The organism is Bacillus sp. COPE52, from assembly GCF_003355115.1.
GTDB lineage: Bacteria > Bacillota > Bacilli > Bacillales > Bacillaceae_G > Bacillus_A > Bacillus_A toyonensis.
In genome coordinates this window covers 1,445,487-1,503,157 of record NZ_CP031292.1, presented here as the reverse complement: position 1 = coordinate 1,503,157, position 57,671 = coordinate 1,445,487, and the positions used below count along the sequence as shown (strand labels likewise).

Annotated in this window: 63 protein-coding genes, 1 riboswitch and 1 other annotated feature (2 of these 65 cut by a window edge); of the genes, 20 read left to right on the top strand and 43 right to left on the bottom strand. The window is 34.7% G+C overall.

Annotation, left to right across the window (positions count from 1 at the left end):
• On the bottom strand, positions 1–584 hold the 5' portion of the coding sequence (locus DPQ31_RS07620; protein WP_000141591.1) for a YIEGIA family protein. The gene continues 310 nt to the left of window position 1, outside the view; 584 of the gene's 894 nt are visible here — the first part of the coding sequence; it begins with the start codon at positions 582–584; its stop codon lies beyond the left edge, outside the window.
• Positions 577–1,188 carry a YphA family membrane protein gene (locus tag DPQ31_RS07615; RefSeq protein ID WP_098911347.1) on the bottom strand — a complete coding sequence of 204 codons (612 nt, stop codon included), beginning with the start codon at positions 1,186–1,188 and terminating at the stop codon, positions 577–579. Before DPQ31_RS07615 ends, DPQ31_RS07620 begins: the two co-directional genes overlap by 8 nt.
• A gap of 117 nt (positions 1,189–1,305) precedes the next feature.
• On the opposite strand from DPQ31_RS07615, the gene DPQ31_RS07610 reads away from it, so the two are divergent.
• A complete protein-coding gene (locus DPQ31_RS07610; RefSeq protein WP_000513901.1) occupies positions 1,306–1,440 on the top strand; it encodes a YpzI family protein in 135 nt (44 codons plus the stop codon).
• Positions 1,441–1,791: 351 nt separating this feature from the next.
• Here DPQ31_RS07610 and DPQ31_RS07605 read toward each other — a convergent pair whose 3' ends face one another.
• The 4 genes from DPQ31_RS07605 to DPQ31_RS07590 all read right to left on the bottom strand — a co-directional run bounded on the left by DPQ31_RS07605 (position 1,792) and on the right by DPQ31_RS07590 (position 5,317).
• Positions 1,792–2,841, bottom strand: a complete 1,050-nt coding sequence (locus tag DPQ31_RS07605) for a type 2 isopentenyl-diphosphate Delta-isomerase (protein ID WP_000251049.1) — start codon at positions 2,839–2,841, stop codon at positions 1,792–1,794.
• 12 nt (positions 2,842–2,853) lie between these two features.
• A complete protein-coding gene (gene rpsA / locus DPQ31_RS07600) occupies positions 2,854–4,002 on the bottom strand; it encodes a 30S ribosomal protein S1 (protein ID WP_000229553.1) in 1,149 nt (382 codons plus the stop codon).
• A gap of 333 nt (positions 4,003–4,335) precedes the next feature.
• Complete coding sequence (gene cmk, locus DPQ31_RS07595) at positions 4,336–5,013, bottom strand: (d)CMP kinase (RefSeq protein ID WP_000361259.1); 678 nt, start codon at positions 5,011–5,013, stop codon at positions 4,336–4,338.
• Positions 5,014–5,143: 130 nt separating this feature from the next.
• On the bottom strand, positions 5,144–5,317 hold the full coding sequence (locus DPQ31_RS07590; protein ID WP_000754950.1) for a DUF5359 family protein: 174 nt from the start codon (positions 5,315–5,317) through the stop codon (positions 5,144–5,146).
• A gap of 180 nt (positions 5,318–5,497) precedes the next feature.
• On the opposite strand from DPQ31_RS07590, the gene ansA reads away from it, so the two are divergent.
• Positions 5,498–6,472: an asparaginase gene (gene ansA, locus DPQ31_RS07585; protein WP_208731734.1), complete on the top strand. Its 975-nt coding sequence runs from the start codon at positions 5,498–5,500 to the stop codon at positions 6,470–6,472.
• 32 nt (positions 6,473–6,504) lie between these two features.
• On the opposite strand, the gene DPQ31_RS07580 is transcribed toward ansA, so the two are convergent.
• The 12 genes from DPQ31_RS07580 to DPQ31_RS07525 all read right to left on the bottom strand — a co-directional run bounded on the left by DPQ31_RS07580 (position 6,505) and on the right by DPQ31_RS07525 (position 16,481).
• Positions 6,505–7,485, bottom strand: coding sequence for a YpdA family putative bacillithiol disulfide reductase (locus DPQ31_RS07580; protein WP_001168501.1), 981 nt, complete (start codon positions 7,483–7,485; stop codon positions 6,505–6,507).
• 109 nt (positions 7,486–7,594) lie between these two features.
• On the bottom strand, positions 7,595–8,125 hold the full coding sequence (locus DPQ31_RS07575) for a peptidoglycan recognition protein family protein (RefSeq protein WP_001240651.1): 531 nt from the start codon (positions 8,123–8,125) through the stop codon (positions 7,595–7,597).
• Positions 8,126–8,204: 79 nt separating this feature from the next.
• Entirely contained in the window at positions 8,205–8,441 is a 237-nt protein-coding gene (locus DPQ31_RS07570; RefSeq protein WP_015000291.1) for a DUF3961 domain-containing protein, read from the bottom strand.
• Positions 8,442–8,534: 93 nt separating this feature from the next.
• Positions 8,535–8,744, bottom strand: a complete 210-nt coding sequence (locus DPQ31_RS07565; RefSeq protein WP_000426776.1) for a hypothetical protein — start codon at positions 8,742–8,744, stop codon at positions 8,535–8,537.
• A 78-nt stretch (positions 8,745–8,822) separates the two neighbouring features.
• Complete coding sequence (gene gudB, locus DPQ31_RS07560) at positions 8,823–10,109, bottom strand: NAD-specific glutamate dehydrogenase (protein WP_000225171.1); 1,287 nt, start codon at positions 10,107–10,109, stop codon at positions 8,823–8,825.
• Positions 10,110–10,430: 321 nt separating this feature from the next.
• Complete coding sequence (locus tag DPQ31_RS07555) at positions 10,431–11,039, bottom strand: genetic competence negative regulator (RefSeq protein WP_001235404.1); 609 nt, start codon at positions 11,037–11,039, stop codon at positions 10,431–10,433.
• 77 nt (positions 11,040–11,116) lie between these two features.
• The gene (locus DPQ31_RS07550) at positions 11,117–11,992 is read right to left on the bottom strand and encodes a MerR family transcriptional regulator (RefSeq protein ID WP_001142656.1); all 876 of its coding nucleotides are present in this window, start codon (positions 11,990–11,992) and stop codon (positions 11,117–11,119) included.
• A complete protein-coding gene (locus DPQ31_RS07545) occupies positions 11,992–12,768 on the bottom strand; it encodes a metallophosphoesterase (protein WP_000637912.1) in 777 nt (258 codons plus the stop codon). Before DPQ31_RS07545 ends, DPQ31_RS07550 begins: the two co-directional genes overlap by 1 nt.
• Positions 12,769–12,835: 67 nt before the next feature.
• Positions 12,836–13,315, bottom strand: a complete 480-nt coding sequence (locus DPQ31_RS07540; RefSeq protein WP_001231536.1) for a LysM peptidoglycan-binding domain-containing protein — start codon at positions 13,313–13,315, stop codon at positions 12,836–12,838.
• Positions 13,316–13,337: 22 nt separating this feature from the next.
• Positions 13,338–13,901, bottom strand: a complete 564-nt coding sequence (locus tag DPQ31_RS07535) for a CPBP family intramembrane glutamic endopeptidase (RefSeq protein ID WP_208732084.1) — start codon at positions 13,899–13,901, stop codon at positions 13,338–13,340.
• Entirely contained in the window at positions 13,901–15,430 is a 1,530-nt protein-coding gene (locus DPQ31_RS07530; protein WP_208731733.1) for a RecQ family ATP-dependent DNA helicase, read from the bottom strand. The genes DPQ31_RS07535 and DPQ31_RS07530 overlap by 1 nt, the downstream gene beginning before the upstream one ends.
• Positions 15,420–16,481, bottom strand: a complete 1,062-nt coding sequence (locus DPQ31_RS07525; RefSeq protein WP_001176982.1) for a YpbB family protein — start codon at positions 16,479–16,481, stop codon at positions 15,420–15,422. Before DPQ31_RS07525 ends, DPQ31_RS07530 begins: the two co-directional genes overlap by 11 nt.
• Before the next feature lie 298 nt (positions 16,482–16,779).
• On the opposite strand from DPQ31_RS07525, the gene DPQ31_RS07520 reads away from it, so the two are divergent.
• The gene (locus DPQ31_RS07520; RefSeq protein WP_001151993.1) at positions 16,780–17,028 is read left to right on the top strand and encodes a ferredoxin; all 249 of its coding nucleotides are present in this window, start codon (positions 16,780–16,782) and stop codon (positions 17,026–17,028) included.
• A gap of 123 nt (positions 17,029–17,151) precedes the next feature.
• Here DPQ31_RS07520 and DPQ31_RS07515 read toward each other — a convergent pair whose 3' ends face one another.
• Positions 17,152–17,730 (bottom strand): ECF transporter S component, encoded by a 579-nt coding sequence (locus DPQ31_RS07515; RefSeq protein WP_052943503.1) that lies wholly within the window; start codon positions 17,728–17,730, stop codon positions 17,152–17,154.
• Positions 17,731–17,892: 162 nt separating this feature from the next.
• A riboswitch (FMN riboswitch) is annotated at positions 17,893–18,032 on the bottom strand.
• A gap of 248 nt (positions 18,033–18,280) precedes the next feature.
• Here DPQ31_RS07515 and DPQ31_RS07510 point away from each other — a divergent pair.
• Positions 18,281–18,967, top strand: coding sequence for a hypothetical protein (locus DPQ31_RS07510; RefSeq protein WP_208731732.1), 687 nt, complete (start codon positions 18,281–18,283; stop codon positions 18,965–18,967).
• Between the two features lie 28 nt (positions 18,968–18,995).
• Here DPQ31_RS07510 and DPQ31_RS07505 read toward each other — a convergent pair whose 3' ends face one another.
• The 14 genes from DPQ31_RS07505 to DPQ31_RS07440 all read right to left on the bottom strand — a co-directional run bounded on the left by DPQ31_RS07505 (position 18,996) and on the right by DPQ31_RS07440 (position 32,047).
• A complete protein-coding gene (locus DPQ31_RS07505) occupies positions 18,996–19,610 on the bottom strand; it encodes a peptidoglycan DD-metalloendopeptidase family protein (RefSeq protein ID WP_000866132.1) in 615 nt (204 codons plus the stop codon).
• Between the two features lie 85 nt (positions 19,611–19,695).
• A complete protein-coding gene (locus DPQ31_RS07500) occupies positions 19,696–20,277 on the bottom strand; it encodes a cob(I)yrinic acid a,c-diamide adenosyltransferase (RefSeq protein WP_000781256.1) in 582 nt (193 codons plus the stop codon).
• A 136-nt stretch (positions 20,278–20,413) separates the two neighbouring features.
• Positions 20,414–22,189: a sensor histidine kinase ResE gene (gene resE / locus DPQ31_RS07495; RefSeq protein ID WP_000964658.1), complete on the bottom strand. Its 1,776-nt coding sequence runs from the start codon at positions 22,187–22,189 to the stop codon at positions 20,414–20,416.
• On the bottom strand, positions 22,189–22,905 hold the full coding sequence (resD, locus tag DPQ31_RS07490) for a DNA-binding response regulator ResD (RefSeq protein WP_000426665.1): 717 nt from the start codon (positions 22,903–22,905) through the stop codon (positions 22,189–22,191). Before resD ends, resE begins: the two co-directional genes overlap by 1 nt.
• 303 nt (positions 22,906–23,208) lie before the next feature.
• The gene (resC, locus tag DPQ31_RS07485; RefSeq protein ID WP_000250078.1) at positions 23,209–24,366 is read right to left on the bottom strand and encodes a cytochrome c biogenesis protein ResC; all 1,158 of its coding nucleotides are present in this window, start codon (positions 24,364–24,366) and stop codon (positions 23,209–23,211) included.
• Between the two features lie 14 nt (positions 24,367–24,380).
• Positions 24,381–26,006, bottom strand: coding sequence for a cytochrome c biogenesis protein ResB (gene resB, locus DPQ31_RS07480; protein WP_000910514.1), 1,626 nt, complete (start codon positions 26,004–26,006; stop codon positions 24,381–24,383).
• A 121-nt stretch (positions 26,007–26,127) separates the two neighbouring features.
• A complete protein-coding gene (gene resA / locus DPQ31_RS07475) occupies positions 26,128–26,649 on the bottom strand; it encodes a thiol-disulfide oxidoreductase ResA (protein WP_000742208.1) in 522 nt (173 codons plus the stop codon).
• A gap of 106 nt (positions 26,650–26,755) precedes the next feature.
• Entirely contained in the window at positions 26,756–27,484 is a 729-nt protein-coding gene (gene rluB, locus DPQ31_RS07470) for a 23S rRNA pseudouridine(2605) synthase RluB (RefSeq protein WP_000440550.1), read from the bottom strand.
• A gap of 289 nt (positions 27,485–27,773) precedes the next feature.
• The gene (gene spmB / locus DPQ31_RS07465) at positions 27,774–28,304 is read right to left on the bottom strand and encodes a spore maturation protein SpmB (protein WP_208731731.1); all 531 of its coding nucleotides are present in this window, start codon (positions 28,302–28,304) and stop codon (positions 27,774–27,776) included.
• The gene (gene spmA, locus DPQ31_RS07460; protein ID WP_000247802.1) at positions 28,301–28,897 is read right to left on the bottom strand and encodes a spore maturation protein SpmA; all 597 of its coding nucleotides are present in this window, start codon (positions 28,895–28,897) and stop codon (positions 28,301–28,303) included. The genes spmB and spmA overlap by 4 nt, the downstream gene beginning before the upstream one ends.
• Complete coding sequence (gene dacB / locus DPQ31_RS07455; RefSeq protein WP_001252633.1) at positions 28,890–30,014, bottom strand: D-alanyl-D-alanine carboxypeptidase DacB; 1,125 nt, start codon at positions 30,012–30,014, stop codon at positions 28,890–28,892. Before dacB ends, spmA begins: the two co-directional genes overlap by 8 nt.
• 112 nt (positions 30,015–30,126) lie before the next feature.
• Positions 30,127–31,038, bottom strand: coding sequence for a superoxide dismutase (locus tag DPQ31_RS07450; RefSeq protein WP_052943499.1), 912 nt, complete (start codon positions 31,036–31,038; stop codon positions 30,127–30,129).
• 105 nt (positions 31,039–31,143) lie between these two features.
• On the bottom strand, positions 31,144–31,635 hold the full coding sequence (locus DPQ31_RS07445; protein WP_000067560.1) for a YpuI family protein: 492 nt from the start codon (positions 31,633–31,635) through the stop codon (positions 31,144–31,146).
• A gap of 22 nt (positions 31,636–31,657) precedes the next feature.
• A complete protein-coding gene (locus DPQ31_RS07440) occupies positions 31,658–32,047 on the bottom strand; it encodes a hypothetical protein (protein WP_000583780.1) in 390 nt (129 codons plus the stop codon).
• A 185-nt stretch (positions 32,048–32,232) separates the two neighbouring features.
• On the opposite strand from DPQ31_RS07440, the gene mprF reads away from it, so the two are divergent.
• Positions 32,233–34,812 carry a bifunctional lysylphosphatidylglycerol flippase/synthetase MprF gene (gene mprF / locus DPQ31_RS07435; protein ID WP_000010881.1) on the top strand — a complete coding sequence of 860 codons (2,580 nt, stop codon included), beginning with the start codon at positions 32,233–32,235 and terminating at the stop codon, positions 34,810–34,812.
• A gap of 4 nt (positions 34,813–34,816) precedes the next feature.
• Here the strand turns inward: mprF and DPQ31_RS07430 are convergent, their stop codons facing one another.
• Positions 34,817–35,605 carry a DUF8832 domain-containing protein gene (locus tag DPQ31_RS07430; protein ID WP_141523542.1) on the bottom strand — a complete coding sequence of 263 codons (789 nt, stop codon included), beginning with the start codon at positions 35,603–35,605 and terminating at the stop codon, positions 34,817–34,819.
• Positions 35,606–35,781: 176 nt separating this feature from the next.
• Between DPQ31_RS07430 and deoD the strand changes: the two genes are divergently transcribed.
• From deoD to DPQ31_RS07410, 4 genes are all read left to right on the top strand, one after another.
• A complete protein-coding gene (gene deoD / locus DPQ31_RS07425; protein WP_000110704.1) occupies positions 35,782–36,489 on the top strand; it encodes a purine-nucleoside phosphorylase in 708 nt (235 codons plus the stop codon).
• Between the two features lie 158 nt (positions 36,490–36,647).
• Complete coding sequence (locus DPQ31_RS07420; RefSeq protein WP_097957606.1) at positions 36,648–38,462, top strand: sensor histidine kinase; 1,815 nt, start codon at positions 36,648–36,650, stop codon at positions 38,460–38,462.
• A 107-nt stretch (positions 38,463–38,569) separates the two neighbouring features.
• Positions 38,570–39,100, top strand: coding sequence for a tyrosine-type recombinase/integrase (locus DPQ31_RS07415; RefSeq protein ID WP_000806240.1), 531 nt, complete (start codon positions 38,570–38,572; stop codon positions 39,098–39,100).
• 125 nt (positions 39,101–39,225) lie between these two features.
• Positions 39,226–39,420: a DUF3924 domain-containing protein gene (locus DPQ31_RS07410; RefSeq protein ID WP_001094863.1), complete on the top strand. Its 195-nt coding sequence runs from the start codon at positions 39,226–39,228 to the stop codon at positions 39,418–39,420.
• Positions 39,421–39,631: 211 nt separating this feature from the next.
• Here the strand turns inward: DPQ31_RS07410 and DPQ31_RS07405 are convergent, their stop codons facing one another.
• On the bottom strand, positions 39,632–40,480 hold the full coding sequence (locus DPQ31_RS07405) for a DUF72 domain-containing protein (protein ID WP_000465099.1): 849 nt from the start codon (positions 40,478–40,480) through the stop codon (positions 39,632–39,634).
• Positions 40,481–40,640: 160 nt separating this feature from the next.
• On the opposite strand from DPQ31_RS07405, the gene DPQ31_RS07400 reads away from it, so the two are divergent.
• From DPQ31_RS07400 to DPQ31_RS07390, 4 genes are all read left to right on the top strand, one after another.
• The gene (locus DPQ31_RS07400) at positions 40,641–41,912 is read left to right on the top strand and encodes a PAS domain-containing sensor histidine kinase (protein WP_208731730.1); all 1,272 of its coding nucleotides are present in this window, start codon (positions 40,641–40,643) and stop codon (positions 41,910–41,912) included.
• A 223-nt stretch (positions 41,913–42,135) separates the two neighbouring features.
• Positions 42,136–42,510 (top strand): collagen-like repeat preface domain-containing protein, encoded by a 375-nt coding sequence (locus DPQ31_RS29820; RefSeq protein ID WP_371410945.1) that lies wholly within the window; start codon positions 42,136–42,138, stop codon positions 42,508–42,510.
• Between the two features lie 88 nt (positions 42,511–42,598).
• A complete protein-coding gene (locus tag DPQ31_RS29815; protein ID WP_395934097.1) occupies positions 42,599–42,985 on the top strand; it encodes a Gly-Xaa-Xaa repeat protein in 387 nt (128 codons plus the stop codon).
• Between the two features lie 257 nt (positions 42,986–43,242).
• Complete coding sequence (locus DPQ31_RS07390; protein ID WP_001265581.1) at positions 43,243–43,671, top strand: hypothetical protein; 429 nt, start codon at positions 43,243–43,245, stop codon at positions 43,669–43,671.
• Positions 43,672–43,794: 123 nt separating this feature from the next.
• Here DPQ31_RS07390 and DPQ31_RS07385 read toward each other — a convergent pair whose 3' ends face one another.
• Positions 43,795–45,837: a transglycosylase domain-containing protein gene (locus DPQ31_RS07385; protein ID WP_098106615.1), complete on the bottom strand. Its 2,043-nt coding sequence runs from the start codon at positions 45,835–45,837 to the stop codon at positions 43,795–43,797.
• A gap of 312 nt (positions 45,838–46,149) precedes the next feature.
• Between DPQ31_RS07385 and DPQ31_RS07380 the strand changes: the two genes are divergently transcribed.
• From DPQ31_RS07380 to DPQ31_RS07370, 3 genes are all read left to right on the top strand, one after another.
• Positions 46,150–46,770 (top strand): DUF47 domain-containing protein, encoded by a 621-nt coding sequence (locus DPQ31_RS07380; RefSeq protein ID WP_000231446.1) that lies wholly within the window; start codon positions 46,150–46,152, stop codon positions 46,768–46,770.
• A gap of 11 nt (positions 46,771–46,781) precedes the next feature.
• Positions 46,782–47,780, top strand: coding sequence for an inorganic phosphate transporter (locus DPQ31_RS07375; protein WP_000380277.1), 999 nt, complete (start codon positions 46,782–46,784; stop codon positions 47,778–47,780).
• Between the two features lie 117 nt (positions 47,781–47,897).
• Positions 47,898–48,698 (top strand): sulfite exporter TauE/SafE family protein, encoded by an 801-nt coding sequence (locus DPQ31_RS07370; protein ID WP_000455752.1) that lies wholly within the window; start codon positions 47,898–47,900, stop codon positions 48,696–48,698.
• 291 nt (positions 48,699–48,989) lie between these two features.
• Here DPQ31_RS07370 and DPQ31_RS07365 read toward each other — a convergent pair whose 3' ends face one another.
• Positions 48,990–49,217, bottom strand: a complete 228-nt coding sequence (locus DPQ31_RS07365; RefSeq protein WP_000883006.1) for a hypothetical protein — start codon at positions 49,215–49,217, stop codon at positions 48,990–48,992.
• Between the two features lie 170 nt (positions 49,218–49,387).
• Between DPQ31_RS07365 and DPQ31_RS07360 the strand changes: the two genes are divergently transcribed.
• Complete coding sequence (locus DPQ31_RS07360; RefSeq protein WP_000600584.1) at positions 49,388–49,900, top strand: Crp/Fnr family transcriptional regulator; 513 nt, start codon at positions 49,388–49,390, stop codon at positions 49,898–49,900.
• Between the two features lie 30 nt (positions 49,901–49,930).
• Here DPQ31_RS07360 and hmpA read toward each other — a convergent pair whose 3' ends face one another.
• The 3 genes from hmpA to DPQ31_RS07345 all read right to left on the bottom strand — a co-directional run bounded on the left by hmpA (position 49,931) and on the right by DPQ31_RS07345 (position 53,027).
• Positions 49,931–51,139 carry an NO-inducible flavohemoprotein gene (hmpA, locus tag DPQ31_RS07355; protein WP_208731729.1) on the bottom strand — a complete coding sequence of 403 codons (1,209 nt, stop codon included), beginning with the start codon at positions 51,137–51,139 and terminating at the stop codon, positions 49,931–49,933.
• A gap of 160 nt (positions 51,140–51,299) precedes the next feature.
• Positions 51,300–51,815: a hypothetical protein gene (locus DPQ31_RS07350; RefSeq protein ID WP_208731728.1), complete on the bottom strand. Its 516-nt coding sequence runs from the start codon at positions 51,813–51,815 to the stop codon at positions 51,300–51,302.
• 114 nt (positions 51,816–51,929) lie between these two features.
• Entirely contained in the window at positions 51,930–53,027 is a 1,098-nt protein-coding gene (locus DPQ31_RS07345) for a site-2 protease family protein (RefSeq protein ID WP_199631729.1), read from the bottom strand.
• A 151-nt stretch (positions 53,028–53,178) separates the two neighbouring features.
• Between DPQ31_RS07345 and DPQ31_RS07340 the strand changes: the two genes are divergently transcribed.
• Positions 53,179–53,376 (top strand): hypothetical protein, encoded by a 198-nt coding sequence (locus DPQ31_RS07340; protein ID WP_000776283.1) that lies wholly within the window; start codon positions 53,179–53,181, stop codon positions 53,374–53,376.
• Between the two features lie 70 nt (positions 53,377–53,446).
• Here the strand turns inward: DPQ31_RS07340 and DPQ31_RS07335 are convergent, their stop codons facing one another.
• The gene (locus tag DPQ31_RS07335) at positions 53,447–54,298 is read right to left on the bottom strand and encodes a YhfM domain-containing protein (RefSeq protein WP_000865657.1); all 852 of its coding nucleotides are present in this window, start codon (positions 54,296–54,298) and stop codon (positions 53,447–53,449) included.
• A 108-nt stretch (positions 54,299–54,406) separates the two neighbouring features.
• On the opposite strand from DPQ31_RS07335, the gene DPQ31_RS07330 reads away from it, so the two are divergent.
• Positions 54,407–55,183 (top strand): class I SAM-dependent methyltransferase, encoded by a 777-nt coding sequence (locus tag DPQ31_RS07330; protein ID WP_000026265.1) that lies wholly within the window; start codon positions 54,407–54,409, stop codon positions 55,181–55,183.
• A gap of 39 nt (positions 55,184–55,222) precedes the next feature.
• Here the strand turns inward: DPQ31_RS07330 and DPQ31_RS07325 are convergent, their stop codons facing one another.
• The gene (locus DPQ31_RS07325) at positions 55,223–55,432 is read right to left on the bottom strand and encodes a hypothetical protein (RefSeq protein WP_208731727.1); all 210 of its coding nucleotides are present in this window, start codon (positions 55,430–55,432) and stop codon (positions 55,223–55,225) included.
• Between the two features lie 273 nt (positions 55,433–55,705).
• Positions 55,706–55,964, top strand: a binding site (T-box leader).
• A gap of 59 nt (positions 55,965–56,023) precedes the next feature.
• Between DPQ31_RS07325 and brnQ3 the strand changes: the two genes are divergently transcribed.
• Positions 56,024–57,379: a branched-chain amino acid transport system II carrier protein BrnQ3 gene (brnQ3, locus tag DPQ31_RS07320; RefSeq protein ID WP_097957626.1), complete on the top strand. Its 1,356-nt coding sequence runs from the start codon at positions 56,024–56,026 to the stop codon at positions 57,377–57,379.
• A 24-nt stretch (positions 57,380–57,403) separates the two neighbouring features.
• On the opposite strand, the gene DPQ31_RS07315 is transcribed toward brnQ3, so the two are convergent.
• On the bottom strand, positions 57,404–57,671 hold the 3' portion of the coding sequence (locus DPQ31_RS07315) for a DUF3922 domain-containing protein (protein WP_131202359.1). The gene runs 71 nt beyond the window's last position; the window shows 268 of its 339 coding nt (coding positions 72–339); its start codon lies off the right edge, out of view — the gene reads right to left on this strand; the stop codon is at positions 57,404–57,406.

The following is a 57,671-nucleotide window of genomic DNA, read 5'->3' as shown; positions in this document are numbered from 1 at the left end:
ATAATTTCTTCTTGCCTTGCCGGCAATCCAATATTCATAATATAAATATTATCAATATAAAGCCCCGCTCCTTCAAAGCGAAGCGGTACATGCTCGATATCAACAAGATCATGTAACCTTTTGCCTGACATTAATTTTTTCGCAATAAAAAATGCTATTATAGCCATAATTACTCCAGCAATCCATGAATGGAACCCTATATACGCAAACGTCGTTGCAAACGACGTTAACATCGCCAAATAGTTGCGACTTTCAAAAACTAATGCAATTCCTTCAATGTATGTATTTCCACGCGGTACGAGCTCATATCCATCTAATTGTTGAAGCGTATTTCTTTCCATATTACGCACATCACGAAATTGCGTCGCTGCTAACGTAAGAAATGTAATGGCAGAAAAATCTTTTTTCAAAATAGACGGGATTGCAATCGCTCCTAAGGCTGCGGCAATTAACCCCATCGCAATATGAATAATTTTCCCATGAAGCCTCGTTGGATATTGCCGTGTATCCGTGCGAAGCATTAACACTCTCGTTACCGTCCCTGCTATTACGCCACATAAAATGGCTGGTGTATATTCAGTCATGTATTACCCTCGCCCTTCTTTTACGTGTTTTCCGCTTAAACTGTTCCATGTATACTGATACTTTTGCAATCCAAAATAAAATTGTCATAAACAATGTAGAAACGGCGATGATATCAAAAAACGCTAAACTACCGTAATCATAAGGGAAGTTTAGTTTTCGAAAAATAAGTGTCACTAACAACTCTCCTTGCAACATCCCTATATATAAAGAACATAATCGCAGGAAACGATCTCCATGCAATAAAACTGATGCATACACAAGGGCACCACTTAACAGAAACAACCTATCCACCACAATCCAAATCGGGTCATATACTTCTAACAAATGAAAACTTGTATATAACATTGCAATAATAAGCGCCGAAAGTAAGGTATATATTTTTTTCCAAATAGAATATAGCGTAATCCCTATAAAAGAAATAATACAAAGTAAAAGAGCATTTATTGATACCGTGAATGAAGCAATCGTTATATGTAACGGAGAGCAAATTATAAAAATCAATATACAAGCACTTAACTTCCATCGAATAGATTCCTTTTTCATAAAGAAAGTTACGATAACCCACCCTATCCAAGCTACAAAATAAAAAGTACTCCCATCCATCATTTCACCTCCTATGTTTTCCATTATGGGAACTTTTTATGAAAGTTAATCCCCCTTTCTTTACGCATAGTTTTTTCATATAACAGCAACACTTTTAATAAGGAGGTGCTATTCACAATGGGTAAAGATCGCCAAGAACGAAAACTAAGAGAATCACGCCGCGTTGAATCGGATCGCGACCAATCACTTCAATATCCTGGTGCAACAAGTCTTGATACACCGGAGCAAGCTCGCAAGCAAAATCAGCACTAAACATACAAAAAGACGGTTTCGACATTGTCCGAAACCGTCTTTTTTCATAATTATTTTAATGATTTTTATTTATATTGAAATAATATTTTATATGCTAATCTTCTCATGACATAATTTCACCTTCACCTATTTCCCATAGGAAATTTAAGCTCTCTCTAATAATTCAGCATCACCTCTTCTATATTTTTTCATTTTTGCAACCTCTTTTTCAATTGCAAATTCCGCCGAATAATATTTTTATATACAATTAATCTTATTAAACGTCTGTTTTTTATAGAATACTAATTCCGTTCCCTACTTTATATTACAAAAAAGAATAGAAAACAAAAAACCAACCGTTCGGTTGGTTTTTTATCTCCTACTATAATGCGTTGTATCAATACCACGCTGCATTAACCAATGATACGTTTCGCCCTTTACAACAAGAGGTACAGATTGCAACTCTTCTATCGTCTTCGCACCAAGAGCTGTCATAATAAATTTTAAATCTGTATGTAAAAGATCAATTTCATCCACTAACTTCTCGATACCATCTTGCATTAAAATACGTAAAAAGTATCCAGCAAATGCGGTTGTATTCGCCCCTAATGCGATTGCCTTCGCCACGTCAAGCGCTGTTTGTATGCCCCCAGATGCAATAAAAGAGAGGTTGTTATTTGTAGAGGTTGCTTCAATAATCGAGGTAGTTGTTTGTATGCCCCAGTTATTAAAATAAGAAAGCATTCGCTGTCTTCTTTCATTTTCAACAGCAGCAAAATTTGTACCACCTTGTCCACCAATATCAATTGCCGTTACACCTATACTCACTAACTGTTGCACTGTTTCCTTACTCATCCCAAATCCAACTTCTTTTACAATGACAGGAATTTTACTCTTTAAAACAATTTGTTCAATCCGCTGAAGTACCCCCGTAAAATCACGATCTCCTTCAGGCATCGTTAACTCTTGTATAACGTTTAAATGAATTTGTAGTGCGTTTGCTTCAATCATATCAACGGCACGCTCTGCCTGTTCGACAGTTGCCTCACTACCTAAATTCGCAAAGAAAATCCCATTTGGATTTATCTTTCTAACGACCTTATAAGAAGCCGCCTCACGCTCATCTTTTAACGCTGCCATTTGCGAACCTACAGCCATAGCGAGATTATGATGTTTCGCTACATATGCTAGTTGCTCATTAATATGTAACGTTTGCTCTCCTCCACCACCAGTCATCGCATTGATAAAAATCGGCGAACTTAGTGAAAGTTCGCCGATTTTTGTTTCACATGTTATAGTATCATAACTTGAATTTGGCAAGCTTTGATGCACAAAATCAATATCATGAAAGCCATGCGTACGAGACTGACCAGTAGAAAGAGCATATTCAATATGATCTAATTTACGTTTTGCCCTTACCACTCGTACCCCTCTTTATTTCTTTAATTTTTTCAGTTGTTCACCAATAATATCACTTAATTGGAAAGTAGCAGAATCAGCATTTGGCTCATATTTGCTATAATCTTCTGTTACATTATTTTCTTCAAGTGCTTCTTTTATACTTAAAGAAATACGTTTTTCCGCTACATGTACTTCAAGTACTTTCACTTTTACTTCTTGTCCCATTTCCAATACTTCATTTGGATTTTTCACGTGACGATTTGCAATTTGAGATACGTGCACAAGCCCTTCAACGCCAGGTAAAATTTCAACGAAAGCACCGAATGTAACTAGACGTTTTACTACTCCCTCACGAATATCACCAGCTTTTATTTCACCAGCAACATTTTCCCAAGGTCCCGGCTGAGCTGCTTTAATTGATAAAGAGATACGTTGCGTATCAGCATCAACAGATAGCACCTTTACCTTTACCTTTTGACCTTGCTCTAGCACTTCAGATGGTTGCTCCACACGTTCGTGTGAAATTTGCGAAATGTGAACTAAACCGTCCACACCACCAACGTTAACGAAAGCACCAAAATCCGTTAATCGTTGTACTGTTCCTTCAACAATATCCCCTTCTTTTAACGAAGAGATTGCTTCTTTTTTCTTAGAATCTAGTTCTAATTCTACTACCGCTTTATGCGAAAGGATTACACGATTTTTTTCGCGGTCTAATTCAACAATTTTTACCGCTAATGTTTTTCCTTTATAGTCAGAAAAGTCTTCTACATAATGTACTTCTACAAGTGAAGCTGGGATAAAACCACGAACGCCTAGGTCCACAACTAATCCACCATTCACGATATCTTTTACAGTAACATCAAATACATGACCAGAAGTAAATTTCTCTTGTAATTCTACCCATGCTTTTTCTGCATCAACAGCACGTTTAGATAAAACAAGATCATCTTCTTCTAATTTAATAATTTTCAATTCTAGTGTTTGATCTAATTCTACAACATCGCTTGCTTTTTCAATATGAACGTTAGCTAATTCACTAATTGGAATTACGCCATCTGTTTTGTATCCAACATTTACAAGCACTTGTTTTTCTTCAACCTTCGTTACAGAACCTGTAACAACGTCACCAACTTGTAATTCTTTTGAATCCATAACTTCTTCATTCATTTTCTCTACCATGGAAATACCTCCCTACAGAATTGACAAAGCATTTTTATGTATATACGAAATGAAAACAAATGTTTTCATTTGCATGTTTAAGAATTTATCATCACATACTCTTTTTCAATAGCATTCATAAGAAAATATATTAATCCTATATAAATAGTATACAGCAAAATCATCTTGAAGAAAGTATGTTTTGAAATATAATAGCGAATATATTCTGACAGTTTTATTCCTCTTTAACTAACTTCTTATAAATCGGCTCATTTGTCAAGGAAAGAGACTCACAATTCACGTATCCTTTACATTTCTATACAAACAAAAAAAGAAAGAGGATAATCCCTTTCTTTATTTCGCAAATACTCCTGAAACAATACCCATAATTTTTTGGACGACTTCTTCAATTGATAAAGAAGTTGTATCTAATTCCAATGCATCATCAGCCTTTTTTAGAGGAGAAACTTCGCGTTCTGAATCCAATTTATCACGCTGAGCAATTTCTTCTTGTAACTGCTCTAAATTAGAATCGAAACCTTTATTTATATTTTCTAAATGTCTTCTTTCCGCTCTTTCTTCTACAGAAGCAAGCATAAAGATTTTCACTTCAGCATCTGGTAACACATGTGTACCAATATCACGGCCATCCATTACAACGCCGCCTTTTTCCGCTAATTCTTGTTGACGACGAACCATTTCTTCACGAACAAGACGATGCTTTGCCACAATAGATACTCGATTCGTCACATCAGGCGTACGAATAACTTCCGAAACATCTTGTCCATTTAAAAATACAAGTTGTGTATTTTCTCCTTGTTGAAATTCAATATTCACATTTTTTACAACTTCCATTAGCTTTTCTTCATTTTCAATATCCACTTTTTGTTCAAGGGCTGCATATGTAATAGCACGGTACATTGCGCCTGTATCAATATAAACGTAAGAAAGCTTCTTTGCCACAACTTTTGCAACTGTACTTTTCCCAGCAGCTGCTGGACCATCTATAGCAATTGAAATTCGTTTATCCATTGTAACACCTCATTTTTTCACTTATAAAACAAAACGAAAAGCAGGTATTCATCCCTGCTTCTTCTCATTTGCTTCACGTCATTAAATCCTCAATTATTGTAGCATAATCCTTCCTAGAAGAAAACGAAAACTACCTACTCACCTGTAAGATTTCTTCTTTATTTTTCGCGACGACACCTTCATAATAAACAATTTTAGATAGATATTTTATTGATGACTTATGTATAAATAACAATTGCACAACACAAAGACAAATAAATTGAATTATTAATATACGAATGATAATTTTCTCCACCTTCTTCAAGATATCCACTCCTTCCCACCATATACTTACACATTACATTTCATGATTTTATACAACGTACATAGCGCAATTAAATTTATTGTCATATTCCAAGCATGCTTTTATACATTTTCATTGTCGAATTTACTCAAAACATGTTATGTTCTAAATGTATTTTTCAACTTGAAAGGGGTATAAGCATTGAAAAGAATCCTAGTTTTACACACAGGTGGAACAATTGCAATGGAGGAAGATAAAGAAACTGGGGTCGTACAACCAGGAGAAAAAAATCCTCTTTTAAAATTCATTCCTGATTTAGAAGGCGATGTTGATTTAATCGTTGAAGATGTGTTCCATCTACCATCTCCTCATATGACACCAAGCGAGATGTTACAATTACAAGTCATCATTGATGAAAGAGTAAAACAAGACAACATTCATGGCGTAGTCATTACGCATGGTACGGATACATTAGAAGAAACCGCATATTTCCTAGATTTAACAGTCAAAGCAACTATTCCAATCGTAGTAACAGGCGCAATGCGTTCTAGTAATGAATTAGGTGCTGATGGTCTATATAACTTCTTATCAGCTGTAAAAGTAGCTAGCAGTAATGAAGCTGCAGAAAAAGGTGTTCTAGTCGTATTAAACGACGAAATTCATTGCGCTACAAATGTAACGAAAACACATACAAGTAATGTTGCAACATTCCAAAGTCCACAATATGGACCAATTGGAATGGTAACAAAACGTGGTGTTGTCTTCCATCACGCTTTAGTACATCATGAAACGTATACAGTAAATAACACCTCTAAAAACGTAGTTGTTCTAAAAGCATATGCTGGTATGGATGATACATTGTTAGCAGCAATTGAAAACCTTCCAGTTGACGGAATTGTCATTGAAGCGCTTGGACAAGGTAATTTGCCTCCACGTACACTCCCTAGTTTAGAACGATTAATAAGCAAAGGAATTCCAGTCGTATTAGTTTCACGTTGCTTCAATGGTATCGTTCAAGACGTATATTCATATGAAGGTGGCGGCAAACAATTAAAAGATAAGGGCGTTATATTCACATACGGCTTAAACGCTCAAAAAGCACGTATTAAATTACTAGTCGCATTAGAGAATACAAAATCACATGAAACAATCCAAAATATGTTTATGCACGAATAAAAAAAGCTGTCGAATTTTTCGACAGCTTCTTTTTATTTTTCTCTCGACGCAATGGTTTGCGCAATCGCATCTCCATGAAATCTACCGTTCTCGATAAATATTTCATTTGCATTATTCCCAGCGGCAATTACACCTGCAATGAAAATATTTTCAGTGTTTGTTTCCATTCTATCCTCTGTATAAATCGGACGCCCAGTTTCTTCATCAATTCGAACGCCCATCTCCGTTAAGAAACTATGATCAGGATGGTAACCCGTCATCGCAAATACAAAATCATTTTGGATTGTAAATGCTCCGTCATCAACGGTATACGTTAATGTATGTTCAGTAATTTCTTTCACATGAGCCCCAAAATGCATTTGAATTGTACCGTTTCGTACTAACGCCTCAAATTCCGGTAAAATCCACGGCTTAATGCTCGGCGAGTACTCACTTCCACGATACAGTACCGTTACACGCGCTCCTGCTTTAACAAGTTCCAACGCAGCGTCTATACTTGAGTTTTTTCCACCTATAACTACTACATCTCGATCAAAATAAGGATGTCCTTCTTTAAAATAGTGAGCTACTTTCTTCAGTTCCTCACCTGGAACATTCATATAATTTGGATTGTCATAATATCCAGTGGCTACAACAATATATTTCGCTATATATATTTCTTTATGTCCGTCACGTTTCGTCGTCTCAACCTTAAAAACTTCTCCATCTTTTTGAACTTTCTCTACTCGTTCGAAAGCATTTATGCGTACAGATTTACGCTTTACTACTTCGCGATAATACGCAAGTGCTTGATTTCGAACTGGCTTACGGTTTTCGGTAATAAAAGCTACTTCACCAATTTCTAATTTTTCACTAGAGGAGAAAAATGTTTGATGAGTTGGATAATTATAAATCGCATTTACAATGTTTCCTTTTTCAATTACTAACGGATTAATCCCTACCTTTTGCAACGAAATTGCTGCTGCTAATCCGCACGGACCGCCTCCAATTATGATAGCTGTTTCTTTCTGCATACTCGGTTCACTCCTAGTCTTCTACCTCTGCACTATTTATAAAAACAAGAAAAAACCTACTTACAACAGTAGGCACCTATCTTTATTGTATTCATTTTTCATACGTTTGTCATCTAAACGAAACGTACATCCGATAGACATCTGCTAAAAACTGTTGAAATTTAATACCTTGTTTCCCTAATACATTTTCAGGATCAATCTTTCTAGCTGGATCAAGTGTTTTATGTGATACGATATCTTTTTTCGGATTCAAGCCAAAGTTTTGACATAAATAAGCATGATACCATGTAAAACGCGTATACGCTTCCCAAAAGTTAACATCACCGCCATAACAAAGTTCCACACCAATGGCAGCCTTATTCGCATCATAACCATATAAGTCATTATCCGTCGACACACCATATCGAACATGATACGCAACTTCATTTATAGGAACAATTTCCAATATTGTTTTGTCATCTATAAATGTATGCGCCGAAGCTTTCGGTTGTATTTCATTAAAGTAATCCCGATTTCCTATTGCATTGCTACCAGGATTCCCTGTATCATGACTTACAATAAACCTTACTTTAGAAAGAGGAATTCCCGGTCGTGAACTTCCATATCCAATATAGTTACGCTCTATAGGAAACATCGCCATTACTACCAACTCCCGCTTTAGAAAATTACCTTCCTTCCTTATATATGTATTCGGTAGCAATGTCCTTATCGCATATTTCTTACACGAAGAGAAAATCGAAAATATTTGATGTGAACACCATAAATAACAAAATACTTACAGCGACTCCATAAAAACCGTAAAACCAAACACAATCTTCTTTCGTATCTAAGCCGAAAAATTCATTTACTGATTGTAATAATGTGCCACGCTTACTTTGTTTGTTTCGTAATACTTCCACTCGTTCTACAACATCTGCTGGCATCATAAATCTTTGGTCTACTGTCATTTTCATCATTTATCTCTCCTTAAAATCATTTCCGTTTTGTTTATCTAAGGAGAGTATAGCACGTTTGTTCGTACAGAACAAGTGTTCTTTTATTTTTTTATTTTATTTTTCAACAAGCCAAGTAATAATCGTGAATATAACAGCGATAATCGGCCCTACTACAACCACACCAAATATTAAAAACAATAAGCCTTCTCCGAACATCCGAACGACACTTGTTTTTCGGGCTTTCATCGTTCTTGAGAGTTCTCCCTCTAACCTCTTAACCTTTTCTTCTAATTGTTCTACTCGTTCCATCATTTCATTTTCCATATACAACACCTCACACTAATACTCCAACAAAAAAACGTGATTCCCTCGAAAGGAATCACGTTTTTTCATGATATAATATTATACCCAACCTCTGAAGCGACTTGCTTCAGCCATTTTACGAACACCAACCATATAAGCTGCTAAGCGCATGTTCACTTTACGAACTTGTGCTGTTTCATAAATAGAATCAAATGATCTTACCATTACTTTTTCTAAGCGTTGTTCTACTTCTTCTTCTGTCCAGTAGTAACCTTGGTTATTTTGTACCCACTCAAAGTAAGATACTGTAACTCCACCAGCACTTGCTAATACGTCTGGAACAAGTAAAATTCCGCGATCTGTTAAAATTTTAGTTGCTTCTAAAGTTGTTGGACCATTTGCAGCTTCAACAACAATTTTTGCTTTAATATTATTAGCATTTTCTTCTGTAATTTGATTCTCAATTGCAGCTGGAACTAAAATATCGCAATCAAGTTCTAACAATTCTTTGTTTGAAATTGTATTATTAAATAGTTTTGTTACTGTACCAAAGCTATCACGACGGTCTAATAAATAATCAATATCTAATCCATTTGGATCATGTAATGCACCGTAAGCATCTGAAATTGCAATTACTTTCGCACCTGCATCATGCATAAATTTAGCTAAGAAGCTACCCGCATTACCGAACCCTTGAACAACAACACGCGCACCTTTAATATCAATGTCGCGTTTTTTTGCAGCTTCGCGAATACAAATTGTTACACCTTTCGCTGTTGCTGTTTCACGTCCGTGTGATCCACCTAATACAAGTGGCTTACCTGTAATAAATCCTGGTGAATTAAATTCATCAATACGGCTATACTCATCCATCATCCATGCCATAATTTGAGAGTTTGTAAATACGTCTGGAGCCGGAATATCTTTTGTAGGACCAACGATTTGGCTAATTGCTCGTACATAACCGCGGCTTAGTCTTTCTAATTCACGGAATGACATTTCACGTGGGTCACAGATAATTCCACCTTTACCTCCACCATACGGTAAATCAACAATACCACATTTTAAACTCATCCAGATCGAAAGTGCTTTCACTTCATTTTCTGTTACATTCGGATGGAAGCGAATTCCACCTTTCGTTGGACCAACAGCATCATTATGTTGCGCACGATATCCTGTAAATATTTTAACAGTCCCGTCATCCATACGAACTGGTATTTTCACTGTCATCATACGAATTGGTTCTTTTAATAATTCATATACTTCGTTTGGATAACCCAATTTTTCTAATGCTTCACTAATAACAATTTGTGTCGAATTCAATAGTTCAAAATGTTGTTCCCTTTGTTGTTGTGTTTTTGTTTGAGTTCCCTTTTCGGCTACCATAGTAAGTAAACCCCCTGTAATTTCACTTGTTTAGTAAACCTTCATTGCCTAGTATACACCGTTAAATTTGGAATGCAATAGAAAACGCTAACAAATATATACAACTTATTTCGTATTGCAAGCGTTTTCACTATTATTATAGTCCTTTTATTGCTTTTAGAAAAGTAAAATACTTAAATATTTAAATATTTTTTATCTCACTCGAATACAGCGTCGCGAAACGGTATATTTAATTAAGAAAACGTTTGTTTAAATATTTATAATTGACCCTAGCCTTACTCCTCTTATCCAAATAAAATACAAAACCCCAGCTATGTTATATTAGCTGAGGTTTTGCTTTTTCACAAAGTAATTGTATACTTGTTCAATTGCTTGAGAAGCCATTAATTCTTTACCATACTCCATTACACGGTAAATGGTTGCCGTAGACGGATTACCGTATTCTGCTAAAATAGCTATAAAATCCGCCTTCAATAATTGTATTTGCTCTTCTTCTTCCATCCAAAGATAGAAACGCCCATCCCACGTATATAACTTTCCGCCAGTTACACCAAGGTTATATAAGCGATTCGACAGGTTAATTACGTCGTCTAGTGTAGCAAACTCATAAAGTATGTGCTCGCTCTCATCTAGAGTCACTTGCATTTCAATAAACTCGTCACGGAACTCATCATCTGTATCCACTTCTTGATTTTCCTTCGTTACTATTACAACCATGCCTTGTGCTTGTAGAGAAAATACTTCAACTGCAATCGGACCATCTGCTTCAAATCCTAATTCTTTATTTGCTTCTTGCATCATATCACGAAATAGTTGCTGTACTTTCGGTGCATTTCTCCATAAATCCTCTTTCGTTAATCCTCGTTCAGATAAATCATCAAATGTTAGGAAAATTTTTATCTTATTATAATTTAATCGTTCCAGCCTCATCTCATACCCTCCCTACGTAACCATTGAATCTAATTTTTATTATATGAAATAGAAAATAGATGGTTCTTTCCGAACAACTATTCTAACATTTTTAACCATTCATCCCATTCTTCTTTCGTATCGCCGATTAGGATTGTTTGAATGTTCAACTGATCTCGAGCGCTTATTTCCCCTATAACCCCAACAGAAAGGTTCTCATTTTTTTCTTGCAATAAATCCCCAACATTCATCGCCCTTTTCAGTTCTAGGCCATTTTCAAAAGAGACAAATAAATATTTTGGCTGTATTTGCTCAACCGCTAATAACATGCCATCTCCCTCTAAACTTGTCCTAATATGTATCGCCTCATATCCTTTTAAACGTAAATACATTGAGAAAATAAATCCTTTCAATGTATTATTTTCTAACACAATTACTTTGTGTATGGAAGAAAACGTTGAAGCATTATGATACACCATTCCTAGACGAGTTTGTAAAAATGATACGGCATATTGGAATTGCGTCATTGCAATCTCATTGTTATTTTTTAGTGTCAACAATTTGTTTGTCACTTGAAGAATAATACCGGTGATAACTTTTTCTGTTGAATAAATACTAAAAGCCTCATTTATTAATGCAGAAGTTGTAATTTCATCAAATTCTAACAAAGCTTGTAGTAAATCGTCCACTAAAACAACTTCTTTATCGTAATGTATTTCTTTTTGGGCATTACTCTGCAAACGATTCCCTTCTAATAACTGCACTGCTTGTCCAATCATCATACCGGAAGAAACCTTCTCCATTAACCATTTCAAAATTCGAATATGCTCTTCTGTATATAATCGATGCCCAGCTTGATTCCGCTTTGGGGCAATAATCTGATATCGCCTTTCCCATGCACGAAGCGTACTCGGTTGAACTCCAATAATATTCGAAACAGCTTTTATATTATATTTTCCATTTAGAGTTGGCATCATTTCCCTCCACATAACGTAATAATATGTGTTTGAGCAGGTGCTCGAAAACGAAGTGGAATCAATGTTGTTCCGTATCCATTACTAACAAAGAGAGTCGTATTTGAATGATTATATACGCCACCTTTTAAATATTTTTCAGATGGGAATAATCGAATCTGTCCTCCATGTGTATGTCCACTTAACACAAGTGAAATTTGTTCTTTTCCAGACATTTTTTTTATTATATCAGGGTTGTGACTAATTAAAATACGAAATCCCTCTTCTTTACAATCAGCCAATGCTAAGTCTAAACGATCACGTTCCAATCCAACATCATCTACACCGAGTAAGCAAATTTTCTCTCCTAACTCAGATTCAAATACAACTCTTGTATTATCTAAAACTTTCACATTATTTTCTAATAGCAACGCATCTAATTCATGGTATTCAATCTCATAGTCATTATTTCCCCATACAAAATATACAGGAGCTATCGCTCTTAACTTTTGAATGTTTGCAGAGATTTTTGATAAAGGTACGCCCTTTTCCGCTAAATCACCACCAATAATAACGAGATCTACTTTTCCCTTTATTCGCTCAATTAACGAATCTGAAACGACTCTTCTATGAATATCAGAAATAAAAAACATATTCATCTGTTGAAAACTTTGCGGAAATTCTTTAAATTCTAAAGTATGTTCCAATACCGTATTACGCATCGCTTCTTTATACATTACAAGAAGAAATATTATACCTATACATATGAGAGTACTTAATATTGTAATCCATATCATATTTTTACTTCCCTACTCATAAAGATAATCCTCAGTTTTTATAACAAGCTACGAATTGCTTAGTTTACTAGCTCTCTTGTTTTACGGACTTATCTTTTATCGGAATTTTTAATTCTTGACCTGCACTCACTTCATCTTCTTCTAAGTTATTATACTTTTTAATAACTTCAATCCCACTTTCATCTGAAAAATATTGCTTCGCTATACTTTCTAAAGTTTCTCCCTTTTTCACAGTATGCGTTACCACCTTCTCAGATTGTTTCTGAGTTTCAGATTTGGCTGAATCAAAAAAAATTACTTCAAACGCACTTTTACCAGCATTACTACTATCACTTTTCACCTGAATATATTTATCCGTATACCATAAAATACTAATTGGTAGTAATATGAATAGACACGTTAATACTCGGACAAAAATGTGATTCATTTTAAACTTTTGCTTTTTCTCTTTATTTCTATGAAGTTCACTTCGCGGCGGTAAACTTTCATCTTCTTCCACTTGCTCAACTTCTAATTCCTCTTCAAAATCAGGAATTCGTTTCCTCATGTTGTTCACCACCACCTTCCATTTATTTTCTTAGTTGGAGTCCCATTATAAAATCAACAAGAAAGTGTGCAAAGATTGTTATAAATAAATTCCCTGTCCATTCAAATACATAACCAAAGACAAAACTAATAAAACATACGAAACAAAACAAAAATGGCTTTGTTATATACCGAATATGTAAGACTGCAAATACTAAACTTGCTATTATAATTCCGAAATGAGTCTGCATTACACCTCTAAATAAAAATTCTTCTGCAAAGCCAATAACGAACGTAATAACGAGTAAATGCATAACTGACATTCCTTGAAACATCTTATCGTTAATACCACCATCATCAAACCAAGACTCTGGAAATACTCGCATTGCAACATAATCTAATAACACAATACCAATCGCTAATAAACTACCTACTATAATTATTCGTACAGGTTCCCACTTCCAAAGACTAAAAACTTCTTTTGTATCTCGAAATAATATATATGCTAGCAAACAACCAATACCAATAATAATTAGCTGTGTTATATACAGATTCAGCCTTATTTCTTTCGGACTCATATCTTCAACATTATGCCTTTGAATGTTCATCATTCCTCCATCTTCTCTAGGCCGAAAAGCTTTTGTAACTCTGTTTCCCAATTATAGTCGAAATCGGATTGTTGCGCTCGTCTTTTTTTATACTCCGTTTTTGTAATACCACAATAATCGCAGCAATTTTTCAACTCTGTCTCTTTTCTATAACCGAACTGTTGAAGTACATATTCACGCCTACATCCTTTAACTTGTATCCATGACTTCATGTTTTCTAGCTCACTATATTTATTACGCAATCTTATTTCTACTTCAGCTATTAATCTGTTCATGATTTCATCTGACAAGCTCTCTAATATTAGTTTTCGCCGTTGTATGATCCCAAGCCGTTCGAGATGATAGCGGATGAAACGCCAATATTGTTCATTAAATCTTGCTGCATTATAACAAATTTCTTCTACATCTTCTATTGGTAATTCTTTCGTTTGAAACATTCTTTCTTGTAGTAAAGAAAATAAAAATTGTATTTGCGACTTACTTGGCAATTCATCTTCAATAATTGAAATTGGCAAATCGTGATCCAACGGACTACATAATAAAAAGGCTATACTCGGTTCGCCATCTCTTCCAGCTCTTCCGATTTCTTGTAAGTAGGAAGCTATATTAGTCGGATAATGGAAATGAATAATATATCTCGTATTCGACTTATTTACTCCCATACCAAAAGCACTTGTGCATATTACAATTTGCAATTGGTCATTCATAAATTGCTGTTGAATTAACATACGCTCTTCATGTTCCATACCACCATGATAAAAAGCCACACCAGTACAGCCTTTTCCTCTTAAATATTCCGTTAAACGTTCTGTCCATGCTCTACTTGAACAATATACAATCCCTGGCCCATGTAAATACATCACATGTTCCAAAAGTGCTTCTTTCTTCTCTTCTATCGTCTCTACAAATTGCACTTCCATTGCAATATTTGGACGATCAATAGAGTATGCATGCTGCGAGACATTCTTTAAACTTAAACTCTCTGCTATATCTTGCAGTACATCCTTTGTCGCTGTCGCTGTTAATGCTAGTACCGTAGGAGATCCAATGTTCTCGATTACTACGTTTAATTTTTTATAATCCGGTCTAAAATCATACCCCCACTGCGAAATACAATGGGCCTCATCCACAACAAACATTGAAATATGAATTTTCTTCAATTCTCTTATTAATAAATCCGATTGCAACATTTCTGGAGACACAAAAATAAATTTATAAAAAGCCAATTTTTTCATCGCTTCTCTTTTTTCACTTAATGTCCGAAAACTATTAAATGCAATCACTCGATTTTTCACAACATACTTTAATTGTGTAACTTGATCTTCCATTAAAGATAATAGTGGTGATACAACAAGCACTGTTCCTTCTTGCATTAGCCCTGGGAGTTGATAGCACATAGATTTCCCTCTTCCAGTCGGAAGCATCGCTATAACATCTTTTCCTTCTAATAAGTCTGTAATAACTTCTTTTTGTCCTTGACGAAATTCAGAATATCCAAACCACTTATATAAATATTCCTCAAGTTTCATTTATACCCTCCATCCGTGCCAATACAAGACGGACTTCAAAATAAGATATCTCTTCCCCAACCGCTTGTTTCAAGACACGTAACTTACGTGTTTGTAACGTCTCAATTACTTCTTTTACTTTATCTATTTTGTCTTTCTCCATAAACATCTCAATTGAAAATTCTTTTTCTCGTAAAGCGATTTCTACAAAATGATCTTCTATCGTTGCAACCTTCAAATTCCGAATTGTTGCTATTTCTTCCAGAAAGCGTCCTTGTCTCCAAAGATTATATGTTTTTTTCGTAGATATGCTAAATAAATCAGCCTTCTCATTTGGATAAGATATAATTTCAGCTAATAACGGAAACTCACTTTCTTTATTACGAACTTCTTGAATAATGAAATGAATTGTACCCCAAAATAAAAAATACACTCGAAATACATCTTGTTTCGTAATTTCCGCTAATTGTTGCAACGTACAACCGATGCGTTTATAGCCCGTTAAGCGATATGTTACGATTGTCGCCTCTAATGGTTTATTTTTTTGTAAAAGAGTATACATCTCCTTCCACAACCTTTTAGCCAATTCACTTCTCATATATGGTATTCCAGTGAGAAAACGTTTCACCCACATCATTATTTCTGTATCTTGCTGAATTGGAATAAATTTCGTATTCACCTGTTGTAAATTCGAAATGGTTTGAACGATTAATGATAATCTCTTCCAAAACGTTTCACCTATTTCACCATAGTGTAAACCATGTAAACACGTCGGAAAAGCAAAGTCATCTTTCCATTTGTTTAATTGCATGTTACCAGCAGTCGTTACTACGTATGTATTTTCATGTATAGATTGAACTAAATCCGTTTGTACCAACTTTGCAACTTCTTGATCATAATCAGCTCTATTCAATGATTTATAAATCCCAAACAAAAAAGAAATTTGAAACATATTCCCATCTTGTAATGTTTGCGATGACCTCTTTCCTTTTAATAAATAATAAATAGAAGAAACGGTCCTTTCGCCATTCAATTGTTTTAAACAATACAATAAAGTATATTGTAGTTGCATTACCGCTTCCCCTTTCCAATTTAACTTAATTCTTTTTCAATATGATTACAACGTCTACTGTTACTCATTAACCTTATCATATCGGTACCATATGCTTGTACATACTCTATTGTACCAAACGAAATAACATTTACGTATTTTGAAAATCTTATGACATAATTCAAAAATAAGTTGACACTCTAATTGATAAGCATTATCATTATAATTTTATGTTGAAAAGTTTTACAAACCGTTTTACAATAAGGTTATAATTTTTATGGCGAGCTTTTCACATACATATTATCAGGAGGGAAAAAAGATGGCAAAATATACAATCGTTGATAAAGATACTTGTATCGCATGTGGTGCTTGCGGCGCTGCTGCACCAGACATTTATGACTATGATGATGAAGGTATTGCATTTGTAACATTAGATGATAACCAAGGTATCGTTGAAATTCCAGATGTATTAATTGAAGATATGATGGACGCATTCGAAGGTTGTCCAACTGACTCAATTAAAGTTGCTGACGAATCATTTGACGGCGACGCTTTAAAATTCGAATAGTCTTTTATTAACTTCAAAAAATGCCCCTCATATTGATGAGGGGCATTTTTTGTTCCCTATTTTCATTCTACTTAACAAAAAACCATTAGTAGTTTCACACTACTAATGGTTTTATTTTATATGTTATGCATTTTTCATTTTTGCAAACACCCATACTTTCAGGCGTGAGAATAATGCTACAAATACAATTGTTACTACAATTCCTTTAATTAAATTAAACGGTAAGATCGCTGTTACAACAGTCGTTCTTATAGCCTCACTAGACATAGCAGGTGCATTTAAAAACCAAGTGTAAGCTGGGAATATGATGATATAGTTTAATACACTCATAATTAGCGCCATTGTAATTGTCCCTAACATTAGTCCTGTCGTTAAACTCTTTACAGTACGATACTTTCTAAATAAGAAAGCTGCTGGTCCAATAAATAAACATCCTGCAATAAAGTTTGCAATTTCTCCAACTGGCACTCCTACTAAACTACCCTGAATCCCGTAATGTAAAATATTCTTTATTCCCTCTACAATTATCCCCGCAATTGGTCCAAAAATAATTGCAGCAATTAGAGCTGGCACATCACTAAAATCAATTTTTAAAAATGGCGGAAGCCCTGGGAACGGGAAATCCAACATCATTAGTAAATATGCAATACTACTTAGCATTGCTACACTCACCATTTGTACTACACTGTTTTTTTGTTTCATCGTTCTCTCTCCTTTTCCATCGATCATCTCATGGAAAGTGGAAAGGTTCTGCTATGCCTATTTTTTCATAGAATGAAAAAACCCTTTGTGTTTTACACAAAGGGAGAATTTAAGGCACATCAAACAGACGTTCAAATTCCTATCTTTTTTGAACGCTTGAACCTCCATCTTCTCCCATCCAGACTATACTGTCGGCTTTGGAATCACACCAAATCCTGCCTTAACGGCTCGCGGGCTTAGAACGAAATCATAAATAGTTCATCACCGCCGGTCGGGATTTTCACCCTGCCCCGAAGATAGACCGATATTCTATTTTCCCCTTCATTATACAACAACCTAATAACATTGTGAACTAAAAAATTGTAACTTATTTAAAATTAGTTGTTTATTTTTTATAACCTATTAATAATTGCAAAATATTTTACAATACACCCCATATTTTTTATTATTAGGCATTTCTCTTGTGAATTCCCTAGTCATATATAATGAAAAGTGATAAGATGTTGAATTGTTAAGATAAGAACATTTTCTGAGTTATGGAGGAAATGTCATGAAGAAAGATAAAAGACACTCTATTCGAGAAGCAATGAAAAAAAACTTAAGAAAAGAATACTTTTACTTAAAAAAAGAATTACTTTTCTACTGTCCAATTGATTTAGGCACATTCTCAAGCGAGACATACTATGCTGCTTTCGATGAAGATGGCATCAGTATTTATCAGTATGATAAAAAAACAGAAAGTAAATTAAAATTGTGCGAGCGTCATCCATGGAAGAGTTGGAATAAAGTGAAGGTTGATCACTATTTGACAACTTCTCAATTTATTTTTCAAGGTGAGCGTAACTGGATATTATCCCTTTTCCAAAAAGGAAAAGAAGCTCAAAAAATTATCGAAGTGCATACATCTTTACAAACAGAAGTTGTTTCTCGCTCTTTCTTAAAAAAACTTCCTGGTTTTCGTTCTAATACACCGTTGAATAAATACATCGGCAGCATTTGTTACACTGCACTTATTGCATTTTTATTAAAATGGATGATTCCATTTCAAGCACCACAAATCGCCCTGTACTCTCTTTCGATTGGTTGTATGCTTCTTGGCTTACTTTGTTTGACAATCGGTTTAATTGAACCGACTATTGTACTGTTTCGAACAAAAGAAAAAACAAGAACAAAAGTTTTTTACTTATATAGCTACTTAGCTATTTCTGGATTTATATGTGTCTTTATTTTTTGGTAAAAGAAGAGCTAGTTAAACTAGCTCTTCTTTACTTTACGTATAATTGTTGATTTGGATAAATTCGCTCTTGCTGCAATCCATTTTTTGCTTTTATTTCCTTAAGTGTCATACTAAATTTCCGTGCAATATTAACTAAAGTATCCCCTTTTTGTACGACATATAATGAGGAAGAAACAACTTCATTTCTTTGTTCATTTAAAACAAGTAATGGATTCATCGCATTCTTTTTCGCCATCGTCCATCTTCCTTGATGAAGTTCTAAATGTAAATGTGCACCTCGTGATTCTCCTGTGTTTCCTACTTCTCCAATTATTTCTCCTTTTGAAATATAATCCCCTTGAACTACGTGTCTCTTATTTAAATGTGCATACACAGCCTCATATTCTCCATGTTTAATAAATACAACGTTCCCATAACTATTTGAATAATAAGACTTTGTCACCTTACCATCTTGAATAGCTGCCACAGGTGCTCCGATCGGTGCAGCTATATCAATACCGTAGTGTTTTCCATGCCTTGTCCCAAAATAATCACTTATCTGTCCTTCCACAGGCCATGTCCATCGATTTTCTTCTGCGTAAACATGTAATTGAGATAAAAACAGTACAGTCAATAACATGACGCTACATTTTAACACTTTCATATACATCCTCCGTTTTCTAATTACCACCATACCTTCTCTATTTTGGTATATTACAGAAAAAAGTATACAAAAAAAAGAAAGTGAATTACTCCACTTCCTTCTCTTTCTTATCACGAAAAACTAATGCGCTACGGTTATACTCCACATCTTTTACTTGTAATCGAGTATTTATTACTCTAGCTACTGCAAACAAATAATCAGATAATCTATTTACATACTTTAGAACAACTTCATTTGTTTCCACTTCTTTTTTCAACGATACGATAGAGCGCTCTGCTCTTCTTACAACAGTACGTGCAATATGAATGGTAGCCGATGCCTCGCTACCACCTGGTAAAATAAAGCGTTCTAATGGTGGCGCTTCTTCTATATACAAATCAATCCTTCTTTCTAAGCTTTCGACCATTTCGATCGTTACTTTATAAGGGATTTTCTCCTCCACTATCGCCAAATCTCCCCCGCAATCAAATAGTTCATGTTGAATATTTTCAAGTTCATTGTAAATATCTCCAAATGCCCCGCCTTGTAGCTTAGTCATCGCATATCCAATATGAGAATTCGCCTCATCTATCGTGCCATATGCTTCTACACGAATATTATCTTTATCCACCCTGCCACCTATTACACTTGTTTTCCCTTTATCTCCTGTTTTCGTATATAATTTCATTTCTTCACAACCCCTCTCTCGTCATTCTTAATTCGACTAAGATAGAAAAAAGTTCTACTATAATTTATTTAATTGATTTTACAAAAAAATAAAAAACAGTAGAACTTTATTTATTATTAACTTTAAAAACACATATCTAAATTATACGATTCGGCAAATATACAGAGAATGTAGTTCCTTCTCCAACAACACTTGAGACAGAAATTTTCCCATCATGGCCTTGAACAATATTTTTAGCAATCGCAAGCCCGAGTCCTGTTCCACCCTTTTTCCCGCGTGTTCTTGCTTTATCAGCTTTGTAAAAACGATCAAACAAGAATGGAATGTCTTCTTCTGGAATACCAGCACCTGAATCTTGCACTTCGAAAGTAAGACCATTATTTTCCGTATGAATTACAAGTGCAACATGTCCACCTGCATTCGTATGACGAATTGCATTATCAATTAAATTCGTCAACACCTGTTCCATACGGTCTGCATCAAACGGATATTGTTCAATTGGACTTTGGAAATCTACTGTTAGTTCAACTTCTTTATCCTTTGCAATCCCTTGGAATTTACGGCCAATCTTTTCGACAAATGGATGAATATCTACTTCACCAATATGTAACTCTACGTGGCCACTTTCCATACGAGCTAAATCTAATAATTCATTTACAAGTTTACCTAAACGAACGGATTCATCATAAATGATTTGAACAAACTCATTAATTTCCTCTTTCGTTTGCACAATATCATCTAAAATCGCTTCACTATACCCTTGAAGCATGACCATTGGTGTACGAAGTTCATGTGATACATTGGCAATAAAGTCTTGACGCATCTTCTCAAGACGGCGTTCTTCCGTCATATCACGCAACACTGCTACAGCCCCACGAATTTTCGTTTGATTGTAAAGCGGCGTCATAAGAACTACGTAGTTACCTTTTTGCAAATTAATTTCAACAACTTGTTGTTGCTCACTTTCTACAACGCGATGGAATAGTTCCACAAGTTCAGAAGGTAGTTTTTTACTTAGCTCTATCTCTTTTTCTTCTTGCCAAACTTGTAAGAAATTTTCAGCCGGTGGATTAATAACTACGACTTCACCTTCTTGATTTAACGTAATAACTCCATCTGCCATACTACTCAAAATACTAGCTAACTGTTCTTTTTCTTGCTGCAAAGCATTCATATTAAACTTCAACTGTTTACCCATTTGATTTAAGGCCGTTGCAAGCTCACCAATTTCATCCTGAGATACCATAGGGGCCTTTGCATCAAACTTCCCACGCGCCACCTCAAAAGCAACCTCACGCATTTTACGAAGCGGTGCGGTAATTCGAGTAGATAAGAAGAACGCAAAGAAGGTTGTTAATATAATCGCAATCCCAGCCGATAAGAAAATAAAATCAGTCGTTCTCTCCATACCTTGTATTGGTACTTGTAAAGATTCATATACGAACACTGCACTTTGATTTTTTGATTGCACCGGTTTTCCGACAATCATAATATCATTTTCAGTATTTTTATTCTTCCTACTATTAGAAGCTTTTCTTATGTTGTTTTTAATTTCTTTTTTATCTTTAAAAACAGCAGCTAATTCTTTATCTTCTTTTAAATCATCTATTGTTAGCGTAACTAATCCTTCTTGTTTCGGAGAAGATGAAATCTCCTTACCATCTTCTACAATAATGATTCTTGAAAGTGGGTCAGAGAATTTATACGCGATATTCTCAATCGTTTTTACATCGGCACCTTCTTCAATTAACTCTGAAACACTTGTTGCAACTTTCTGAAGCCTAGCTTCACTCATATCAACATAATACGTTCTAAAAAACTGTGAAAGTAAAATCGCAACAAATCCAAGAACAAACGAAACGAGAAGTAATATGGTCATCCATAACTTCCCTACTACACTTCTCCAAAGCATCAGTCGTTCACAACCTCAAACTTGTAACCTACGCCCCAAACGGTAACAATCATCTTCGCAGCATCTGGTGATTTTTTACTTAATTTCTCACGTAAACGCTTTACATGCGTATCCACTGTACGTAAATCTCCGAAGAATTCATATTGCCATACTTCTTTCAACAATTGCTCTCGATCGAATACCTTATCAGGAGCTTTCGCTAAGAATAATAGTAATTCATATTCTTTCGGCGTTAAGTTCACTTCATTACCATCTGCAGTAACACGATGTGCATCGTTATCAATTGTTAAGTGCGGGAACACAGTAACATCTTTCGTCGTTGTATCTTGTGTAAAGAATGTTGTTGGTACAGCACGACGTAACACCGCTTTCACACGAAGCACTACTTCACGTGGGCTAAATGGTTTTACAATATAATCATCCGTTCCAACTTCAAATCCTTGTACCCGATTTACTTCTTCACCTTTTGCCGTCAACATAATAATTGGTGTCGCTTTTTTCTCACGAACCCCTTTGCACACTTCGATACCATCTTTACCAGGCATCATAAGATCCAATAAGATTAAATCATAATCATTTTGCAACGCCATTTCTAAAGCTGTATCACCATTATCTGCTTCCTCAATAGTGTATTGCTCTCTTTCTAAGTACATTTTCAATAAACGACGAATGCGATCCTCATCGTCTACAATTAAAATTCTAAATTCATTTTCCATTTCTACCCGCTGCATATTTTCACATCAGCGGTTCACACCTACCCTTCTACACTATTATGTTGCGCTATTCTCGGTTATTTAAGCACTCCTCTAAATGTTTCACTTCCCACTATTATGCTTCACAAGAATAATAAAGTTTGTTCAATTTTTTTCCAAAACTATGTATTTTATTTGAACAGTATATTATGTCCTCGACATCATTTTACAAAATCAACCGCTACTTTGTCATGTTTTTCTCAAAAAAGAAGAAAATTTGACAAAAATAAAATAGGAAAGTGACATACACTCTCCTATTTTATTTCTCTATGCATATGAATGTAAACCCGCAATGATTAAGTTCACTACAATAAAGTTAAACATAATGATCGCAAAACCAATTACTGCAAGCCACGCTGATTTTTCCCCATGCCATCCTTTAGATAATCGTAAATGTAATACTGCCGCATAAAAGAGCCACGTTATAAGTGCCCAAACCTCTTTCGGATCCCACCCCCAAAAACGCGTCCATGCTATTTGAGCCCAAATCATCGCAAAAATTAGCGCACCTAATGTGAAAACTGGGAATCCAATTGCAATAGATCGATATCCAATTTCATCTAATAAATCACTATTCGTATTCTTTACTAGTGGCTGAAGTGCCGCTGATACTCGTTTACGTAAAACAAGTCTTAATACAACATAAAGTAGTGTTCCAACTATTACTGACCAAATAACAGTATTTAATTTTTTCGCATTTACAATCGCTGGAACTTCGACTGTCGGTTCTAATTTATTTTCTGTCAGTAACTTCCCTTCATGTGGTCCAACTAAAGCTGGGAGATTATACTTCATCTCGACTTGTTGTTCATTTTTATCAATCCATTGAAACTTAGCTTCATATTTCATACTGGAGAATACTGTCGTTACCGCAATAAATCCAACTGTACAAACAAGTGTGAACACTACCGTTTCTAACCAAAATGTACGTTTACTTCTCGTTGATTGATCTACATTTTTCAATAAATACATAACGCCCGTAATAAAACTAATTGCTAAAATTGCTTGTCCTGCTGCTGCAGTCGTCACGTGAATGTGTAACCAGTTACTTTTTAAAGATGGGATAAGCGGGGATATTTCCCTCGGGAACATACTTGCATAGGCAATTAATAAAAGAGCAACTGGTAATGCAAATAGTCCAATTATACTTACGCGGTACATAAAATACATTACAATAAATGCTCCGACAAGCATCATACCGAAAAACGTACCGAATTCGAAAAAGTTACTAACTGGCGCATGACCTGATGCAATCCACCTTGTAACAAAATATACTGTTTGTGCTATAAATCCTAAAATTGTAATCGTTATTCCTACATTTGCCCATTTATGACCCTTTTCTTTAATTGCTCCCCCAAAAAATAGAGTTGCTATTAAATATAAAATAAATGCGGTAAAGAGAAAGTTACTACTTATTTGCACCATATCGTTTCCCCACCTTAACTAATTTTTTTATCAATTACTTTATCATTTGGCTGTGGAATTGCTGTACCTTCTAGTATTCTTTCAATATCTTTCTTTAAACCGAACCAATTTTTATTCGTATGTCCTGCAATCCACCATTCATCATTAACACGTTGTATCCAAATACGGCGATGATTCCAATACATACCTTGAATGACACCAACCATAAATATAAATCCTCCAATACCAAGAATCCAAAGCGTTAAATCTTTCCTAACCGTTAGAGCTGTCGCATTTTGCATTTCAACACCTGCAAATGACATTTTATATTTGTTGTTTCCATCTGCTTCTATATTTTGCTGAATACCAACGAAACTCACTTCACCATCTGGCGTCTCAGGCGTAAACATTTTAAATACGAATGCAGGGTTGTTTGGTAATTTTGTTTTTGTATTCGGTTTTCCATTCTCATCAAAATAAAAATCTGGAAAATAGCTTAATAGTTCTAAAGAATAACCATTTCCTAAATCGTATTTTTCTGTTGGATTCGCTAAATCTACTTTAATTGGTCCCCACTTTTGATTATTTTCTTTGTTTTGCAAGTGGAAGGACATACTTTTAAATTCACTTTCTTTATAATCCACTTGATACACTGCAAATTGATCAAATTTCAATGGCTCATTCACGCGAATTTCCGCTTCTTTTACTTTTTCTAATTTCGGTTTTTGCCCTGCTATATTTTCGCCTACCGCTTTATATAATACTGCATTCGTTTGGAAGTTTTTCGCAATCATTTTATCCCCAACACGGTCTATCGCTTCATCAAAAACTTCCTTATCCTTACTTTTATCATACACTTCTTTTATAAACTTCTCATTTTTTAAATAGTATTGACCATCCGTCCCTGGTACTTCTTTCGTTTCACCATCACGTAACCAAAGAGCTTCGTCTACGTACATACTCGGTAAAAAACGAAGCATCGCACCGAATAAAAAGATAATAAGGCCGATATGATTTACATATGGACCCCAACGTGAGAAACGTCCCTTTTCCGCTAAAACGTTTCCGTCTTCCACTTTCACGTTATAGTTTCTTTTCTTTAAATTCTTTTGCACTCTTTCCAAGTCACCATCTTGCGGAGTACCAGTCCCGTATAATCTTTGTCTCTTTAAAAAGCTAGGATGTCTTTTTACCCCTTGTTTTTTTAAAGCTTTATAAAGGGGAATAACACGGTCTAAACTACATATCACAAGTGAAGTACCGATAGAAGCAATTAAAATCATGTACCACCATGAACCGTATAAATTATTAAATCCTAATTGATAGTATAATTGCCCTAAAAATCCGTATTCCTGTTTATAATATTCAGCTGGTGCAATTCCTGGCGTTATGTACATTTCTTGCGGAAAAATTGTTCCTATCGCTGATGCAGCTAAAGTTATTACGATTAGCCATACACCTACTTTTACAGAAGAGAAAAAGCTCCAAATTTTATCGACTATCGTTTTTGTTTGCGTGAGAGATCTCCGCGCACTCCCCTCATAGCGCATATCCAATAGTTTTACATTTTCATTGCTTTCAAATGGTTTCCCACAAGCTTCACAAAAAATGGTTCCTATCGGATTAACATGTCCACACTCACATTTAATTTCTTTCAACACTCTCACCGCCCCTGTATCTATATGTACTATTGTATATTCTAACCTCAAGTTACCGCAATACTCAGAATTTTTAAATCAGAGGCGCTATAGACATGCACCTCTTATGTAAAGGCTTTCTTTATTACGGAGTAATTTTCTTTAAATAGCCTTCTAACTGTTCTTTCGTTTGTTCACCTATAATTTGCTCCACTACTTTTCCATCTTTATCAATCAAAAAGCTTGTCGGTAATGGACCTACTCCATATGTGCCTATGATTTTTGTTCCTTTATCAATGGCAACTGGGAATTTCAAATCATATTGTTTCACAAAGTTCTTAACAGCAATATCTGTTTCATCTGCATCTAACGCAATAATTTCAACGCCTTTTTCTTTATACTTTGGATATAATTCATTCATATAAGGCATTTCTTTTTCACAAGGTTTACACCAAGTTCCCCAAAAGTTTAAAAATACACCTTTACCCTTTAAGTCCTTTAATTCAATTTTCTTTCCTTCCAAATCCGTCACAACAAAATTAGGTGCTTCTTTCCCAATTTGCATTTTCTCTTTATCAGTGAAAAACCCTTGATAAAGGGTAAATCCTACAGCACCGCTTAAAATGAGCAGAATGATAACACGAAATAATAAGCGATTTTTCTTCATCTTGTCTCCCCTCTCCTCGGTAAATGGTATGTATTCTTTTCTGTAAATATTATATTGAATAAATCACCAGCAGAGCACTCCACTGGTGAAATTTTAACTCTATAGCTTATCTTGGCTTTGTAGATGCAAGCGCGCGTAATTGTTTTACCTCATGTGGTGTCAATTCTCTTGCATCACCAGGTCGCAAACTACCCACTTCTAAAAAGGCATAACGTTCACGTTTTAATTTCACTACTTTACAGTCTAACGCTTCAAACATACGACGTACTTGACGGTTACGGCCTTCGTGAATTGTTAATTGTACAATCGCCATCTCTTTACGCTTGTCCCAAGAAATAATTTTCACATTTGCTGGTGCTGTCTTCCCGTCTTCTAATGTAACACCTCGTTCTAACATGCGAATTTTCTCACCTGTTAATGGCCCTTTTATTTTTGCAACATATGTTTTTTCAACTTTATATCTCGGGTGCATTAATACATTAGCGAAGTCCCCATCGTTTGTCATTAATAATACGCCAGACGTATCATAATCTAAGCGTCCGATTGGGAATAAACGTTGTGTAATTTCAGGGAAAAAGTCTGTTACAACATTTCTTCCTTTATCATCTGATACACTTGAAATTACGCCAGTTGGTTTATATAGTAAAAAATAAACAGGTTCTTCTTTTTCAAGAGGGATGTTATTTACTTCTACTTTATCTTGAGGAGTTACTTTTGTTCCTAACTCCTTCACTATTTTTCCATTAACTTTCACTTTTCCTTGCTGAATTAATTCCTCAGCCTTTCTTCTCGATGCAATACCTGCTTGTGCAATCACTTTTTGTAATCGTTCCATTTCTTTTTTTCACCTCGAATTTATCTTACCTTACATTAGAAAGACTTGGCAACCGCATACGTTTTACGACTGTTCGCCTCGTCTCACTTAAACAACATAGCGATGATATTAAACATATAAAGGGCAAATCATGTTTTTATCCTTTATTATTGTCCATATTTTTCATATTTCTCACAATAAAAGTTCATCATTTTGTCAAAAATACTGCATAAAAAAACCACTATTAAGCTACACCTTAATAGTGGTCGTATACGTATTATAAGCGAAATAGCCTAAAAAATGAATAGTATTACTGAAACAATAAAGAAACAAACACAATTGAGCAAATAATCCCGATTAAATCTGCAAAAAGGCCTACTTTTAATGCATCCCCCATTTTTCTAATCCCAACAGCTCCGAAGTATACTGTTAAAATATAAAAAGTCGTATCTGTACTCCCTTGCATCGTAGAAGCTAATCTCCCAATAAACGAATCTGGTCCATATGTTGCAATTAAATCAGTCGTAATACTTAAACCAGCAGAACCCGAAATTGGACGTATAAGCGCAAGTGGAACGATTTCTGCTGGGACATGAATTAAATCTAACATCGGCTTCATTACAGATATCATCGCATCTAAAGCACCTGATGCCCGAAAAATAGAAATGGATACAAGCATTCCAACCATAAACGGTAAAATGGAAACTGCAATTTGAATCCCTTCTTTTCCTCCCTCAACGAACGATTCATACGTTGGGACTTTCTTTATCGTGCCATATAAAAGGATAAAACCAATTACACAAGGGATTACCCATAATGAAATTGTATTTACAATATTCATTTTTTCCGCCCCTTTCTACTCCTTCTTCGGTAAAAATAGCGGTCAATCCAAATTGCCCCAATCATAGAGAGCACTTGTGCAATGAATGTTACCCCAACAATTTCAGTAGGATTTGCTGATTCATAAGTCATTCGAATCGAAATGACGGTAGTAGGAATTAAAGTAATAGCTGATGTATTTAATGCTAGAAACGTCACCATAGAGCGACTGGCCGAATCCTTCCCTCCATTTAATTCTTTCAGTTGTTCCATCGCTTTAATACCAAGAGGGGTTGCTGCATTACCTAGTCCAAAAAAGTTCGCCATCATATTCGATAGAATAAATCCCATTGACGGATGATCCTTCGGTATTTCTGGAAACAACCTTTTTACTATCGGCATAAAAAGTGTAACTAACTTTTTTAACAACCCTGCTTCCTCTGCAATTTTCATTAAGCCAAGCCAAAATACTAAAACGCTAATAAGCCCTATGCAAATCGTTACCGCATCTTTTGACCCGTCAAATACAGCTTTCGTTACTTCTTCCATCGTTCCGTTTATCATGGCATACACAATCCCTATGACCGCCATCGCTGCCCAGACGAGATTAACCATCGTTCCCAACACCTATCATGTAAGAAAAAATTTCCTTCACATTGTTCCAGTACATACCCGTTGCAGCTACTAACTTCCGTTTACTATAAAATAAATTCCGTTCTCCGACTTTTTCATTACCAACATAAATGTCTGTCTTCCCAACCTTTACTCCATCCGTAAGTTTTGCACTTTTATCGAGTTCAACTTTTAATACTACGTTCTTTTTTTCTTCTTCAGTTAACGGTACCGAAAAACTATTTTTCGTATAAACATGATTGGCATATTTCTTTTCATTTATTTCAGCAAGCGCTCCTTGTCCTAAAACTTTTGTTTGCTTAAAACGTTCAAACCCTTTGTCAAATAGATTCATATGATCATCCCAATCACTAGAAGCACTCAAAGTCACGACAATTAAATCTAGTCCATCTTTTGATGCCGTTGTAACAAGCGTTCGTCCTGCTTTTTTCGTAAAACCTGTTTTCCCACCTGTTGCAAATTCATAATAGGATGTCACAAGCTTATGTTTATTTTTCCACGGATAATCCCATGAATTTGATTTATACGTTTTTGTGCCAAAAATTTTCTTAAAGGTCTCGTTCCCCATTGCATATTTCGTTAACAGTGCCATATCATAAGCCGAAGAATAATGAGAGCCATCTCCATCCAAACCATGAGGATTTGAGAAGTGAGTATCTTTCATTCCAATTTGTTTCGCCTTTTCATTCATTAAATATACGAACCCCTCTATACTCCCTCCTACATTTTCAGCAATTACTTGCGCTGCGTCATTACCTGATCTAAGCATAAGTCCGTATACTAAATCCTCTAGCTTCACTTTTTGTCCAGGTTTTAAATAAATCGCCGATCCTTCCACCCTGACTGCTTCATTACTAACTGATACCATTTCTTTCATTTTTCCTGATTCAGCAGCTAACAAGGCTGTCATAATTTTTGTTATACTAGCAATTTTTTGTGGCTCATGTTCTGCTTTTCCGTATAATACACGACCAGAACTTTGCTCCATTAATACAGCATTTCGAGCGCTAACATTACTGTTCATCTTTGCATATGTAGGAATCGGCATAACGCTTGCGTACATAATAAGAAGCGTAATGATTACACAAATTCGTCTCATATTTCCCCCCACGTCCTTTTGGCACTTTTTGTACAAGTGTATGCTTGGCCTTTTAAAATATGAACGAAATCTTCCTTCTGCTCCCATTAAAAAAGACGCAAGGAATTTGCGTCTAATATGGTGTCCATTCAATTTGTTTCGCAGTTTCAAATCTTTTTTCTACATCAGGCCAATTCACAACATTCCACCAGTTTTTAATATATTCATCTTTTCGATTTTGGTATTGTAAATAATACGCATGTTCCCATACATCTAGTACAAGGAGCGGTATCGTATCCCATTGTGTAAACAATTGATGAAGTGTACTCTGCAAAATTTCTAACCTTCCAGATCGGGGGACCCAAACGAGAATCGCCCAGCCTGAACCTTCTACTTTAGAGGCTGCTTCCGTAAAATGTTTTTGAAAACGTAAAAAGCTCCCAAAATCTTGTTCAATTTGTTGTGAAAAAACCCCTCTTGGACTTCCACCACCATCTTTTTTCATGTTATTCCAAAATATAGTGTGTAAATAATGTCCTGATCCATGAAAAGCCGCTTCTCGTTCCCAATGCTTAATTAAATCAAATTGATTGGTTTTTCTCGCTTCCTCCATCATCTTCTCTGCTTTATTTAACCCTTCTACATAACTACGATGATGTTTATCATGGTGTAACATCATAATTTCTCTAGAAATATACGGCTCTAACGCGTTATACGGATAAGGTAATGGCGGGAGTGTATGCCCTCCAATTGGAACAGCTCGTTCACTATCCCCTCTTTCATATAGTTCATATTCCTCTTCTTGCATAAATACTTCCTGCAGATGATGTTGAATATGTTCTACATCATCGCTTATTTCATACATAAACTCCGCATCCGTTTCGTACTCATGCTCTTTCATACGCTCTAATAATGTCTGAATTTTATAAGCAAGCATATGGACATCATACACTTCCATTGCGCGGCTATCTAATACGTGAAGAACACTTTCACACCAACTTTCTACTTCATGAAAGTAATCTGTAAATACACCTTGCTGACTCATGTTACACCTCCTTATTGCTATCCACTTAAATATATTCAATGAAAATCCCTTATATAACTGTACAAAAGGAAAAGAAGCTAAGTCTCCTTAGCTTCTTTTCCTTAATTAGTATTTGTGTAACATCTTCGTTTGGTAATCTGTCTCATAATATTCTAGTTCTTCACGCATCAATTGAAATTTACCTTCTAAATTCTTCATCACTTGCTCTATAGATGAAGGTGGTGTTTGTTGAAAAACGATAGAATTTTTTCCTGTATATGCAGATCGACTATTTTCATACCAATGATCACTCTTCGGGGAAAAAAACTCTGCAATTACTTGATGATATATCTTATATAAAATTTTTTCAGCTGCTGTTTTTCGAAATGGCTGGCTATTCAGCAAAACAAAACATGCATCATGTCCTTCTTCGCAAAAAACGAGAAGACGTCTCATTGATGCTAATAACCCTTTATAATATTGCTCGTTCCCAGCTGGTGTCTCTTCTAATAAAAAAGGCAACGTATGATAATTTACATAATTGGTTATCAAAGTAATCGCATCTTCTAAAAATATAGAAACTTGTTCTGTTTGATTTTCAACCATCAAATTAGACATTTCTTCCCTCTCCCTTTCCATTTCACGCTATTTCTATTCTTTTATTTTTATGTAATTCAGCCAATATTTCTTGTACTTTCAACACTGTTCTCTCATCAAAATATTGTTGAAATTCTTCTATATTATTTAAATATAAACGTTTTTGCGCACGGAGCTCCTTATCTTTCACTAAACAACATATCGCTACAATATCCCGTAAATATATGTCTTGTTCTTCTACTTTACACACTGGATTTCCTTCAAAAGGAGTAATTTCTTGTATAACTTCTTCAAAATAGCGAACGTATAAAACTGAAAAAGTTTTCTCTTTATCATTTAATATATATGTCACTTCAGATCTGTTAAAAAAATCTTCTGATGTATTAGGTTTTGCTTTCTCTAACTCATGCCCCGCATAACCTATTATAATCATATACTTCCCCTCTCTTCCTTCTTTCACTCCATTTTAACTTAACTTTCTGATAAACGAAATATTCTTTTAAATATACCTATATAAAAAATAGCTTACCTATACAGGAATTTACCTTTTTATTTTTCTTGAAGTTTGTCATAATAATATTATTGTCTCAGTTTTCTTATACAAGGAGAGTTGTATTTATGTCGTTTTCATGGAAACGTTTCTTACAAATCGGGAAAATTATCTTCCCATTTGTTGTATTAACAGTTGTATTCTTTCAAGCAAAAAAAGAATTAGCAGGCATTTCTTTTTTAGAAGCGATTGATACAATTAAAAACATTCCAACTGGAGGAGTCTTTTTAGCAATTACACTTGGTGCATTCGCTGTATCAACGATGTTCTTTTATGATTATGTTATGCTTCGTTACTTAAAAGCTGATATACCTGTCCAAAAGATTTTCCGTATCTCATGGATTGCGAATACTTTAAATGGTTTTATTGGATTTGGTGGCCTCGTTGGAGCTGGTGTACGAACAATGCTTTATCGTCCATACATAAAAGAAAATGGAAAACTTATTAAAAGTATTGCCTGGATGACGACTGCCTTTATTAACGGATTAGCCATACTTTCATTCCTCGGTCTTATCGGAATATTAGACACAAGATTTATTTTGCATGAAAAACCGTGGTTATGGCCTGTCCTTATCTTCTTTGCCCTTTTCGTCCCTATATACATCGGCTTTTCTAAACTTAAAAATAGAAAAACAACGCAAACCGAAGGACAAGAAGAGGAAGAGAAAAATCCAACTGTTTTATACTCATTAGTTTCATTAGTCGAATGGGTATCTGCTGGTATCGTTATGTACGTCATTTTAATACTGTTTGGAATTGAAGTTGACTTTCAAAAGTTTTTAGGTGTATATGTAATTGCTGCCTTAGCTGGCGTCGTTAGTCTTGTCCCTGGTGGGCTTGGTTCATTTGACCTTGTCTTCTTAACTGGACTAGGACAATACGGCATTGATACAGGTGTTTTACTGCCTGCTATGTTACTATATCGCCTCGTCTATTACATTTTACCATTCTGCCTTGGTCTCATTTTTGCGGCTTTCGAAATGACAGGAGTGGCCATTAAAAAGTTTGAAGATAAACCTTTTATTGCGCCTGCATTAGAAACCACTGGCGTTATATGGACTTTGCAGCGTGACTTTCTAGGGAAATTAGGTTCATGGGCATCTGCTGCTTTAACAGTATTTGCTGGCTTAATGGTTATTTTATCGACTATTTTACCAACAAGTATAAACCGGGCACACGCCTTACATATTTTAGCTCCAAAGCATCTGATTCAGTTTTCTTTTAGCTTATCGCTAACATTCGGTATTCTCCTTCTAATCCTTTCAAGGGGAATATATTACGGAACAAAACGTTCTTATTATATGACAATTATTTCTTTAATTGGAGCCGCTATCTTTAATACGCTAAAAGGAATTGATATTGAAGAAACATTTATTTTGTTAATCGTACTCGCTGTATTATATATGCTTCGTAAAAGATTCGTACGCGAGAAAATGGAAGTCTCACTTTCTGATATCGTAAAAGTTTTTATATTCTTACTTGTAACGTTATATTTATATAAAAACTTAGGTATTTTATTTGCAGGTGCAAAAGAAGCTTTTAAACCTGATTTCGTCGTTCGTAATATTACCCAAGTGAAACGAAGTGCATTAGCAGCTGCCTTTTTCGTTCCTACTTTTTTACTAATTGGCTCACTCATTGCCAATCGTTATCGAAATGAATTTCCCGGGCAACCAGCAAATGATAAAAGGTTACAAAACTTCTTAGATGAACACGGTGGAAATGTACTTAGCCATTTAGGTTATTTAGGAGATAAACAATTCTTCTTTAGCAGTGATGGGAAAGCGCTCCTTCTCTTCTCCATAACTGGAAAACGTCTTGTTGTATTAGGTGATCCAATTGGTGACCCTTCCTCCTATCGTAATGTGTTGCAAGAGTTTTTAGCTGAAGCTGATCGATTCGGATACATTTGTGTATTTTATCAAATCGAAAGTAAATGGATGAGTTTATATCATGATTTTGGTTATAACTTCTTTAAACTTGGTGAAGAAGCTGTCGTTGATTTAAATACATTTACAATAACAGGAAAGAAACGCGCTGGTATGCGAGCGACTTTCAATCGTTTTGAAAGAGAAGGCTATACATTCTCTATTCATCAGCCGCCATTCTCAGACGAATTATTCGAAGAGTTACGGAAAGTTTCTGATGCATGGCTCGGTGGAAAAAAAGAGAAAGGTTTTTCACTCGGATACTTCGATCGTGAATATATTAGCCGTGCTCCTATCGCTACATTATCTGATGCGGATGGAAAGATTATCGCATTCACAACCTTTATGCCCGTATATCAAAACGGATCATTGTCTGTTGATTTAATGCGCTATTATCCAGATGCACCTAGTGGAATTATGGACGCAATTTTCATCCACTTATTCCAATGGGCAAAAGAAAATGAATATCACTCCTTTAATATTGGTATGGCGCCACTTTCCAATGTTGGGTTATCAACACAATCATTTTGGTCTGAAAGAGTTGCTGCTGCAATCTTTAATAACGTTCGTTATACGTATAGTTTCAGCGGATTACGACATTTTAAAGAGAAATACAAACCAGCATGGAGCGGTAAATATTTAGCATTTAGGAAGAATCATTCTTTACCAATTACGATGCTCTCTGTAACAAAACTAATAGGAAAAAGAAAAAACAGCTAAAAATTTAGCTGTTTTTTCTTTTTTGAACTTGTACGATAAAATCCTTCTCATATTTCTTACCATTTATATAAAAAGTTCCCCACAGTTTATACGTGCCTTGGGCAGGAAATGTAATACGATACTGTAATTGCTCATCCGTATCAACAGGCATAGCGTATAAAAAATTTTCCCTCGTTTCATCTACGATATAAAGAGTTTCCTCTTCTCCTCTCTCTGAATGTAATTTCAATTTTTCACCCTTTTTTGCTTGAAACTGAAATGTTAACGTCACCGGCTCATTCGGATGTAATGCACCGAATAAAAGAGAAACTTCATGCTCTCCAATTTTTTTTGTAAGTACACTATCGACTGGCAGGTTCACCTTCTTCTTATTTTTTTCTTCTTTTTCTCTCCCAAAATCTGTCTTCGCGAATGATTCTACTGACTTATTTTTGTCTTCATATAAAAATATTGTATACGCTTCATCTTTCGCTATTTTGGAAGATAACTTATATGATCCATTCCCTGCAAATGTAGGTTTAATCTGTTGTATATGTTTTAACTGTTCATCTACAATAACTGCCCGAATTTGATCATTTACACCACGAACCTCATTATTCTTTTTATTTAGTAATTGAAACAAAATATCTACTTTATCATTTCCTTTTCCATTTGATACATCCCATTTTACTTCTTGAACACCTCCTACCGTCTCTACGGTTTCCTGATACTTTTTTATGTAAAATCCTCCCGCCACAATAAGTACCAAAGCTACAAGTCCAATGACAAGATTTTTCAAAAAATCACCTACCATTTTTATTGTCTCTGTTTATACAAAACTTCTTTCATATATATTCTAGATTATGATTTATGAAATCCTCCTCTTTTGCACATATTACAAATAATTAAAAAGATTTTAATTGAACGGATTCGTAGTGTATAATGCAAATGATATTGATTTCTATCAATACATTATAAGGAGGACTTTTCATGAGTGTACATATTGAAGCAAAACAAGGCGAAATCGCTGAATCTATTCTATTACCTGGTGATCCATTACGCGCAAAATATATCGCTGAAACATTTCTAGAGGACGTTACTTGCTATAATAACGTGCGTGGTATGTTAGGTTTCACTGGAACTTATAAAGGAAAACGTGTATCTGTTCAAGGTACAGGTATGGGTGTTCCTTCTATTTCTATTTATGTAAACGAACTAATCCAAAGCTACGGAGTTAAAAATTTAATTCGTGTTGGGACTTGCGGTGCAATTCAAAAGGACGTAAAAGTACGTGACGTTATTATTGCAATGACAGCTTGTACTGATTCGAATATGAACCGTTTAACATTCCCAGGTTTTGATTTTGCACCAGCTGCAAACTTTGACCTTTTAAAGAAAGCTTACGATGCAGGAACTGAAAAAGGATTACACGTTCGTGTTGGTAACGTTTTAACAGCAGATGTTTTTTACCGTGAAAGCATGGACATGGTTAAAAAACTTGCAGATTACGGTGTATTAGCAGTAGAGATGGAAACAACTGCTCTTTACACATTAGCAGCGAAATATGGTGTAAATGCATTATCTGTATTAACAGTAAGCGATCACATCTTCACTGGTGAAGAAACAACATCTGAAGAACGTCAAACTACATTTAACGAGATGATTGAAATCGCTTTAGATGCAGCAATTCAACAATAATACATTAAAGAACTCGTCATACGTCTGTCGAGTTCTTTTTATGTGACTTTTTATAAAAAACTACTTTAGAAAGAGACAGATTTCTCCCTCTACTTTCTTGTCACGTTTGTTATAATAAAGTGAAATCATTTACAGTATTTCTCATAAGAGGTGAAGCAGTGAAAAACAGAAGTATCGTCTTTAAACTATTTTTATTAACATCAACATTATTTACAATCATATTCCTCCTCTTTTTCCTAGGACAGTCTCTATTTTTAGAGAAATTTTATATTAATAAAAAAGTAAAAACCGTTCAAACTGCCTTTGAAAAATTCGTAGATAATTACGAAAAAAGCGGCAAAAGTTATGAGGAAATTAGAAAACTAAAACAAGAATTTCATGATAAAACAAATGCTGAAATGCAATTTTTAGATTCTAATGGCATTATTAAAAGTGACACCAATTACTACATTGATGTAATTGGTCCTAACGATACAACGTATTCCATTCCACTCAACAATATTTTAACACCTGAAGAATATAATAAATTTGAAAATTTAGGTTTAAAAAAAGATGGAATACTATCCGTCTTTGGATTCTTACACGGTAATATAATTACACCAATGGCATTAAAAACAAATTATAATCAGTGGAGCAATGGAAATATTACTTCCGATATGCAATTAATTGGTGAAAATCCATCTAAAAACAGACTTACAAACCGATATAAACAACAAGGATTTACTACGGTGGACTTTGAGGGTGTAATATCTAAATTACAGCTTCCTTCCAAGGCCGAGGTCCGTCTTGCAAATGATTTTGAAACATTACAAGCTGTTCAATCCTTTGCAAACACTATTAGACAAGGGATTTTCAATTCAAATCAACTAATCATATATCCCATAGATGCTGGCGAAAACTTAAAAAATCGTATCTTTGTAAAACCTATTATTGAAAACGGAAAAATTACAGAGTACGCCTTTGCGATAGTATCTTTGCAACCTGTTAATGAAGCGATGCTCGTTTTAAAAGATTATTATGTCTATGCCTTAATCATTGTGTTTCTCGTGATTATTTTATTATCCTTCTACTATTCAAAAATTATTGTGAAACCATTAATTAAGATTAATCGCGTTACAAAGAAAATGGCTAATTTTGATTTTAGCGAGAAACTACCTGTTACAGCAGACGATGAAATTGGCGGACTTTCCGGCAGTATCAATACATTATCTGTAAACTTAAAAGACAGAATTGATCGATTAAATGTTGCCAATACAAAATTACAACAAGATATTGAACGTGAACGTCAATTAGAGAAGACGAGGAAAGAATTCATTTCTGGTGTATCCCACGAATTAAAAACACCACTTAGTGTAATTAGAAGTTTCGCAGAAGGGATTCAAGATGGTGTTAGTAAAGATACAACGTATTATACAGATGTTATTTTAGAAGAAACAGAAAATATGAACAGACTTATTGTTGAAATGTTAGAATTAGCAAAACTAGAATCGGGTACGTACAAACTAGAAATGACAACATTCTCAATCGGTGAATTAATTCAGCAAATCCATACAAAGTTATTATTTAGTATGGAGGAAAAGCAGTTACAAGTGGACGTCGATGCAGACACTTCTATATTTGTTAAAGCGAATCGTAGTCGTATTGAGCAAGTAGTTGTGAACTTACTTAGCAATGCAATTCGCTATACGCCCGATGGAGAAAGAATAAAAGTCTCTGTTATAGAAACCGAAGATACAGTAAAAGTCGAAATCGAGAATACAGGAAATCCTATCCCAGAAGAAAGTCTTGAAAAAATTTGGGATCGCTTCTATCGTTTAGATGCATCACGTAGTCGTCATACTGGTGGTACCGGTCTCGGGTTATCTATTGTAAAAAACATTTTAGATCTCCATCATGCCAAGTACGGTGTATATAATACGAATAATAGCGTTGTATTCTATTTTAATTTACCAAATGTAAAAGAAGTCAAATAATTTGTCTTAATTTCACTAGGAGTTCACATGAAATTCACACTCTCCCTTTATAGTAAGAAACAAGTTAATCCTTTCCTTTACACATATAAAAGAGGAGAGTGCGTGAAATGAAACAAGCAGGACAACCTATTCAAAGTGAAAAACAATTAGAAACTATCAAAAATATACTTTTACAATCTTCGAAACGTGATGGCTTATTATTCGTATTAGCCGTAAATTCTGGCTTAAAAGTAAGCGAAATCTTACAATTAAAAGTTAGCGATGTCATCGATGAAAACGAAAATGTTCGCCATTCCATTTTATTTTACAATGAAAAAGTAAAGAAACATAAATGGTTTGCTGTAAATGAAGACTTACAGCACGCAATCGAAGACTACATGAAAGAACGTAAAACTTGGAAACGCAATGAGCCATTATTAAAGTCTCAAAAAGGAACAAAATCTATTACGAGACAACATGCATGGTACATTTTAAACAAAGCTGCAAAAGAAGTTGGATTAGAAGGGATTAGCTCACATACACTTCGAAAAACTTGGGGCTATTGTGCATACAAATCAGGTGTTGACATTGCATTTTTACAACACTTCTTTGATCATAGTACTCCATCAAAAACTTTAAAGTATATCGGTATCGCTTAATACCTCTTATACATAAAAAAGGTTACCATTTAAAAAATGGTAACCTTTTTTATGTTTCATATTCTCTTTTCTTTTCTTGTCTCTCTTATATTGTAATGGTACTCTAATAATAAGGGGGAGAAATTATGAACACACTTACAATTGAATTACCGCAAGAAACGGCTGAAAAACTCGATTTATTAAAACAAGCTTATGAAAAGAAAACAGGTGCTAGCATTTCTGAGAGCACTCTCGTTCAAACACTTATCTCAAAAGAATTTATCCAAGCGATAACTCCTTTTGATTTACAACAATTTATTAACGGAAAAGAACAGCATTAATGCTGTTCTTTTTTTATTGCTATTTAAAATACAAAAAAATTTTACTTATTTTCCGAAAAACCATTGACAATGATAATGATAACCATTATCATTTATTATGAAGCCAACAATTGATGAATCAACCAAACGCTCAGTAACATTGTTACCCCTCTTTTTCATATAGAAAGGCACTGTACATTCCCCCTGTTTGTACAGTGCCTTTCTTGTTTTATCATCGTTCAAATAAATTTAATTGCTCAGGCTTTGGCTCACCATATGTAATGTTCATCATTTTCATAAGTTGTTTCGCATTATCCGCTGCATCCCCGCCCGAATTATTATTAAATAATACGTATATGTCCTTTGTCTTCTTTTTTAGTTGCTCTAGTCGTTCTACCCATTCTTCCAATTCTTTATTGTTGTAGCGATATAAACAGCGAACCGCCCTCCAATTTTCCCCTTTATCCAGCCAGCCATGAACGTTTCGACCATGAAAGCGGATTAATGTTATATCCGAATCCGTCGCCTCTAATACGAGTGGAACCGAACCAATTCCCGCTTGCGGTTCATCACAAATTGTATGAATCCATTTTTCTTTCTCTAAAAATTGTAGCGTTTTATCTCTCATTTCTGGATAAAACCATGTTTGATTTCGAAACTCTATCGCACACGGTAAACCTTCCATTTTCTCTTTCGTATATCGAAGGAAATCTACATTTTTCTTTTTGCAATCAAACCATGGTGGATATTGAAATAAAATTATTTTTAATTTATTCGCTTCTATTAAAGGAAGAATCGATTGTTTATACACATCAAACATCTCATCAAACGTAGAAAAAGGAGTTTCTCCTTTCATATGCCCTGTCATTCCTTGATACGCTTTTACGACAAAAGAAAAGTCTGTCGGTGTTTCCATCGCCCATTTCGTATAATTTCGTGCCGGTTGCATCGCATAAAATGAACTATCCACTTCGACAATAGGAAAATGTTCACTGTATGTTCGTAATTTATTTTTATTTTCATAGGGATCTATATATAAAGAATCATGATCTCCCCACCCTGTCACTCCAATGAAAAACAATCATATTCCTCCCTTTCAGTTTTCATCTTATATTCATTCTACTGATTTCCCAATCATCTTGGACAATCAAATTCATTAAGTAACTCTTTCTTTAAGAGTATCCGTATAAAAATATGATATACTAAATGGAAGAATTTTTAAATTGAGGGGTTATTTATTTATGCTTCCAACCGATGATATTTTATCTCATGAAAAACGAATAGAAGAACTAGAAAATAAAGTACGTTTTTATGAAGAACTTGTGAATCAATTGCCGCATCATTTCACATATAAAAATCCACATATTGGTTTGCAAATAAAGAAAACAAGAACAAATCATTCCATTCAAAACATACGAAAAGAGAATAAAGAAGCTGATTTTCAACTTACTTGCGATTCATTATTTTTATTTGAACAACTTGAAAAACACTCTGTTCATATTTTTGATGCTTTTTCACATCATGTAACCTTTATTGATAATAAAGGGAATATTACATTATGTAATCAAGCTGCTGCAGATGATTTTGGTGTAATACGAAACGAAATAATTGGAAAGCCAATTCAACAATTACTTAACTTACCTGAAGAAAAAATTAAAGCTATTGAAACCTTAAAAACAGGAACCGAAATATATAATGAAGAGGTTTTAGACAAAAACTATGGCATTATTAATAATCGAATTATTCGCGATTATAATGGAGAGATTTTTAGAGTTATTAGCGTTTTTCATTATTTAAACACAGAACGTGATGCAGAGAAATTTTCATTAGCAGGACGAATTGCCGCCGGGATTGCACATGAAGTACGCAACCCACTTACAACAGTACGGGGATACTTACAGTTTTTACAAGAGAGTGTATCTCCATCCAATAAAGAATTATTTAAACACTTACTTATTCCTGAATTAGATCGTGCAAATAGTATTATTACACAATTTTTATCTATATCGAAAACACGCGAATTTAAAAGAGAACCGTTTCCCATTAATACATTTTTACGTGAATATATTCAACAGCTACTAGCAAGTGAGGTCTTTTTGCATAACATTTCAATTGATTATAATTTTTCTAATGAATTAGATGATATTTTAGTCCATATTGATCGCCATGAACTTGTTCAAGTGTTTTTAAACCTATTTCAAAACGCCGTTGATGCTCAAGGTGAAAAACCTCTTTCTATTCAAATCACTAGTTATCGCCTAGATAACTTCGTTCGGATTACTTTCACAGATAATGGAACTGGTATTCCTCCAGCTATTCAAGAATATATCTTTGATCCATTCTTCTCAACAAAAGATTCAGGAACAGGACTGGGCCTATCAGTAACAAAGAAAATTATTCAAAATCATAACGGTACATTAAAAATGACTAGTAATCAAGCCGGTACAACTTTCACTATTTCTATTCCAACTTTATCTAAAACAAACCATGAAAGAATGAAACAATACAAATGATGGACTGTTCTACAAACTACAAACCAATTGTTACGTAATATATAACAATTGGTTTGTAGTTTTTTATTTTCACTTAATCTTCTTGAAATGATATGAATTTTTCTCTATTTCTTAATTGTTCTTGCTCGGTAGGCAAACTTCTTATTTTTTTAGAAATAGTAGTTTGTCCATCACGAATTTAGTATAAATCTCATCTTAATATATAGTAACGACTATTGATTCTATGAAAGAAAGGAATGAAAGGATAAACAATATAAATAAAGGAAAAGTATTTTATGGTAATGATTGTTGCGAAGTCAGAGCCTGTAGTCATATTAACATCTCTAAGTCCGAACTTACAGAATTCGTTAGACTTCTTCAAGCTCTTAGTCAAGCTATTCAAGCTGTCTTTCAAAAACCTTCTCAAAATAATATCGATAACTTGATTGCTGCCCTAAATAACCTACAAAAATTCCTCAATTGCTTAGATTTGTCTCCAGCACAAAAACAAATTGGAAATTCTATTATCGCTAATCTATTAACTATTTTAAGAACAACACCTTTCTCATGCGGAGCATTGTACGTTGAGCTACAAAGCTTGCTAAGTTATTTAAAGTAGATTGTTGTACTATCGACAAATTAGTTAAACTCATAACAGAGATCCAAACTATTCCTAGTTCAATACGGATCAGATTGCCTTGGAGGAGGTGCTAGTAGGACTCAAGGGGCTTACTGGTGCCCAAGGGCCAGCAGGCTCTCAAGGCGCTACTGGTGCGACAGGTCCAGCGGGTACTCCAATTCCTGTACCTATCGCGTCCAGCGGAAACTCCAACGCACAAACTATATTTCCTGGAACAAACATCCAATTCAATCAAGTTTTTGAATTAAATAATATCACTTTCAACGATACTGCAGATACTTTAACAGTTTTAGAAACAGGCGTATATGATATTAATTTCTCAGCGTCTACAACTTTCCCAGGCTCTTCACCGTTTGGATTCGGTATTTCCTTCAATGGTCAACCACCTACTCGTAATTTTTCAACTAACGTTATCGGTAGTGCTGTTTCTTTCTCTACAATCGTTACTTTATAAGCTGGTACAACAATCGCTGTACAACCTACAGCAACACTATCTGTTTTCCGAATTTACTAATTTTCACTAAATAAGCGTATTTATAATAATATGCATCATTTGACTGTAAATTAAATTTCTCTTTTTATATAGAAAGGAGCACTTATCCTCCCAAATAAGTGCTCCTTCTTTACGTTTCTTTACCTCAAATTTACTCTATCTTAATCCTCATTTTGTATGATAAATAGTGAAGTCAAAGATATGAAAGAGGGATGAAAATGAGAGTTATGTCACTGATACGCATCTGGGTTGCTCTTATGGTATGCATTATTTTATGTGTAGGATTTTTTTTAACTCTAAAATATTCCACTATATCAAAAGCAGAGAGAAAAACAGTTCCATACAAGCTTTTGTATACAAAACAAAGTAACATCCCTTATTCCAATGCAGCAAATAATGAAAAAAAGGTTATAAAAGGAATGCTTATTACGAAAGCTTCTAGTTACGAAACGCTACTTCAAATTGCTGAAACGATTAAAGATCAGTATATAAATAAAGAAATTGATGAAATCACGCTTTCTATCCATAATGAAAATAATGGTAGTTATGAAGAAGAATTACCTTACGAACCTATTAGTAAAGGCAAAATCATTATCACATATGATTCTCAATCCTCTGGCAGTACGAACATTATACTAAACGAGTAATATCATTTCCCAATTGGTATGGGCTAATCATTAGCGGTGAATAAACATCCCTTAATGATTGAAGTTTCACTTTATTTTTCATACGAAAAAGAGGCGGATTTCGTTATTCGCCTCTTTCTTCTTTTACCAAAGTGATGGAATCCACTCTTTCACTTTATCAAACCACTCTTGCTGCTCTTGTTTTCTTTGTTGTTCCTGTTCTTTCCTTCTCTTCTCTTCTTCTTTTCTTCGTTTTTCCTCTTCGATTGTTTGCAATTGTTTTTTGTAGTCAGCCTCTGGTATTAGCGATAACTGGAATGCTTTTTGAGCTGGATTTGCATTTGCTTTTTTCATGATATCCCGGAACATCGTCGTCGTAATTTGACTCCCTCCTGGAACATAATGCTCGCTATCTGTTTTATCATATCCTACCCAAATCGCACCTACTAAATCTGGCGTATATCCAACAAACCATGAATCCTTTGCACCATTGCTTGGACCATTTACAATTTGAGTAGTACCTGTCTTACCCGCCGTATCAACATTATTAACTTTCGCTTTTTCACCTGTTCCCTTTTCGACAACACCTTTTAATAAATATGTCATCTTTTGAGCAATTTTTTCGCTCGTCACCCGCGTCTCTTTCTTATACCATTTCCCAATCGTTTCACCTTCAGCGTTTTGAATTTCTCTAATTGCATGAGCCTCCACTTGAACACCATCATTTGCAAATGTACTATATGCTTGGGCCATTACAAATGGAGATGTACCTACATGCATTCCGCCTAAAGCAATCGGATACGTACGATCTTCTGGCACTATTGGAATACCAAATCTCTCTAAAGATTTCAATCCTTTATCTAATCCTATTTGTTCTAACAGCCAAACTGCTGAAACATTATACGACTTTGCCACCGCTTCATACATTGTCACATTACCATGGAAGGTAAGATCACTATTTTTCGGTTCGTATTCTTTAATACTAAATGGTTCATCTTTTAATATATCGTATACTTCATACCCTTGTTCTAACGCTGGTACATATACAGCAAGAGGCTTTAACGTTGAACCTGGTTGCCTTTTTAATTGAGTAGCATGGTTAAATTGTAAAAACTGATACGGCCCTCTGCCTCCAACTAAAGCTGGAACACCACCAGTTTTTGGATTCACAAGGACCACTCCTGTTTGCATGAGCTGATCTGAACCACTATCTTTAAAATAGTTATCATTATTCACAACATCTTCTACAGCCTGTTGTTTTTTCGAATCAAGCTCTGTATAAATACGATAACCACCTGCTAAAATCTCATTTTGTGTTAATTCGTACTTGTCCATTGCTTCTCTAACAATATAGTCTACATATTGAGAATATTTACCTTTGTATTTATCATCAACACCACGTTTTAATACAAGACCGGACTCTTTTTCTTTATTGTACTGTTCTTCAGAAATATACCCTTGCTCTTTCATTAAACTTAATACGACATTACGTCGTTCAATTGATTTATTAAAGTTTTTATAAGGCGAATACGCAGACGGCGCTTTAATCAAGCCCGCAATCGTTGCAGCTTCTGAAATTGATAAATCTTTTACATCTTTATCAAAATAAGATTTAGCTGCTCTTTTTATACCCCAAGCCCCTTCACCAAAATAAATTTGATTCATATACATTTCAATAATTTCATCTTTTGTATAAGTACGTTCTATTTTTTTAGTTAGAAAATATTCTTTTATTTTACGTGAGAACGTGCGGTCTTGTGTCAAAAATACATTTTTCGCAAGTTGTTGTGTAATTGTACTTCCCCCTGCTACAACTTCTCCTGCTGTAATATTTTTAAAAACCGCACTTATAATTCCACTATAGTAAATACCGTGATGGTTAAAAAACTCCTTATCTTCTACTGCAACAATTGCCTGAACCATAATGTTAGGAATATCTTTCCTTTTTACGCCTTCTGTTTTAGAAGAAGCCAATTTAGTCGCAACTTCATTGTTTGCATCATAAATTAAAGTCGGTTGCGGAACAGCTTGTTTTAATTCAGATATGTCTTGAATGGAAATTATTATATTTATAGCAATAAATAGAGTAACGAGTAAACTGCCCAATACAATTAATGAATTGCGTAGTTTCTTCCTCTTATTGAACCACTCAAGCGTTTTTTTTAAGTGAGTGTTCTTCAATTTCATTCGTTCACTTCCTTCGTTTGTTTACACTCTTCTTTTCAAAAGGAAGAATATGCCTCCTTTTAAATTTATTATAATAACGTAGTCCTTCCTATAGTGTAAAGCTTTTCTTTCACATTCATACTTTTTGCAAGAAAAGGACATTCTACAAGTAAGATATTCAATATCGATTATTAATATTATTAATACAACAATGAGAGTTATGTTAAGTTTTTGTAAACTTTTCGATAAAATGTTTTAAAAAACGACAGTTTTTTGTTAGAATTGACTAGCCAATATATTTTACATATATTACTTTTGTGGGGGTAACTAATAATGGTCTTTAAATCAAAAAAAGATAAATTTTCTGAAATGTTAATGAATGTTTCTGAAAATTTAAAAGAAGGCGCGCAATTTTTCGTGGAGTATAAAATTAAAAATGCTAGCGATTTAAAAGAGTTTTCTATGCGCATGAAAGAATATGAGTCAAAAGGTGACTCATTTATTCACGAAATCATTATGGAGCTAAACAAAGCGTTTATTACTCCTATTGAACGTGAGGACATCCTACAACTTGCAATGAGTATGGATGATGTATTAGACGGATTAGATCACAGTGCTGGTCTGTTCGAAATGTATTCTATTACAGAAGCTGATGAATACATGATTAAATTCGTAGAAGCAATTAATCAATGTGCAATTGAAATTGCAAACTCTGTTGAACTACTGTCTAAAAAGAAGTTGGTCGACATTCGTACGAACGCGATTAAGATTAAGGATTACGAATCACAATGCGATGATATTCGTCGTCATGCGATTAAACACTTATTCTCTCGTGAAAAAGATCCGATTAAGATTATTCAATACAAAGAGATTTACGAAGAGCTTGAAGAAGTAGCTGATAGCTGCCAAAGCGTTGCAAACGTATTAGAAACAATTATTATGAAGAACGCGTAAGGAGTTTGATCATGGATACACTCTTGATACTGACCGTTTTAGTAGTCATTTGCGCTTTAGCTTTTGACTTTATCAATGGATTTCACGATACAGCAAACGCTATTGCAACGGCTGTTTCAACAAAAGCTCTAAAGCCTAGACATGCAATTATTATGGCAGCTATTATGAACTTTTTAGGTGCAATGACATTTACAGGTGTAGCAAAAACGATTACAAAAGATATCGTTGACCCATTTGCTTTACAAAATGGTTCTCTTGTAATTTTAGCTGCTTTACTTGCGGCGATAGCTTGGAACTTAATTACTTGGTACTACGGTATCCCAAGTAGTTCTTCGCATGCAATTATTGGCTCAATCGCAGGTGCAGCTATTGCTGCTGCTGGTATTAGTTCATTAAACCTTAAAGGATTCATTAAAATTCTTGAAGCTTTAATCATTTCACCGATTATCGCTTTTGTTATTGGTTATATCGTATACAGTATTTTTAAAGTGGTCTTTAAAAACTTTAACTTAACGAAAACGAATAAAAATTTCCGTATATTCCAGATTTTCACTGCAGCATTACAAGCTTATACACATGGTACAAATGATGCACAAAAAGCAATGGGAATCATTACGATGGCTCTTATGGCCAATAACTATCATACTTCTAGCGACATCCCGTTCTGGGTACAATTATCTTGTGCAATTGCAATGGGTCTTGGTACTTCTGTCGGTGGATGGAAAATTATTAAAACTGTCGGTGGACAAATTATGAAAATTCGTCCTGTAAATGGTGTAGCTGCTGATTTATCATCATCACTTGTTATTTTCGGTGCAACATTCATTCACTTGCCAGTTAGTACAACGCACGTTATCTCTTCTTCTATTTTAGGGGTTGGTGCTTCTCATCGTGTGAAAGGTGTAAAATGGGGAACTGCAAAACGCATGTTAATTACTTGGGTTATTACACTTCCTATTTCAGCTTCATTAGCTGCGTTATTTTACTACTTATTACACTTAATCTTTTAATCAAAAGTCGTCTTCCTTATTTTTCCAGGAAGACGACTTTTTTGTGAACAAGCCTATTTCTTATTAAAAAGCGTGTATAATGATTGATGGATAAGTTATATAGAGGAGTTGGCAATTTTGGAATACATCATGTTACTTTTCATCGGATTAATCGCTGGGACCGTTGGGAGCCTAGTAGGGCTTGGGGGCGGAATTATTATCGTTCCGTTATTAATTGGATTACACAGTTTATCACCACAACTCGCAGTAGGAACTTCTATGGTAACAGTCGTTTTTACAGGACTGGCTTCTACCCTTACGTATATGAAGCATAAACGGGTGGATTATAAAAGTGGACTTATTTTATTTATCGGGAGTGGCCCTGGTGGTATTATCGGATCATGGGCAAATAAATTTTTAAACCAAGATACATTTTCTTTATATTTTGGGATTTTCCTTATTTTCGTATCCATTCTTCTTATGCTACGAGACAAATTAAAACCTCTTTCCTTATCAAATATGTCTGTCATTAAGCGGTCTTTTACAGATAACAAAGGAAATACTGTACACTATCAATTCCCACCGTTTCTTGCTATCTTTATCGCCTTTATAGTTGGGTTTATATCTGGATTATTTGGAATTGGTGGCGGTGCCTTACTTGTTCCAGCGATGATGCTTCTTTTTGCATTCCCAGCACACATTGCTGTGGCAACTTCGATGTTTATCGTATTTTTATCAGCAATTGTAAGTTCTGCAACTCACATCTCTCTTGGAAATGTTAGCTGGACTTATGCATTAATTCTTATTCCTGGTGCATGGATTGGCGGAAAAATCGGGGCTTATATTAATACAAAATTAAGCGGTAATGCCGTAATTAATTTATTACGTATCACATTAATAATTCTTGGAACTAGATTAATCATTACTTCACTTTTATAACGCGTTCTTTCTAGAATGCGTTTTTTTATACACATGAATATAAAAAAGCTCCTAGGAGAACAAATAAAACTAAACAAACACTTAATAGCATAAAATTTGAAATATGTACCTTCTTCAAGTTGATCACTCCTATAGCTGCGACTGTTATCTTTATGATAGCGAAAAAACAGTTCGCATGCAGTTACAAAGTGCTAACAATGCAAAATCATTTATTACAAATTTTATCCTTTTATTTCATTTCCTTGTATAATCTATCGATTCAATAAAAAAAGATGTCATATTGACATCTTTTTAGTGAAGAAGTGACCATCCCATAAAGTCTTCATGTACTTGGCACGCCCTCTTATCGTTTCGATCATATAATTCAGCATAACTATCTGTTTCTTCATCATAGGCCATCGTATAAATAATTTGGCCGTCTATTTCAACGGATAGAACGACTCCACCTTTCATCTCTTCTACATGAATGATAGCATTCGCTGGTATTCTCACATCCGTCATCTTCATCGCATCTAACAATATACTAAACCCCCTACAGCGTATTCATTGCTAGTACTATTACACACTAAATAGTATACTACTGTAATAGCATACATTTCGTCAATGAAATTGCTGTTCAAATAGCATATTATCTTTATACATATACGCTAAAATAGAAGAAATAGAAATGTTTAAATGGGGGGCTAACATTGATTCTACACAAAGGAGATGTACTATTCCGTCAAGGCGAGGATGGTCCTTTATATTTTATAAAAACAGGTTTATTAAAAGTGGTTCGGCTAGAAGAAGACGGAACACCATTTCTATTCAACATTATCGTTCCAGGTGAAACGATACCTCACCATTCTTTAATTTCACCGAAGGAATATCACGGTACCGCTATTGCTTTAATAAAAACAGAAGTTGAACCGATTACTAGTAGCGAATGGTACGATAGACTTCAAGCAAACCCTAAATCATATGCCGACATCGCTATGCAATTACAATCGAAACTAAGAATGATGCAACAGCGGATTGACCAATTGTCAACTGTCTCTCCGAAAGAACGTCTTCATCGTTTACAAGAGTGGTTCACACTATATTTAGGTGACATTCCTATATATGAAATATTAACGCAAACTGAAATTGGTCAACTGATAGGTATACGCCGTGAAACAGTAAATCGGCTGTTAAGAGAACAAATAAAAAACGAGGTAAAATAATACCTCGTTTTTTGCTTATTCAAGCTCACCCTATTGTAAGCTTGCTGCTGGACCAAAAAATTCATAATGAATATGCTCTTGTTTCACACCTAAATCAATTAGTGCAGTATTTATATGCTTCATAAATGGCACTGGACCACAGAAATAAAATTCTGCTTCAGTTGTCGGAATAATAGTTTGTAACCATTCACCTTCAATGAATCCTTCTTTATCAAAGTTTTTCATTTCCAAATCTTTTTCAGTCGGCGCAGAATAGCAAGTGTATGCTTTAACTTGTTCGTATTCATTGTCTACTGCCTTAACGTGTTCTTTCATCGCATGTGTAGTACTATTTATCGCTGCATGAACAAAATATACATTACGTTTTGAGTCTTGTTCAATTAACGTATTTAGCATACTCATCATCGGTGTAATACCTACTCCACCACTAATTAGTACAACTGGTAATGTTGAATCCATATTTAATACGAAATCTCCCGCTGGTGCACTTACTGGCAGAATATCTCCTTCCCCTACATGATCATGTAAGTAATTAGATACTTTACCACCTGGTGTATCTACACCTTCTTCTTTTTTTACACTAATACGATAATATTCTTTTCCAGGAGCATCAGATAAGCTATATTGACGATTATGTGTATATGTTTCACCTTTAATATTTATTTGAATTGTTACATATTGTCCTGGGATGAATGAAGAAACTTTCCCGCCATCTTCAGGTTTTAAATAAAATGATGTAATAACGTCACTTTCTTTCACTTTTTTAACAACTACAAAGTTTCGGAAATCTTTCCATCCACCTTCTTTATGTGCAGCCTCTTCATACATCTCTGCTTCAATGCTAATGAATGCATCAGCAATCACTCCATACGCTTCTCCCCATGCATTTAAAACTTCATCAGGTGCACCTGCGACCTCTTTAATCGCTCGTAGTAAACATGTACCCACAATCGGATAATGTTCCGCTTTAATACCTAAACTTCTATGCTTATGACCAATTTGTTTTACAACTGGAATAATTGCTTCTAAATTATCAATGTACATCGCAGCTGCATAAACAGCATTTGCTAACGCTTGTTGTTGTCTTCCCTTTTTCTGATTCGTGTGGTTGAAAATATTCAATAACTCCGGATGTTCCTCAAATAAAATTTGATAAAATCTCGTTGTAATTTCAATGCCTTTTTCTTGTAATAATGGTACTGTTGATTTTACGATTTCAATTGTTTTTGCACTTAACATTGTATCCCACTCCTCTATTTCCTTAACTGTTTTTAGTTTAACTGAATTGTATTATACACATTGTGATTTTAATCACTATTAACACGGTGTTTTTGTGAAAAATATATGAACATTGCACTTACAAAAAGCAAATAAGCCAACTAGAATGCTAGCTAGCTTATTATTTGGACTGTATTGCTTGTTCAATTCCCCTTATATATTTCCCATCTCCAAATTCTGTATACCCCCAGATATTCGTTTCACCTCTATATTTATTTACGATAATATCTAAGTCATGGTATACACGATGGGCATAAACTACATACTCAATATTTTGAAGCTCCACACCTTTTTTTACAATTTCATAACTTCTATTTACATCACGTTTGATCTTTTCATTTTTTATTTCTGTATGTATGTTTTTTAAAGATGATTCTTGTTCTTGAAACCATTTCTTTAAATGGTTCCAGTCCCCGTCTGTATAATTCTCTGCCTTACCATAATTTAAGAAATTATTATAACTTTCATGTGTCGTACGAATAAAATCAAGTTTTGTCTCTTCTTGTACCGCTTCTATTTGAGCTATTGTATTTACCCCAGCGGGCTTATTCGCATAATGTAATAGCACTTTCATAAGACTATAACTCGCAATGATCATCACGATTATAATGCTGAACACACTTAGCAATTTCCTCATATACAGAACTCCTTTTCTACTATGAATATTACAATAGAGTGTTTCACTTGTATCATTCGCTCGTAGAAATACAATTCCTGTTTAAATTCTTCCTATCATTTCGACACTATTTTTCTACACATTTCGCCTTGGCAAATGCTCCTGTAAAACAATATAACCTTCATAAGCTGTATAACCAAGTATAGCTATTAATCCGATATAACAAGCGAATACTGTCCATTTCGTTTTCGCATCAACTTTATAATAGTTTTCTTTTTGTACTTTTTCTTTTTCCCATTCATTTAATTGTCTTTCCGCTACTTCAAATGCCTCTCTGATGTGAATTGTATACTCGTCTTTTTCATTCTCATATGGAACATAATCTAGCGGCTCAAACTTCGGAAAAAGATGCTCTAGCACTTCCATTCTTTGAAGTTCCCCTGTTTTTAATTCTTTTTCATGCTCTCTTTGTCTTAATACATTCATCTCATGATGCATCATATATATAGTCCGATGCACAGCACCAGTTTCTTTTAGTTCCTCTTCAAGCTTAGCAACATATTCTTTCATTCCATCAATTCTATAACCTAATTCTTTAATCGGCTCATCTCTCTTTATTACTCTATATAGTTCCATACAGCCGATAATGAAAATAAATCCTCCCAAAATACTTTTAAAGTAAATTGAATAGCCTAGCAATAAAACAAGCCCTGCCCCCCAAATTTTCGTACTTACCACTGAAATAATTCGGCCACCATCTAGCGGTGAAACGGGAATTAAATTAAAGAAATTAATCATACTTCCAAGCAAAATAACAAGTGCCCAAAACGGCTCTTTTGTGATCATATAAAGTGGAATAGCTGGTAAAAATGAAAGTAATCCGAAAAGAGGCCCCATATAAGCAATATACGCTTCATCTTTTGCGTTTTTCGGCAGCTCTTTCATTCCAATAAGAGCCCCCATAAATGGAATGAAGATTGCCGGTGATGTAGGTATCCCTTTTCTTCTTGCCGCCCATAGATGACCCATTTCATGAACAAATAACAAATAAACAAGTGCTACCCCAAATTTCCAACCATATATAACTGCGTATGCACCAAGTGATAGAAACATACTAAATACAGTTGAAAACTTTGCTAATTTAAAGATTGCGAATACCCACTTTAGCTTAGATAGTAAAAATAACCCTATTGCAACAATAATTCCCCATAATCCTTTTTTATTATTTCTCATGTCCCTCTCCTTTATCTTATTGAAATGAGCTATATGCACCCATTTCAGTTTATTCTATTCTCTATTATGACACATTTTTTTCTTTTCTTAGAAATAATGTTTATATCATCCATTTTTAGACAAAAATACAAATGAAAGGAGGTAGATACAAATGAAATTACAATCTCTCATTATAGGTGCTCTCTCTTTCTTAGCCTCAACTCTTATTTTTTATACCGTTAGCTACCTATTATTATTAGATTGGTTGCCAAATCACTTATTCATCGCTCTTATTATTCTATCCGCTCTTATGATTTCATTTCTTATTACACGAAAATCCATAAATGAGCCATCTGCAAAAGCAAAGTAATAGAGAGGGGATTCTCTCCCCTCTCTATTATCATTTCCTAGGAAAGTCCATATAGACTTTCCTATTCACTTTATCTTTGTAAATCCATTTTTTCACCATACTCTTTAACAATTTGAATGATATTTTGAAAAACGCCTATTTTTTCTTTTTTATTATTTAATATTTTCAAATCATAATTTTCATAATATGTTTCTAATGCTTTTAATTGTGATAATGAAGCATCTTTCATCGGAACAGTAACATTCAATTCATACTGTTTATACCCTTCCTTTACTTTTTCACCTGAAATCATTTCACTCTCTTTTGCTCCAATTAATTTTTGAACCTTTTCCGGGAAAATCAATTGCAAATAATATTCTTGTTCCTTTGCTAACTTGTTGTAAAGTGATTGCGAAATTGTATAACGTACCTTATAATTCATTTTTTGATCCCCTGCTTTAATATGAAACGCTGTAATCTGCAAATCTTTTTTCGTTACTTCTGTTAAAGGATCAACCTGTATCTCATCTTCTTTTTGTTCTAGAATCTTTGGAAATATAGACAAAAGTTTTTCCGTATCTTTTTCATTCAACATGTACATAGCCTTCTTATATTGTAGCCACCCTCGTCGATCTTCTCCTCTTAACCATGCATAATACGTTTCTTTTTTCCCATCTCTACTAATTTGTATTTCATATTCAGGTTCACCAAAGCTACCTGTTATTTCTTGTTTTTCCGCATTATTTATAATATCTATTACGGCCTTAACTTCTGACTCCTGTAACTTTTTCTCTTTATGTTTTTTTTGTATAACAGTTATCCCTATTGTTTCTTCCACTTCATTCACCGTCTCCTCTACTTGTTTCGTTTCTTTCTTTTGCTCTGCTTGACCACACGATGCTAATAAAATCACACATAAAACCATTACATACTTCACTTTCAACTCAATCCCTCTTTTCTAATAAGAAATCCTTATAACCTTCATATAAGAAACAAAAACATGAGATCATATTAAATAAGCTATACTATACACTGAAGGGAGGATTTTACAATGTCCATTAATTTTCATGATGCAAATAATAAGTACACATATGCAACTAGAAATGCCCATGTTTCTTGGGAGGAAATGATAAAAAACATTACAGATATACAAAACAAACAAATAATTGACATAGGCTGCGGCGGTGGTATTTACACGAAAGAACTTGCTTTTATGGGAGCCAAAAATGTTGTTGGACTTGATTTTTCAAAAGAGATATTACAAGCCGCAAAAGAAAATTGTAGCGGCTTCCCAAACATTTCATTCATTCACGGTGATGCACATAGCATCCCATATCCTAATGAAACATTCGACATAGTTATTTCGCGCGCAGTTATTCATCATTTACAAGACATTCCTACATTTTTACGTGAAGCTTCTCGTATATTAAAGAAAAACGGTGTACTTATTTTACAAGATCGAACCATTGAAGATTGTACAATTCCAGGAAGCCCTGAACACATTCGCGGATATTTTTTCTCGGTATTTCCAAAACTCATTGAAATCGAATCAAAAAGAAGACCAAAAACTGCTACTATACAGCAAGAATTACAAAAGCATTCTCTTCACGTGTTCCCTTCGCAAACACAATGGGAAGTACGAAAAATACACGATTCTGTAGAAGCATTACTACAAGACTTATCTCCTCGAACCGGACGATCCATTCTATACGAATTAACAGATCATGAGCTTGCTCAACTTCTACATCATATCCAAATCGCATTACAAAACATCTCTCCTATTATTGAAAGAGATCGGTGGACAATTTGGAGCGGCAGGAAATTGTAAGGAAGGAAGCCTCACAAATGAATGTGAGGCTTCCTTCTTTCATAATCTAATTTTGCAACACTCTTGATATCCTCCACTTCTGGCCTGTGCACTCCCACACTTCGGACATACTAAATATCTAGACTGATTTGTCAACAAACTACCTTTTTGAAAGAGTAAAACTTCTGCTTGTTTAAACGAACGCGAATAATATAACCACATAAAACCAATTATAGCAATAATGCCAAATAATACTCCCATCGCAAACATTTCAGTCACCTCTTTTGGTTTGTTCTTTCCAGCAAGTGGATTGTTTTATTATTCTCTGTAAATTCTATTAATACCTTCTTTACTCCTATAAATATCAACTTTCTCTACAAATTTTACATTTCTCTACAACTATTCACGCCTGTTTTACACTTCATCATTTCCTTCACAATAACAAATATCATCTTCGATATTTCCGCATATACATATATCTTTCAAAAAAACATATTGACTTTCAAAAAAAAACATGTAACAATACTGTCAGAATACTTGAACTAAAATTCATTGACGAGAACGAGTACGTTATAGGACTGTTCCCCAGAGAGTTGGCGATTTGCTGAAAGCCAACGTTCAGTGCGTAGCCGAAAATCATCTCCGAGAAGTAGAACCGAATGTTACAGTAAGTTCTTACCGGCTGTCCCCCGTTACAAGGAACACGTATCATGTTGTACGTTGCAAAGCCGTATACATATAGATTTATTTCTACATGTATAAATTAGGGTGGTATCGCGGGTAAATATAACTCGTCCCTTTCTTTAGGGGCGAGTTTTTTGTGTTCTTACAAATGAATTTTAAAAAAGGAGGAAAAAAACAATGAACACTGTATCAAAAAAACATATTTTTTTCACAGGTCTTATGCTATTTTCTTTATTTTTTGGGGCAGGTAATTTAATTTTCCCTCCCATGCTTGGACAAAATGCAGGTGAAAACTTTTGGCCTGCAATGATTGGATTTTTACTAACAGGAGTTGGCTTACCACTACTTACTGTTATCGCAATTTCTCTATCAGGAAATGGAATGCAGCAACTTGCAAGTCATGTTCATCCATTATTCGGAATTTTCTTTACAGTAGTTGTATACATTGCCATCGGTCCATCCATGGGCATCCCACGTGTTGCAAATGTCGCTTATGAAATGGGGGTTAGTTCTTTCTTGCCAGAAACAATCCGCTCTAGCAGCCTAGTGCTATTTGTATATACAATCATCTTCTTTACTATCGTATTTTGGCTGAGTTTGAATCCATCTAAACTTGTTGATCGTATTGGAAATGTATTAACACCTATTTTATTACTCTCTATTTTCTTATTGTTTGTTAAAAGCGTATTTACACCACTTGGGCAATCAGGACCAGCAATGCAAGAGTATCAAACTTCTCCAATCTTCAAAGGCTTTATGGAAGGCTACTTAACAATGGACACTATTTCAGCACTTGCATTCGGAATTATCGTTGTAAATGCCATTCGCTCTAAAGGTGTGAATGATCGTAAAACCATTGCCATTGCAACAGCAAAAGCAGGATTTATTGCCGCTACCGGACTCGTACTTGTATATGGTGCACTTGGCTGGCTCGGTGCGACTAGCGTCTCTCTCGGATACGCAAAAAATGGTGGACAGCTACTTACTGTTATCGTACAACAACTATTCGGTCCATATGGTCTTCTTCTATTGTCTCTTATCGTTACACTCGCTTGCTTAACGACATGCGTTGGACTCGTATCTGCATGCAGTCAATATTTCGCAACATTATTGACTACATTCTCATATAAAGCATTCGCGAGTATCATTTGCGCATTAGGGTTACTAGTTGCTAACTTAGGTTTAACAAAAATTATCGCCATCTCTGTTCCAATTCTACTTGTTGTATATCCAATTGCGATTGTACTCGTTCTCCTATCGTTACTACATAAATATTTCGGTGGTTATCGATCTGTTTATGTAGGTGCTTTATTCGGGGCAGCAGTTGTGAGCGTATTTGACGGATTAAAACAAGGCGGTATTCCAGTTTCATTTATCACACCCTATTTTGAATTTATCCCTTTATATAATGAAGGAATAGGCTGGCTAGTACCAGCATTAGCCGGAGCTCTTATCGGCCTTACTATCGCTAAGCTAAGCGGTGCGAAAAAAGTTCCCCTACTAACGGAATCCAGCGAAGCAAAAGCATCCTAAAAAAACTCCCGAAAGGGAGTTTTTTTACATTTGATAAGCAGTATGATTAAAACTGCTTATTTTATACGCTTTCGTATAATATTCAATATTTGTATCAACTGTTTCTACTTTGACAACATCATAGCAATCTTCTTGCTTTACTAAAAATAAATAATACTCTTCTGTCGCCTCAATAATTGCAATTTTATCTGTTTCAACATTATATTGTTCACAAAGCGCTTGTAATGCGTTCACATAGTCCCCTAATTTTTTAGACTTATCCATTCCGAATATAGTTTGAACTAACATATAC

Excerpts from the sequence above, each read along its gene's own strand:
- DPQ31_RS07615 (WP_098911347.1), bottom strand. The coding sequence starts at position 1,188 with ATGGATGGGAGTACTTTTTATTTTGTAGCTTGGATAGGGTGGGTTATC.
- DPQ31_RS07610 (WP_000513901.1), top strand. The coding sequence starts at position 1,306 with ATGGGTAAAGATCGCCAAGAACGAAAACTAAGAGAATCACGCCGCGTT.
- rpsA (WP_000229553.1), bottom strand. The coding sequence starts at position 4,002 with ATGGTAGAGAAAATGAATGAAGAAGTTATGGATTCAAAAGAATTACAA.
- cmk (WP_000361259.1), bottom strand. The coding sequence starts at position 5,013 with ATGGATAAACGAATTTCAATTGCTATAGATGGTCCAGCAGCTGCTGGG.
- DPQ31_RS07580 (WP_001168501.1), bottom strand. The coding sequence starts at position 7,485 with ATGCAGAAAGAAACAGCTATCATAATTGGAGGCGGTCCGTGCGGATTA.
- DPQ31_RS07575 (WP_001240651.1), bottom strand. The coding sequence starts at position 8,125 with ATGGCGATGTTTCCTATAGAGCGTAACTATATTGGATATGGAAGTTCA.
- DPQ31_RS07570 (WP_015000291.1), bottom strand. The coding sequence starts at position 8,441 with ATGATGAAAATGACAGTAGACCAAAGATTTATGATGCCAGCAGATGTT.
- DPQ31_RS07565 (WP_000426776.1), bottom strand. The coding sequence starts at position 8,744 with ATGGAAAATGAAATGATGGAACGAGTAGAACAATTAGAAGAAAAGGTT.
- gudB (WP_000225171.1), bottom strand. The coding sequence starts at position 10,109 with ATGGTAGCCGAAAAGGGAACTCAAACAAAAACACAACAACAAAGGGAA.
- DPQ31_RS07555 (WP_001235404.1), bottom strand. The coding sequence starts at position 11,039 with ATGAGGCTGGAACGATTAAATTATAATAAGATAAAAATTTTCCTAACA.
- DPQ31_RS07550 (WP_001142656.1), bottom strand. The coding sequence starts at position 11,992 with ATGCCAACTCTAAATGGAAAATATAATATAAAAGCTGTTTCGAATATT.
- DPQ31_RS07545 (WP_000637912.1), bottom strand. The coding sequence starts at position 12,768 with ATGATATGGATTACAATATTAAGTACTCTCATATGTATAGGTATAATA.
- DPQ31_RS07540 (WP_001231536.1), bottom strand. The coding sequence starts at position 13,315 with ATGAGGAAACGAATTCCTGATTTTGAAGAGGAATTAGAAGTTGAGCAA.
- DPQ31_RS07535 (WP_208732084.1), bottom strand. The coding sequence starts at position 13,901 with ATGAACATTCAAAGGCATAATGTTGAAGATATGAGTCCGAAAGAAATA.
- DPQ31_RS07530 (WP_208731733.1), bottom strand. The coding sequence starts at position 15,430 with ATGAAACTTGAGGAATATTTATATAAGTGGTTTGGATATTCTGAATTT.
- DPQ31_RS07525 (WP_001176982.1), bottom strand. The coding sequence starts at position 16,481 with ATGCAACTACAATATACTTTATTGTATTGTTTAAAACAATTGAATGGC.
- DPQ31_RS07520 (WP_001151993.1), top strand. The coding sequence starts at position 16,780 with ATGGCAAAATATACAATCGTTGATAAAGATACTTGTATCGCATGTGGT.
- DPQ31_RS07515 (WP_052943503.1), bottom strand. The coding sequence starts at position 17,730 with ATGAAACAAAAAAACAGTGTAGTACAAATGGTGAGTGTAGCAATGCTA.
- DPQ31_RS07510 (WP_208731732.1), top strand. The coding sequence starts at position 18,281 with ATGAAGAAAGATAAAAGACACTCTATTCGAGAAGCAATGAAAAAAAAC.
- DPQ31_RS07505 (WP_000866132.1), bottom strand. The coding sequence starts at position 19,610 with ATGAAAGTGTTAAAATGTAGCGTCATGTTATTGACTGTACTGTTTTTA.
- DPQ31_RS07500 (WP_000781256.1), bottom strand. The coding sequence starts at position 20,277 with ATGAAATTATATACGAAAACAGGAGATAAAGGGAAAACAAGTGTAATA.
- resE (WP_000964658.1), bottom strand. The coding sequence starts at position 22,189 with ATGCTTTGGAGAAGTGTAGTAGGGAAGTTATGGATGACCATATTACTT.
- resD (WP_000426665.1), bottom strand. The coding sequence starts at position 22,905 with ATGGAAAATGAATTTAGAATTTTAATTGTAGACGATGAGGATCGCATT.
- resC (WP_000250078.1), bottom strand. The coding sequence starts at position 24,366 with ATGGTGCAAATAAGTAGTAACTTTCTCTTTACCGCATTTATTTTATAT.
- resA (WP_000742208.1), bottom strand. The coding sequence starts at position 26,649 with ATGAAGAAAAATCGCTTATTATTTCGTGTTATCATTCTGCTCATTTTA.
- rluB (WP_000440550.1), bottom strand. The coding sequence starts at position 27,484 with ATGGAACGATTACAAAAAGTGATTGCACAAGCAGGTATTGCATCGAGA.
- spmB (WP_208731731.1), bottom strand. The coding sequence starts at position 28,304 with ATGAATATTGTAAATACAATTTCATTATGGGTAATCCCTTGTGTAATT.
- spmA (WP_000247802.1), bottom strand. The coding sequence starts at position 28,897 with ATGGTTAATCTCGTCTGGGCAGCGATGGCGGTCATAGGGATTGTGTAT.
- dacB (WP_001252633.1), bottom strand. The coding sequence starts at position 30,014 with ATGAGACGAATTTGTGTAATCATTACGCTTCTTATTATGTACGCAAGC.
- DPQ31_RS07450 (WP_052943499.1), bottom strand. The coding sequence starts at position 31,038 with ATGAGTCAGCAAGGTGTATTTACAGATTACTTTCATGAAGTAGAAAGT.
- DPQ31_RS07445 (WP_000067560.1), bottom strand. The coding sequence starts at position 31,635 with ATGTCTAATTTGATGGTTGAAAATCAAACAGAACAAGTTTCTATATTT.
- DPQ31_RS07440 (WP_000583780.1), bottom strand. The coding sequence starts at position 32,047 with ATGATTATAATAGGTTATGCGGGGCATGAGTTAGAGAAAGCAAAACCT.
- mprF (WP_000010881.1), top strand. The coding sequence starts at position 32,233 with ATGTCGTTTTCATGGAAACGTTTCTTACAAATCGGGAAAATTATCTTC.
- DPQ31_RS07430 (WP_141523542.1), bottom strand. The coding sequence starts at position 35,605 with ATGGTAGGTGATTTTTTGAAAAATCTTGTCATTGGACTTGTAGCTTTG.
- deoD (WP_000110704.1), top strand. The coding sequence starts at position 35,782 with ATGAGTGTACATATTGAAGCAAAACAAGGCGAAATCGCTGAATCTATT.
- DPQ31_RS07415 (WP_000806240.1), top strand. The coding sequence starts at position 38,570 with ATGAAACAAGCAGGACAACCTATTCAAAGTGAAAAACAATTAGAAACT.
- DPQ31_RS07410 (WP_001094863.1), top strand. The coding sequence starts at position 39,226 with ATGAACACACTTACAATTGAATTACCGCAAGAAACGGCTGAAAAACTC.
- DPQ31_RS07400 (WP_208731730.1), top strand. The coding sequence starts at position 40,641 with ATGCTTCCAACCGATGATATTTTATCTCATGAAAAACGAATAGAAGAA.
- DPQ31_RS29820 (WP_371410945.1), top strand. The coding sequence starts at position 42,136 with ATGAAAGAAAGGAATGAAAGGATAAACAATATAAATAAAGGAAAAGTA.
- DPQ31_RS07390 (WP_001265581.1), top strand. The coding sequence starts at position 43,243 with ATGAGAGTTATGTCACTGATACGCATCTGGGTTGCTCTTATGGTATGC.
- DPQ31_RS07385 (WP_098106615.1), bottom strand. The coding sequence starts at position 45,837 with ATGAAATTGAAGAACACTCACTTAAAAAAAACGCTTGAGTGGTTCAAT.
- DPQ31_RS07380 (WP_000231446.1), top strand. The coding sequence starts at position 46,150 with ATGGTCTTTAAATCAAAAAAAGATAAATTTTCTGAAATGTTAATGAAT.
- DPQ31_RS07375 (WP_000380277.1), top strand. The coding sequence starts at position 46,782 with ATGGATACACTCTTGATACTGACCGTTTTAGTAGTCATTTGCGCTTTA.
- hmpA (WP_208731729.1), bottom strand. The coding sequence starts at position 51,139 with ATGTTAAGTGCAAAAACAATTGAAATCGTAAAATCAACAGTACCATTA.
- DPQ31_RS07350 (WP_208731728.1), bottom strand. The coding sequence starts at position 51,815 with ATGAGGAAATTGCTAAGTGTGTTCAGCATTATAATCGTGATGATCATT.
- DPQ31_RS07345 (WP_199631729.1), bottom strand. The coding sequence starts at position 53,027 with ATGAGAAATAATAAAAAAGGATTATGGGGAATTATTGTTGCAATAGGG.
- DPQ31_RS07340 (WP_000776283.1), top strand. The coding sequence starts at position 53,179 with ATGAAATTACAATCTCTCATTATAGGTGCTCTCTCTTTCTTAGCCTCA.
- DPQ31_RS07330 (WP_000026265.1), top strand. The coding sequence starts at position 54,407 with ATGTCCATTAATTTTCATGATGCAAATAATAAGTACACATATGCAACT.
- DPQ31_RS07325 (WP_208731727.1), bottom strand. The coding sequence starts at position 55,432 with ATGTTTGCGATGGGAGTATTATTTGGCATTATTGCTATAATTGGTTTT.
- brnQ3 (WP_097957626.1), top strand. The coding sequence starts at position 56,024 with ATGAACACTGTATCAAAAAAACATATTTTTTTCACAGGTCTTATGCTA.